At 72.2% G+C, this 57,671-nt stretch carries 43 protein-coding genes and 2 pseudogenes (2 of these 45 only partly in view); 23 read left to right on the forward strand and 22 right to left on the reverse strand.

Features of this window, described 5'->3' with window-relative positions; genetic code table 11:
- From ACFZBB_RS25320 to ACFZBB_RS25345, 6 genes are all read left to right on the forward strand, one after another.
- On the forward strand, nucleotides 1-28 hold the 3' portion of the coding sequence (locus ACFZBB_RS25320) for a choice-of-anchor P family protein (RefSeq protein WP_391126554.1). Its footprint begins 1,670 nt before the window's first position; 28 of the gene's 1,698 nt are visible here — the last part of the coding sequence; the start codon falls outside the window, past its left edge; its stop codon occupies nucleotides 26-28.
- Between the two features lie 289 nt (nucleotides 29-317).
- On the forward strand, nucleotides 318-962 hold the full coding sequence (locus ACFZBB_RS25325) for a dihydrofolate reductase family protein (protein ID WP_391126557.1): 645 nt from the start codon (nucleotides 318-320) through the stop codon (nucleotides 960-962).
- A 123-nt stretch (nucleotides 963-1,085) separates the two neighbouring features.
- Nucleotides 1,086-1,457, forward strand: a complete 372-nt coding sequence (locus ACFZBB_RS25330) for a sortase-dependent protein (protein ID WP_391126560.1) — start codon at nucleotides 1,086-1,088, stop codon at nucleotides 1,455-1,457.
- Between the two features lie 86 nt (nucleotides 1,458-1,543).
- The gene (locus tag ACFZBB_RS25335) at nucleotides 1,544-2,200 is read left to right on the forward strand and encodes a class F sortase (RefSeq protein ID WP_391126977.1); all 657 of its coding nucleotides are present in this window, start codon (nucleotides 1,544-1,546) and stop codon (nucleotides 2,198-2,200) included.
- Nucleotides 2,201-2,435: 235 nt separating this feature from the next.
- A complete protein-coding gene (locus tag ACFZBB_RS25340) occupies nucleotides 2,436-2,927 on the forward strand; it encodes a sigma-70 family RNA polymerase sigma factor (protein ID WP_391126563.1) in 492 nt (163 codons plus the stop codon).
- Nucleotides 2,911-3,402, forward strand: a complete 492-nt coding sequence (locus tag ACFZBB_RS25345) for a hypothetical protein (protein ID WP_391126566.1) — start codon at nucleotides 2,911-2,913, stop codon at nucleotides 3,400-3,402. The genes ACFZBB_RS25340 and ACFZBB_RS25345 overlap by 17 nt, the downstream gene beginning before the upstream one ends.
- Before the next feature lie 110 nt (nucleotides 3,403-3,512).
- Here ACFZBB_RS25345 and ACFZBB_RS25350 read toward each other — a convergent pair whose 3' ends face one another.
- Complete coding sequence (locus ACFZBB_RS25350) at nucleotides 3,513-10,412, reverse strand: glycoside hydrolase domain-containing protein (RefSeq protein ID WP_391126569.1); 6,900 nt, start codon at nucleotides 10,410-10,412, stop codon at nucleotides 3,513-3,515.
- A 466-nt stretch (nucleotides 10,413-10,878) separates the two neighbouring features.
- Between ACFZBB_RS25350 and ACFZBB_RS25355 the strand changes: the two genes are divergently transcribed.
- Complete coding sequence (locus ACFZBB_RS25355; protein ID WP_355336455.1) at nucleotides 10,879-11,769, forward strand: serine hydrolase; 891 nt, start codon at nucleotides 10,879-10,881, stop codon at nucleotides 11,767-11,769.
- A gap of 140 nt (nucleotides 11,770-11,909) precedes the next feature.
- Here the strand turns inward: ACFZBB_RS25355 and ACFZBB_RS25360 are convergent, their stop codons facing one another.
- Entirely contained in the window at nucleotides 11,910-14,192 is a 2,283-nt protein-coding gene (locus ACFZBB_RS25360; RefSeq protein ID WP_391126572.1) for an Ig-like domain repeat protein, read from the reverse strand.
- A gap of 436 nt (nucleotides 14,193-14,628) precedes the next feature.
- Complete coding sequence (locus ACFZBB_RS25365) at nucleotides 14,629-15,222, reverse strand: snapalysin family zinc-dependent metalloprotease (RefSeq protein ID WP_391126575.1); 594 nt, start codon at nucleotides 15,220-15,222, stop codon at nucleotides 14,629-14,631.
- A gap of 392 nt (nucleotides 15,223-15,614) precedes the next feature.
- Here ACFZBB_RS25365 and ACFZBB_RS25370 point away from each other — a divergent pair, with 392 nt between their 5' ends.
- Nucleotides 15,615-17,054: a DUF4041 domain-containing protein gene (locus ACFZBB_RS25370; protein WP_391126578.1), complete on the forward strand. Its 1,440-nt coding sequence runs from the start codon at nucleotides 15,615-15,617 to the stop codon at nucleotides 17,052-17,054.
- 68 nt (nucleotides 17,055-17,122) lie between these two features.
- Nucleotides 17,123-17,725 (forward strand): nitroreductase family protein, encoded by a 603-nt coding sequence (locus ACFZBB_RS25375; RefSeq protein ID WP_188283723.1) that lies wholly within the window; start codon nucleotides 17,123-17,125, stop codon nucleotides 17,723-17,725.
- A gap of 92 nt (nucleotides 17,726-17,817) precedes the next feature.
- Here ACFZBB_RS25375 and ACFZBB_RS25380 read toward each other — a convergent pair whose 3' ends face one another.
- From ACFZBB_RS25380 to ACFZBB_RS25400, 5 genes are all read right to left on the reverse strand, one after another.
- On the reverse strand, nucleotides 17,818-20,520 hold the full coding sequence (locus ACFZBB_RS25380; RefSeq protein ID WP_391126581.1) for a PA14 domain-containing protein: 2,703 nt from the start codon (nucleotides 20,518-20,520) through the stop codon (nucleotides 17,818-17,820).
- 462 nt (nucleotides 20,521-20,982) lie between these two features.
- Nucleotides 20,983-23,556, reverse strand: coding sequence for an aminopeptidase N (pepN, locus tag ACFZBB_RS25385; protein ID WP_391126584.1), 2,574 nt, complete (start codon nucleotides 23,554-23,556; stop codon nucleotides 20,983-20,985).
- A 198-nt stretch (nucleotides 23,557-23,754) separates the two neighbouring features.
- On the reverse strand, nucleotides 23,755-24,234 hold the full coding sequence (locus ACFZBB_RS25390) for a DUF664 domain-containing protein (protein WP_391126980.1): 480 nt from the start codon (nucleotides 24,232-24,234) through the stop codon (nucleotides 23,755-23,757).
- Nucleotides 24,235-24,461: 227 nt separating this feature from the next.
- Nucleotides 24,462-28,526, reverse strand: a complete 4,065-nt coding sequence (locus ACFZBB_RS25395) for a hypothetical protein (protein ID WP_391126587.1) — start codon at nucleotides 28,524-28,526, stop codon at nucleotides 24,462-24,464.
- Nucleotides 28,523-29,158: a hypothetical protein gene (locus tag ACFZBB_RS25400; RefSeq protein ID WP_391126590.1), complete on the reverse strand. Its 636-nt coding sequence runs from the start codon at nucleotides 29,156-29,158 to the stop codon at nucleotides 28,523-28,525. Before ACFZBB_RS25400 ends, ACFZBB_RS25395 begins: the two co-directional genes overlap by 4 nt.
- A gap of 102 nt (nucleotides 29,159-29,260) precedes the next feature.
- On the opposite strand from ACFZBB_RS25400, the gene ACFZBB_RS25405 reads away from it, so the two are divergent.
- Nucleotides 29,261-29,842, forward strand: coding sequence for a tetratricopeptide repeat protein (locus tag ACFZBB_RS25405; RefSeq protein WP_391126592.1), 582 nt, complete (start codon nucleotides 29,261-29,263; stop codon nucleotides 29,840-29,842).
- Nucleotides 29,843-30,173: 331 nt separating this feature from the next.
- Here ACFZBB_RS25405 and ACFZBB_RS25410 read toward each other — a convergent pair whose 3' ends face one another.
- On the reverse strand, nucleotides 30,174-31,259 hold the full coding sequence (locus ACFZBB_RS25410; RefSeq protein WP_391126595.1) for a M20/M25/M40 family metallo-hydrolase: 1,086 nt from the start codon (nucleotides 31,257-31,259) through the stop codon (nucleotides 30,174-30,176).
- A gap of 159 nt (nucleotides 31,260-31,418) precedes the next feature.
- Here ACFZBB_RS25410 and ACFZBB_RS25415 point away from each other — a divergent pair, with 159 nt between their 5' ends.
- On the forward strand, nucleotides 31,419-32,390 hold the full coding sequence (locus ACFZBB_RS25415) for a LysR substrate-binding domain-containing protein (RefSeq protein WP_391126597.1): 972 nt from the start codon (nucleotides 31,419-31,421) through the stop codon (nucleotides 32,388-32,390).
- Between the two features lie 200 nt (nucleotides 32,391-32,590).
- Here ACFZBB_RS25415 and ACFZBB_RS25420 read toward each other — a convergent pair.
- A pseudogene (locus ACFZBB_RS25420) lies at nucleotides 32,591-33,118 on the reverse strand (isocitrate lyase/phosphoenolpyruvate mutase family protein); the annotation flags it as partial.
- Nucleotides 33,119-33,208: 90 nt separating this feature from the next.
- On the opposite strand from ACFZBB_RS25420, the gene ACFZBB_RS25425 reads away from it, so the two are divergent.
- Genes ACFZBB_RS25425 through ACFZBB_RS25435 form a run of 3 tightly spaced genes read left to right on the forward strand, consistent with a single transcriptional unit; the run spans nucleotide 33,209 to nucleotide 35,943 of the window.
- Nucleotides 33,209-33,610 (forward strand): hypothetical protein, encoded by a 402-nt coding sequence (locus ACFZBB_RS25425; protein WP_391126600.1) that lies wholly within the window; start codon nucleotides 33,209-33,211, stop codon nucleotides 33,608-33,610.
- Nucleotides 33,611-33,616: 6 nt separating this feature from the next.
- Nucleotides 33,617-35,236 (forward strand): hypothetical protein, encoded by a 1,620-nt coding sequence (locus ACFZBB_RS25430; protein ID WP_391126603.1) that lies wholly within the window; start codon nucleotides 33,617-33,619, stop codon nucleotides 35,234-35,236.
- 5 nt (nucleotides 35,237-35,241) lie between these two features.
- Nucleotides 35,242-35,943: a TIR domain-containing protein gene (locus ACFZBB_RS25435; RefSeq protein WP_391126606.1), complete on the forward strand. Its 702-nt coding sequence runs from the start codon at nucleotides 35,242-35,244 to the stop codon at nucleotides 35,941-35,943.
- Between the two features lie 110 nt (nucleotides 35,944-36,053).
- Here the strand turns inward: ACFZBB_RS25435 and ACFZBB_RS25440 are convergent, their stop codons facing one another.
- The gene (locus tag ACFZBB_RS25440) at nucleotides 36,054-36,911 is read right to left on the reverse strand and encodes a macro domain-containing protein (RefSeq protein ID WP_391126610.1); all 858 of its coding nucleotides are present in this window, start codon (nucleotides 36,909-36,911) and stop codon (nucleotides 36,054-36,056) included.
- Between the two features lie 271 nt (nucleotides 36,912-37,182).
- On the opposite strand from ACFZBB_RS25440, the gene ACFZBB_RS25445 reads away from it, so the two are divergent.
- Entirely contained in the window at nucleotides 37,183-38,649 is a 1,467-nt protein-coding gene (locus tag ACFZBB_RS25445; protein WP_391126612.1) for a macro domain-containing protein, read from the forward strand.
- A gap of 297 nt (nucleotides 38,650-38,946) precedes the next feature.
- Here ACFZBB_RS25445 and ACFZBB_RS25450 read toward each other — a convergent pair whose 3' ends face one another.
- From ACFZBB_RS25450 to ACFZBB_RS25460, 3 genes are read right to left on the reverse strand one after another with little or no spacing between them, the layout of a single operon-like run.
- Nucleotides 38,947-39,327, reverse strand: a complete 381-nt coding sequence (locus ACFZBB_RS25450) for a roadblock/LC7 domain-containing protein (protein WP_355336469.1) — start codon at nucleotides 39,325-39,327, stop codon at nucleotides 38,947-38,949.
- Nucleotides 39,328-39,364: 37 nt separating this feature from the next.
- Entirely contained in the window at nucleotides 39,365-40,489 is a 1,125-nt protein-coding gene (locus tag ACFZBB_RS25455; protein WP_391126615.1) for a hypothetical protein, read from the reverse strand.
- On the reverse strand, nucleotides 40,486-40,887 hold the full coding sequence (locus ACFZBB_RS25460; RefSeq protein WP_391126618.1) for a hypothetical protein: 402 nt from the start codon (nucleotides 40,885-40,887) through the stop codon (nucleotides 40,486-40,488). Before ACFZBB_RS25460 ends, ACFZBB_RS25455 begins: the two co-directional genes overlap by 4 nt.
- Before the next feature lie 142 nt (nucleotides 40,888-41,029).
- Between ACFZBB_RS25460 and ACFZBB_RS25465 the strand changes: the two genes are divergently transcribed.
- A complete protein-coding gene (locus tag ACFZBB_RS25465; protein WP_391126621.1) occupies nucleotides 41,030-41,395 on the forward strand; it encodes a hypothetical protein in 366 nt (121 codons plus the stop codon).
- Between the two features lie 495 nt (nucleotides 41,396-41,890).
- Here the strand turns inward: ACFZBB_RS25465 and ACFZBB_RS25470 are convergent, their stop codons facing one another.
- The gene (locus ACFZBB_RS25470) at nucleotides 41,891-45,118 is read right to left on the reverse strand and encodes a family 78 glycoside hydrolase catalytic domain (protein ID WP_391126624.1); all 3,228 of its coding nucleotides are present in this window, start codon (nucleotides 45,116-45,118) and stop codon (nucleotides 41,891-41,893) included.
- Nucleotides 45,119-45,408: 290 nt separating this feature from the next.
- Here ACFZBB_RS25470 and ACFZBB_RS25475 point away from each other — a divergent pair.
- Nucleotides 45,409-45,630, forward strand: a pseudogene (locus ACFZBB_RS25475) (hypothetical protein); the annotation flags it as partial.
- Nucleotides 45,631-45,647: 17 nt separating this feature from the next.
- Here ACFZBB_RS25475 and ACFZBB_RS25480 read toward each other — a convergent pair.
- The gene (locus ACFZBB_RS25480; RefSeq protein WP_391126983.1) at nucleotides 45,648-47,096 is read right to left on the reverse strand and encodes an oxygenase MpaB family protein; all 1,449 of its coding nucleotides are present in this window, start codon (nucleotides 47,094-47,096) and stop codon (nucleotides 45,648-45,650) included.
- Between the two features lie 377 nt (nucleotides 47,097-47,473).
- Entirely contained in the window at nucleotides 47,474-48,196 is a 723-nt protein-coding gene (uppS, locus tag ACFZBB_RS25485; RefSeq protein ID WP_391043522.1) for a polyprenyl diphosphate synthase, read from the reverse strand.
- Between the two features lie 391 nt (nucleotides 48,197-48,587).
- Here uppS and ACFZBB_RS25490 point away from each other — a divergent pair, with 391 nt between their 5' ends.
- The gene (locus ACFZBB_RS25490; protein WP_391126627.1) at nucleotides 48,588-49,139 is read left to right on the forward strand and encodes a hypothetical protein; all 552 of its coding nucleotides are present in this window, start codon (nucleotides 48,588-48,590) and stop codon (nucleotides 49,137-49,139) included.
- Nucleotides 49,140-49,242: 103 nt separating this feature from the next.
- Here the strand turns inward: ACFZBB_RS25490 and ACFZBB_RS25495 are convergent, their stop codons facing one another.
- Both ACFZBB_RS25495 and ACFZBB_RS25500 read right to left on the reverse strand, forming a co-directional pair.
- Entirely contained in the window at nucleotides 49,243-49,752 is a 510-nt protein-coding gene (locus ACFZBB_RS25495) for a signal peptidase II (protein ID WP_355336475.1), read from the reverse strand.
- A 359-nt stretch (nucleotides 49,753-50,111) separates the two neighbouring features.
- Nucleotides 50,112-50,912, reverse strand: a complete 801-nt coding sequence (locus ACFZBB_RS25500) for a VOC family protein (protein WP_391126630.1) — start codon at nucleotides 50,910-50,912, stop codon at nucleotides 50,112-50,114.
- Between the two features lie 234 nt (nucleotides 50,913-51,146).
- Between ACFZBB_RS25500 and ACFZBB_RS25505 the strand changes: the two genes are divergently transcribed.
- Complete coding sequence (locus tag ACFZBB_RS25505; RefSeq protein ID WP_391126633.1) at nucleotides 51,147-51,593, forward strand: universal stress protein; 447 nt, start codon at nucleotides 51,147-51,149, stop codon at nucleotides 51,591-51,593.
- A 611-nt stretch (nucleotides 51,594-52,204) separates the two neighbouring features.
- Here the strand turns inward: ACFZBB_RS25505 and ACFZBB_RS25510 are convergent.
- A complete protein-coding gene (locus ACFZBB_RS25510; protein WP_391126636.1) occupies nucleotides 52,205-52,477 on the reverse strand; it encodes a helix-turn-helix domain-containing protein in 273 nt (90 codons plus the stop codon).
- A 165-nt stretch (nucleotides 52,478-52,642) separates the two neighbouring features.
- On the opposite strand from ACFZBB_RS25510, the gene ACFZBB_RS25515 reads away from it, so the two are divergent.
- Entirely contained in the window at nucleotides 52,643-53,125 is a 483-nt protein-coding gene (locus ACFZBB_RS25515; RefSeq protein ID WP_391126638.1) for a helix-turn-helix domain-containing protein, read from the forward strand.
- A gap of 23 nt (nucleotides 53,126-53,148) precedes the next feature.
- On the opposite strand, the gene ACFZBB_RS25520 is transcribed toward ACFZBB_RS25515, so the two are convergent.
- Complete coding sequence (locus ACFZBB_RS25520; RefSeq protein ID WP_391126986.1) at nucleotides 53,149-53,712, reverse strand: TetR family transcriptional regulator; 564 nt, start codon at nucleotides 53,710-53,712, stop codon at nucleotides 53,149-53,151.
- A 117-nt stretch (nucleotides 53,713-53,829) separates the two neighbouring features.
- Here ACFZBB_RS25520 and ACFZBB_RS25525 point away from each other — a divergent pair, with 117 nt between their 5' ends.
- The 3 genes from ACFZBB_RS25525 (at nucleotide 53,830) to ACFZBB_RS25535 (ending at nucleotide 56,608) form a co-directional block, all read left to right on the forward strand.
- Complete coding sequence (locus ACFZBB_RS25525) at nucleotides 53,830-55,005, forward strand: zinc-binding dehydrogenase (protein WP_391126640.1); 1,176 nt, start codon at nucleotides 53,830-53,832, stop codon at nucleotides 55,003-55,005.
- A gap of 108 nt (nucleotides 55,006-55,113) precedes the next feature.
- The gene (locus ACFZBB_RS25530) at nucleotides 55,114-55,503 is read left to right on the forward strand and encodes an MmcQ/YjbR family DNA-binding protein (RefSeq protein ID WP_391126643.1); all 390 of its coding nucleotides are present in this window, start codon (nucleotides 55,114-55,116) and stop codon (nucleotides 55,501-55,503) included.
- Between the two features lie 289 nt (nucleotides 55,504-55,792).
- Nucleotides 55,793-56,608 carry a helix-turn-helix domain-containing protein gene (locus ACFZBB_RS25535; protein WP_391126645.1) on the forward strand — a complete coding sequence of 272 codons (816 nt, stop codon included), beginning with the start codon at nucleotides 55,793-55,795 and terminating at the stop codon, nucleotides 56,606-56,608.
- Nucleotides 56,609-56,914: 306 nt separating this feature from the next.
- On the opposite strand, the gene ACFZBB_RS25540 is transcribed toward ACFZBB_RS25535, so the two are convergent.
- A protein-coding gene (locus ACFZBB_RS25540; RefSeq protein ID WP_391126648.1) for a hypothetical protein crosses the window boundary here: on the reverse strand, nucleotides 56,915-57,671 show its final stretch. 3,512 nt of this gene lie beyond the right edge of the window; 757 of the gene's 4,269 nt are visible here — the last part of the coding sequence; its start codon lies off the right edge, out of view — the gene reads right to left on this strand; the stop codon is at nucleotides 56,915-56,917.

Here is a 57,671-nt window from a genome sequence, read left to right on the forward strand (position 1 = left end):
CTCCACGGACCCCTGCCCCGCCACCTGACCCGACCCGACCCGACACACCCGCCCTGCCCGGGCCACGCGGACACCCCGGGCAGGGCGGCTCCGCGCCGAAAGAAGGCCCCCGGAGCAGACCCGGTCAGCCGGCAGCGGCCCGAAGCCGGGCCGCGTCCATCAGCGGCGGCACGAAGACGAGCGGATACTGCCGTACCCGACGGTTTCCGCACGTCAGGGCGTTCCGGCTGACATTGGCCCGAAGCCGGGCGATGAGTTCGGGGGGTGGCGGGGGTCTACCTCTTGGACGGGGAAAAGACAACGATCGGGAGTACGTCATGGGTCTCATTCACATCGAGCTGTTCACGACGCTGGACCTGGTGGGGCAGGCGCCCGGGGGGCCGGAGGAGGATCCGGAGGGGTTCTCGTACGGGGGGTGGCAGGTGCCGATGCTGGACGAGGTGGCCGGGGCGCAGGTGGACGCGGCGTACGAGGGGACGGACGCGCTGCTGCTCGGGCGGCGGACGTACGACATCTTCGCCGGGTACTGGCCGCATCAGAAGGACGGGGACAACGGGGGGTTCGCGACGCTCTTCAACAGCGTGCCGAAGTACGTGGCCTCGCGGGGTACGCCCGATCTGTCGTGGGCGGGGTCGACGCACCTGGGGCCGGACCTGGTGGCGGCGGTGCGCGAGGTGCGGGAGCGGCACGAGCACATCAAGGTGGTCGGGAGCCTGAACCTGGTGCAGACGCTGCTGCGCGAGAAGCTGTTCGACCGGCTGGACCTCTGGGTGCACCCGATCATGCTGGGCGTCGGGAAGAAGGTGTTCGACGGCGGCGCGGTCCCCACGAACGTCACCCTGCTCGCACCGCCCGTGGCCAGCCCGAAGGGCACCGTGCACCTGCGGTACGCACGCGCCGACGGCGTCCCCGGGACCGGCGACATGAGCGCGGTCGACCGCGGCGCAGGGCAGGGCGCCTGAAGCACCGTTCGGCGGCTTTGCCAGCTCTTTACAATCCGTTCCGCCCACGTCTCGTCTTTTCAGTCGATCCGCACCTCAGCCCGCGCGTGACCGCGCGGGCGGGCCGACGAAAGAGAGCGATTCATGCGCCGAACTGTTCTGAGCGCCGTGGCACTCGCGTGCACTGCCGTGCTGGCGAACGGTGTGCCCGCGTTCGCCGACGGGGCGTCCCCGACCCCCACCCCGACCAGCGTGAAGACGCAGTCGGCCGCGCCGTCGACCGGGTCGTCGGACGCCACCTCGTCCGCGCGGCCCTCCGCGTCCCCCGCGCCGACCAAGGCGACGTCGGGCCAGGTCCCCGCGGTGCCGAAGGGAGCGCCGAACACCGGTGAGGCGCCGGTGGCCTCGCACGGCGGAAACGACGGCGGCCTGATCGGCGGAGGCGCGGCCGCGGTGCTCGCGCTCGGCGGCGGGGCGGTCCTCCTCGTACGCCGCCGGCGGGCGACCGGGGCGTGACCTCCGGCCGCGCGGGCGACCGGAGCGCGGGCGACCGCAGCGCGGGCTTCCGAGCCGTGAGCGACCGCAGCGCGGGCGACCGGACCGTGGGCTTCCGACTCACCTGCCCCCGGCGCGCCTTCGTCACCGCGGTGACGGCCGCCCTCCTGCTCACCGGCTGCGGCGGCCATCAAGCCGCGGGCCACGCAGCGGGCGACGCCTCGGGTGACACCTCCAGCCGCACCGCCGTGACCGAACGTCCCACCGGCGCACCGCCCTCTTCGCGGCCCGCCGCGAAGTCGGTACGCGCGCTGGCGCGTTCGGTCCCGGTGCGGCTGGAGGTCCCGGCCATCGGGGTCAACACCCCGGTCATGGAGCTGGGGTTGGCCCCGGACGGCACCGTGGAGGTCCCGCCGATCACGGCGCACGACCGCGCGGGCTGGTACCGGGGCTCGCCGACACCGGGTCAGACCGGACCCTCGGTGATCCTCGCCCACGTCACGGTCGGCGCGTACGGGGACGGGGTCTTCCGGCACCTCTCGCGGCTGCGCCCGGGCGACCGGATCGTGGCACGCCTGAAGAACGGCGAGGCGGCGCGATTCGCCGTCACCGACGTCCGTACGGTCGCCAAGTCGGACTTCCCGACGGACGCGGTCTACGGCGACGTGAACCGTCCCGAGCTGCGGCTCATCACGTGCGGCGGCCCGCGCGAAGGCACCGGCTACCGCGACAACGTCATCGTCTTCGCCTCGCTGATCCCGTAGCGGGCGCGTCACCACCCACCACGACCGAGGCGGTCTCCTGACGCCTTCCCCGGGTCCCGGGCCGCCGCCGATCCCCCTACGCCGGCGGCCCGGGCCCCTCCCCGAGCGACCGCACAAGACCGCACACGACCGCAAGGAACCGCAAGGAACCAAAAAGACCGCAAGAGTCCGCGACGGCCCGCACGACCCGCAAGAAGTCCGCGACAGCACCACCCTGCCCCCGACATGGAGAGCGTTGAAACGGTCCCGCGAGAAGGCAGCGTCCGAGCTGTTCGCCGCCTTCTACCCGCGCCTCGCCGGCTGGTGCCGCCGCCTGGTCGACGACGACGAGACGGCCCACGAGATCGCCTCGGAGGCGTTCACCCGGCTCTGGGCCCGCTGGACGGCGGTGGCCGAGCCGCGCGGCTTCCTGTACGTCACCGCGACCAATCTCGTACGGGATCATTGGCGCAAGCTGGAGCGCGAGCGCAGGGCCGTACGCCGGGCCACCGTGGAAGCCGCGGTACGGCCGCCGGCCGAGCAGACCGACCCGTCGCTGCGCATGCTGGTGCAGTCGCTGCCGGAACGCCTGCGCGTGCCGATCCTGCTGCACTACTACGCCGACCTCCCGATCCGGGAGATATCCCTGCTCACCGGCCGCAAGGAGGGGACGGTCATGTCCGACCTCCACACCGCCAGGGAACTGCTGCGCGCCCACTTGAGGAGAAGCCTTGATCACACAGTCTGACGACGGTCAGGACTTTGACCCCGAGGACCCGCTGACGGTCATCCTGCGGCCCACCCCCGACCACCTCGGGCTGCCGCCCGGCCGGTACGAGAAGATCCGCCGGGGCGCGGCCCGCCGCCGCCTGCTCCGTATCGCCGTCGGGGTCGGCCTGTCCGGCGCCGTCGCCGTCCTCGTCGCGCTGCCGCTGCGCATGGCGGGACCGCAGTCGCCCGCCGCGCCCGCGATCCCGCTCGGCACGCCGCCCGCGAGCGGCCCCGCGCCCAGGCCCGCCACCACCACCCCGACGCCGCGGCCCGCGCCGACCGACGCCCCTGTCACGGCGAAGACCGGGCCCACGGCCCAGGCCCCGTCCCCGAGCGCCGCCACGCGGACCGGACCGCCCAGCAAATCCGCCTCCACCTCGGCCACTCCGACCCCCACCACGGCCCGCCCGACGGACCGCTCCACGGACGGTCCCGCCACCTCCAACCGGTAGGCCGCGCACGGGAGTTGCGGCCGCACTTCCCGCAACACGCCCCGCAACACGCCGCAGGGCCCGACCAGGATGCGGTCGGGCCCCGCGGGGTTACGCGGATCGGGGCGCGGTCAGTGCCCGTTGCCCCGCGCGGGCCGGTGGAAGGCGACGGTGTAGGTACGGGTCACCGAGCCGTTGGGTGAGGTCAGGGTGACGGTGCGGGTGGTGGAGCGCGGCGCGGTCGAGGAGACGACCGCGCTTCCGTCGGCGACCTTGACCCGGGTGCCGGGCTGGGCCGGTACGGCGGTGACGGCCGGGACCTTGCCGTTGGCGGGGAGGTCGACGACGTACGTGGAGACCTCGGGGTCGAAGCCGTCGACGGCGACTCCCCCGACCTTGAGGGCACTCGCGTCGGCGACGCTCGCCTTCGTGGCGTCGGCGTGGTTGGTGACGGTGACCGAGCCGTCGTGGTTGACCACGACGTGCGCGGCCATCGCGGCGGCCAGATTGATCCGCTCCCAGCTCGGTGCGCCGTCCGCCGTGAGGTCGAGCGGGTAGCCCGAGTCGGTGGCGGTCTGCTGGAGGATCTGGGTGCGCTGCCCGGTGGTGAGGTCGGGGAACGCGGTGATCAGCAGGGCCGCCGCGTCGGCCGGGGCGGTGAGGGGCTGACCGGCCTTGCCCGTACGGGAGAAGCCGTAGGCCAGGCGCTGCGTGTAGACGTCGACGTCCTGCGCCGTGGTGAGACCGCCGTAGGAGTCGCCCGCGCAGGCGGCGAGCGTGTCGCCGTATCCCTGCTTCTCGCACCGCGCGAGCAGCACGTTCTCGATCTCGGTGTGGGCCTGCGTGAGCAGTTGCGCGAAGTCGGGGTCGGCCCACCGGTGGGCCACGGTGGCCTGTCCGGTGATGCGTCCGCCCATGACGTCGAGCGGGTAGTGGAAGCCGAGGACGACCCGGTTGTCGCCGTACTCCGAGGTGCGGGCGAGGATCGACGGCGCCAACTCCGGCAGGAGCGTGGCCAGTACGGTCCCGGCCTCGTATCCGCCGTACGTGTGACCGCTCGGGTACGAGCCGCTGCCGGCGAGGCCGCTGTACGAGCCGTCCTGCGACTCGTAGACGTCCCCGCCGTCGCCGACGAAGCCGAGCCGGACGTACGGGCGCAGGTAGCCGTAGTGGTCCTTGGCCGCGTCGTGGGTGTCGAGACCCTGGGTGACCCGGCCGAACAGGGCGCTGGTCTTGGGCAGTTGGCCGCTATTCAGCGCGTCGCTGTAGATCGCGCCGAGCCGGGACCCGAGGCCGTCCGCCAGCGTGACGGTGGCGCTGTGCGTCGCGTCGACCTCGGCCCTGTCCACCTCCTTCTGCGTGGCCGCGTTGTTGACGCGCACCGCGATCTCGTCGTTCTCCGCGGTGAGCGACGTGCCCTTCGCCACCTTGGAGTTGGCGCCGAGGACGCTGGAGGGGAGGTGGTCGAAACCGCTGAGGAGGTTGGTGAAGTAGTCGGAACCGTCGCCGGTCGCGGGCCACTTGTCCGACGCGTAGCTCGCCTTCAGCGTCTCGTCGGGGAACGGGGACGGGGTGTACGTCGGGGCCGCCGCGTCCTGAGCGGCGGCCGGGTCGTCCGAGGTCCCGGCCAGCGTCACCGCGGTGACGGTCGCCGAGTGGGCCTTGGCGTTGCCCTCGGCCTTGCCCTCGGCCTTGCCCTCGGACTTGCCCACCGCCTTGCCCACGGCCTTGCCCGAGACCGTGAGCAGCGCCGTGCCGGTCGTGGCGGGAAGGTGCGCGGTGGAACCGTCGTCGAGGGTCACGGTGTAGCCGATCACCGGGAATCCGCCGTCTCCGGCCGCCTGCCAGGTCACCCGGACGTGGCTGCCGTCCGTGGTCACCCCCGTCACGTGCGGCTTCTGCGGCTTGCCGCCGCCGGTCACCACGGGCGCGGTGGCGGCGCTCTGCCGCGAGGCGCCGACGGAGTTCAGCGCCTGGACGCGCGCGGTGAACGAGCGGCCCGCGGGCAGCGAAGTGAACACCGTGCCGCGGCTGTTCGGGTCGCGGATCTCGACCTGGTGGCCGTCGCTGAGGCTGATCCGGTAGCCGGTGACGGGCGAGGCGCCGGTGTCCTGCGGCGCGGCCCAGGCGACGGTCACACTCGCGCCGGACGAGGTCGCCGACACCGCGCCGGGCGCGGCCGGTACGGTCTTGGGCTTCGTCCTGAGCGCGGACATCGCGCGGTCGAGGGCCTGGTAGCGCGCGGTGAGGGCCGCGTCCGTCGCCTTGTCGTCCGCGACTGCCGCCTTGGCCGCGGTGAGCGCGGTGGTGAACGCCTTCCACGACGCGTCCGTGTAGCGCGCGTTGTCGAGGGCCGACGCCGTGCCGACCAGGTTCTCCAGTCGCAGCCGGGGCAGCGGAATCAGCTGGTCGGCGGCGAGGGTGAGGCTGCGGGTCTGCGTGTCGACTTCGAGCTGGGCCGCGTCGGCGGCGGCCAACAGAGCTTGCGCGGAGGCGAGTTCACGCCGGAACACGCCGAAGTCGATCGTGTCGTAGCGCGCCGCGTCGCCGGACAGTCCCGCGTACCGGTCGACCGCCTTGCGCAGCGCGGTCTTGTCCGTCGCGGTGGGCGTGTCGACGTGGCTGAAGGTGATCCGGCCCAGATTCGCGACGTACGGGTGCGAGGAGTCCGGAGTCGTCAGCAGCCGCAGGTGGACGGTGTGGGTGCCGGTGACCGGCGTGGGCAGCGTCAGGCTCGTCGTGCCTCCCGACGACCACGCGCTTCCGGTGACCGGCAGCGGGACGGTCGCGTACGGCGTCCCCGGATCGGCCGCGTCGAAGGAGTCCAGGTAGAGCTGGACGGCGGAACCCGTGCCGCAGCGGGCGGAGTTGTTGACGTAGGTGAAGGTGACGGTGTTCTTCGGGGCGGACCCGAAGTCGACGGCGCCGTAGCCGGCCCAGGCACCGTTGTACGTACCGCCGAGGTCGGTGGTGGAGCCGGAGCCGGTCCAGCCGACCGGCTCGCTCTTGAGGCCGCCGCCGCTGTTGGAGTCGAACGCGGTGGCGTCGAAGCCCACCGGGGCGTCGGCGGTGCGCGTCAGGGTCAGCGAGTAGACGTTGGCCACGTACGGCTGCGAGGACGACTGGGTGCTGGAGACGAAGTCGGCGTACACGTCCTGGACGCCGGTGAAGACGGCCGGGTCGAGCTGAACGGTCGCGGTGGCGAGGGTTCCCCAGCCGGAGCCGGTGTAGTCGAGCGGGATGTCGACGCTCTTCTCGCCGTCCTTCGAGCCGAGGTGCAGTTCGAGGTGCGAGTCGGACGCGGCGCGCGACTGCGGCTTGTCATAGCTGACGGTGACGGTGTCGGCGCCGTCCTTGAGGTCGGTGGCCTTCCACTGGGCCCACGCGCCGTTCGTGGTGTTCTCGAAGATGCCGTTGCCGAGACTGAGCGGCAGCGAACCGCCGCCGGTCGTGGTGCTGTTGGCCGCCGTCAGCGTGGCGAGCGTGGTCGAGGGCGACGAGGAGACCGCCTCGGGCGAGAACTGGTACCAATCGAAGTTCGACACCCACTGCTGGCCGGACGGCGCGTGGAAGACGAACGTCGCACCGGACGCGGCGAGCAGCGCGTCCGGGTCGGTGACGGCCGCCCGAACGGTGGTGTAGGTCTGCCAACTGCCCGTGCCGGGAAGGGAGACGGTGGCGACGACAGGGCCGTCCGCGGCGCCCGCGTGCACGTCGACGCTGCTCGGCTTCGCGCTCGTGGCCTGCGAGTTGGCGTAGCGGACCGCGACGCTGCGCGGTGCGACCCCGCCGAAGTCCAGCTTGTTGTACCGCTCCCAGGCGCCCTCGGTGACCCCGCCGAGGTCGCCGTCGGAGTAGTACGCCTCCTTGACGAGGCTGGGGCCCTCCATCTGGTCGGGGGCCTCGGCCTGGAGTACGGCGTAGCCGCCCTCGTCGATGGTGAGCGCGTCGGCGGCCGAACGCAGGGCGTCCTGCGCCGCCATGAGCGTGCCCGTCCTGGCGGCGGTGTCCGCGAGGGCGGTCCGCGCGCGCTCCAGCGCCGAACGGAACAGCGTCCAGGAGCCGTCGGAGTAGTTGCCGCCGCGCACCAGGGACGCCTGGTCGACGAGCGCGCCGAGCGAGGCGCGGTACACCGCGGCGGCGGAGACGGTCAGCGGGTCGGTCGCCGAGATGCCGGTGCCGCTCACCGTGGAGGCGCGCACGCCGTGGGCGAAGGCCGCGTCCCGGAAGGTGATGCCGTAGCGCGCGTCGACCTTCGTGGTGCCGGTGAGCGACAGCGTCGCCGTACGCGAGCCGGTCACGCGGAGGTCGGCCGTGACGCCGCCGGGCAGGCCGGTCACGCTCGCCGCGCCGGTCCTGGTGAGGCTGGTGCCGCTGCGGGCGGCGAAGGACGCGGGTCCCGACAGGGTGAGCTTCACGCTGCCGTGGACGGTGCCGTCCGCGGCGGTGGCGACGGTGTCCGGGCGGGCGGAGAGCACGGTGCCTGTGGTGCCCGTTCCGGTGCCGCCGTGGCCGGTGTCGGTGTCGGTGTCCAGCGAGTACGCGGGCTTGGTGTCGGCGCCCCACCGGGAGGGCTTGGCGCCCATGGTGAAGTCGAGGGTCCCACCGGCGATGATCTGCGAGTAGTCCAGCCAAGTGTCATTGAAACGCTTGCCGTTGAGGGTCGCGCTCTGTACGTAGTAGTCGGTCGGCGAGACTCCGCCGGCCTTCACCGTGAAGCGGGAGCCGTTGGCGTACGTGATCGTCGTGGAGTCGAAGAACGGGCTGCCGATCTGGAACTGGCTGGAGCCCGCGGTCACCGGGAACAGGCCGAGGGCCGCCGCGACGAACATGGTCGACATGGTGCCCGCGTCGTTGTCCATCGTCGGCAGGAAGCCGTTCGGAGCGAGCTTGTAGACCTGCGTCTTGACCGGCGGAGTGAACTCGCCGCCGCCGCTGGGGGCTTCGTTGGTCGAGCCCGTCGCGATGTACCGGTTCCAGGTCGAGCCGGTGTAGATGGCGCGCACCCACTTCTGCGTCAGGCTGGGCTCGCCGACGTAGTTGAAGAGGTACGGGGCCTGGAGGTCGATCTCGTTCGCGTTGGAGTGCAGCATGGTCGAGCCGTTGTCGAGGGCGGAGTCCTCGCCGAACATGTGGTCGACGGCGGCCTTTCCGGCCTTGGCGCCGCCCATGGCCTTGATGAGGCCGCCCATGTCGTAGGCGTCGTACCAGTGGTACTGCCAGAGCGTGCCCTGGTAGAGACCGGCCGCCTCGAACTTCTCGTAGTCGGCGCTCTGCCAGTCGCCGCCGGACGCGCGCGGGGTCAGCAGACCGACCTTGGTGCCGTCACCGGCCGTCCAGGCACCGGACTTCACCAGGTTGTCGATCGCCATCGTCGACTGAGTGCGCAGCTTGCCGGCGTCCGCGTCCTTGCCGAGCGCGCCCGCGATGATGGACAACGCCCACTGGTCGTAACCGCGTTGGACCGTCGTACCGGGATCACCGGTGACGTATCCCTGGCGCAACTGCGCGCCCGTGTAGAACCCGGAGTACGACAGCAGCGCCGGATACGCCTCGTCGAGCCGGTCGAAGTTCTTGTACCCCTTCGACAGCGCGTCGGCGATCACCACCGCCGAGCGCTCCCACCGCACGGTCGGCACCGAGTGGGTGAGACTGCCGAGGCTCTTGCCCGAGGCGTGCACGTCGGCGAAGAGCACGATGAGCGACTGCACCAGGTCCCGGTACGTGGCCGGGTCGATGTACGCCTCGACCGAGTACTTCCTGAAGTCGTCCCAGGTGGACCAGCCGTCGTAGTACGTGAAGCCGTTCGCGGTGTGCACCGCGCCGTCCGCGCCGTGGTAGGTCCCGCTGGTGCTGGTGGCGTTCACCGGCAGCCCGTACATCCGGTACAGGTGCGTGTAGAACTCCTTGGTGAGCGTCGACCCGGGGTCGGACTTCGCGGAGGCGCTGACGGCGACCGCGCCGAGCGTGCTGTTCCACTCCGCCTTCGTCCGTGCGCGCGCCTGGTCGAAGGTGAGGCCGCCGACCTCGTTGCGCTGGTCGGTCACCGCCTGTTCCGCGCTGATCGGCGAGAGCGTGACCCGCAGTTCGACGTCGCGCCCGTCCGCCTTGTCGAATCCGAGGACCGCTCCGGCGTCGGAACCGTCCCGCGTGGTCGCGTCGCCCAGCGTGCCGTCGTTGCCCCAGCTCTTCAGCGAGGTCACCGGGACATTGGTCGTGGCGGCGTAATAGAGCTGGTACGAGGCGCCGTTGAACGAACCCGCGATGAGGCCGGTGATCGAGGTCGTCCCGTTCGGGAGCGTCGTCGCCTTCATCGTCGTGCGGGTGCGGCTGGTGAAGTTGTTCGCGAGGTCGAGGACGAGTTGGGGCTCGGCGCCGTCCGGGAAGCTGTAGCGCTCCAGGGCCGTACGCGTCGTCGCCGTCATCTCGGCCTTGACGGTCCCGGCGTCCCGCGTCACCGCCGAGGCGGTCCCGGAGACCGACCCGAGCCCCACCTGGTAGTAACCGGGCGTCGCCGTCTCGTCGTTGTGGCTGTACGGGTGCGCGTACGTGCTGGGCGCCGGGCGCTTGTCGTAGCGCACGGACGTCGGGACGACCAGCAGGTCACCGCCGCCGCCCGAGCCGCCGACACCGTCGAGATTCGTCGCGGTGAACCCGGCGATGCGGCTCTCGTTGTAGTCGTACCCCGTGTGGTTGCGGCCCGGTGTGGTCAGCGGGTTGACCTTGGCGAGGCTGTGCGGCGCCTCGGCGCCCGGCAGGTCGTTGCCGTCGTCACCCGCGGTGGAGACGAAGGGGTCGACGAGCTTGGTGTAGTCGGTGCCGCTCGACGCGCCGGACGTGTTGGACGTGTTGGACGTGTTGGAGGCGTTGGCCGGGGGTGCCGCCGTGGCCGTACCGGCGCCCGCCAGCGCGGCGAAGGCGAGCGACCCGGTGAGCAGCGCCGCGACCGTGGCGCGCAGGCGGCCGTGGTGCCCGCGGGCGGCTCCCGGTGGCGTCACGCGGGGCGTCGGGGCATGGGATCTGATGGGCATGTGGCCTCTCCGGAGTCGCGGAACGCACGCACGACCCCGGGAGGACAACGTTGTCAACCCAACACTGGAGCGTGCAGAGTGAGATGGCGGTGGACACGCCGGAGTATTCCCGCAAGCGCCCACGGACGTCCACCATCAGACACGGGAAAGGCGTACGGGGGACAAACGGAATCCGCACAGAAGGTGCGCTCCGGGCGCACGGGACGGGGCGTGGGCGCGACTCACGCGGCCGGTGACCCGTCGGCCGGAGTGGACCGGCCCCCGTGACCGGCTGCGGCGAAGGGGGTGTGGGACGGGAGTTGGAGGGGAGCCGTGAGGGGAGTCGGACCGGGCGTTGGATCTCCGGTGGATAACGACTCGGTGAGAACCGGCCGGGCACCACATCCATCCGGCCGGGTGGCGCGTCTCACCTTCGAGCCGCACACTCTCGTGTGACCGCGCCGCAGGGGCATTTGGAGCAATCAACGTGATAACCGGCAGCAAGGCCATTCGTCGTACGTCCGTGGTGGCCGTCACCGCGGGCGCCGTACTGACCGTCGGAGCGCTCGGCTCCACGGCCCAGGCGGCGACGCCCGCGCCGCCTCCGATCGTGGCCAAGGGCGGCTACGTGATGAACAACTCGACGGGCACGACCTACTACACCAAGACCGCCGACACCAAGCGGTCCACCGGCTCCACCACGAAGATCATGACCTTCGAGGTGGTGCTGCGGCAGAAGAAGCTCAACCTGAACGCCAAGGTCACCGTCCAGAAGGCGTACAGCGACTACATCGTCAGCAAGAACGCCTCCTCGGCCCGCCTGATCGTCGGCGACAAGGTCACCGTGCGGCAGCTCCTGTACGGGATGATGCTGCCGTCCGGCTGCGACGCGGCGTACGCGCTGGCCGACAAGTACGGCGTGGGCTCCACGCGGGCCGCCCGGGTCAAGCAGTTCGTCGGCCAGATGAACTCCACCGCCAAGGCGCTGGGCCTGAAGAACACCCACTTCGACTCCTTCGACGGAATCGGCAACGGGAACAACTACTCGACGCCGCGCGACCTGACGAAGCTCGCGAGCACCGCCATGAAGAGCGCCGACTTCCGCTCGGTGGTGAAGACCCGCTCCATCAAGACCAAGGCCACCACCAAGAGCAACGGCTACCGCTACTACACCTGGACCAACACCAATACGCTGTTGGGCAGTTACAGCGGCGCGATCGGCCTCAAGACGGGCTCGGGCCCGCAGGCCGGCTACTGCCTCGTCTTCGCCGCCACCCGCGGCAACCGCACCGTGATCGGGACCGTCCTGTCGTCCAGCTCGGTGAACCAGCGGGCGACGGACGCCAAGAAGCTGATGGACTACGCCTTCAAGCGCTGACGCGCCAGTCGGACGAGAGCCCTTGACGAAAGGGCCCGCTGACGAAGAGGCGCTCTGACGAAGAGGCGCTCTGACGAAAAGGCCCCGCTCGCCGTCTCCGGTGAGCGGGGCCTTCGTCCGTACGGCGCGGGCGGGCGCCGTCAGTTGGTGTAGTACAGGTACTTCCACCCCGTGGACGTCGTGGTGTTCAGGCTGTCGCCCGAGGAGCCCTTGACGTACACCGCGCGGACGCGGGCCCGGATGCCGGACTCTCCGGGTCCCGCGAGCCCCACCCGCGAGGTGCCGGTGATCGCCAGCCGGAAGTACTCGCTGCCCGAGGAGTACCAGCGGCCCTTGTAGTAGACCTGGAGGTCCAGGCGCTGCGAGCGGCCGTTGGCGTACGTCATGTGCGTGGTGAACAGCGCGGACTTCTTCTTGTGGAACCAGTAGTACGAGGTCGAACCGACACTGCCCTTGCGGTAGTTGCCGGACACCGCCAGCGAGACGCTGACCTGCGTGCCGACCGAGCGGGCCACCGACTTCGGCGCGGAGACGGCGTCACCGGCGAACGAGGCCCAGAAGGTGGTGTTGCGGCTGAGCCGGTACGTCACCTTCAGGTCGCCCGCCGCGTTGACCTTCGCGGTCCTCACCAACTTCTTCTGGCCGCCCGCCGGTTGGGCCCAGATCGAGAGCACGCGGCTCTTGCCGGTCTTGCCCAGGTGCCCGGTGACGGTGGCGGTGGACCCGTAGGCGTACGTGGCGCGGTTGGTCTTCACGCTCGCCGCGGTGGCCAGGCGCGAGACCTGGACGACGCGCTTGCCGGAGGCGGCGGTGTGCGTGGCGTCGCCCGCGTACGTGGCGGTGTACGTGACGCCGCCGCCGGTGGTCGGGGTGTCGGTGAAGCTGAACGTGCCGTTGGCCGCGACCGGCTTGACGCCGAGCGACGTGCCCCTGGGGGAGGTGAGGTCGGTACGCGTCACCGTGACCTTGGCGCCCGCGGGGAACGCCGTGGTGGCGGTCAGCTTGCCGCTGACCGTGATCTTCGTGGCGCGCTTGGCGGTCGACGGGGCGCTGACCGTGACGGTGGTGACCGACTTGGTGGGGTCGGTCAGCACGCGCAGGGTCGGGTGCTGGCCGTAGACGTCGGCCGTGACCGCGAACAGGCGGCTGCTGTCGGGCGCCCACGCGAGGCCGCCCGCCACCAGGGCGGAGGCGGTGCCGGGATTTCCGACGACGCCGAAGTCGTAGGTGCGGACGCGGTGGTCGGAGCGCGGGCGGAAGATGTAGACGTCCGGCTCGTAGGCGCCGTCGATGCCCGCCGCGATCGTCCCGTCGGGGGCGACCGCCACCGCGTTCGGGTACGCGTCGGTGGTGTAGCGGCCGTCGTCGGCCAAGTCGGATGTGCGGTAAGCCTGTTGGAAGTACGGGGCGCCGCTGGCGACCAGCACCTGCTTGCCGTCCGCGGACAGGGCGATGTCCTGCATGTTCCCCGCGCCGTTGGCGTTCCATCGGTACGCCTGGGGCTCGGCGTGCCCCGACGACACGTCGTAGACCTGGAGCTCCATCGGGCTCTGGACGGGCGTCCCGGCCACCACCACGTCCGGGTTACCGGGCGAGGACGCGAGCATCGGGGCGATGTTCCAGGTGTGGGGGCCGCCCTGGCCGAGGGTGACGACGGCGCCGTTGGTGGTCCGGGTGGGGGTGTCGGCGGCGAAGGGGGCGGGGGGTGCCGGGGTGGTGGCGTCCGGGGTCGGGGAGGTGGTGACCGGCGGGTCCGAGGGCGTGTCCGTTGGCGTGTCGGTAGGTGTATCGGTCGGCGCGTCCGACGGCGTGTCCGATGGGCTGGGGCTCGGGGCCGTGGTGTCCGTCGGGGTCGGAGTCGGCGTCGACTCGGGGTCCGTCGGGGTCGGAGTCGGGGTGTCCGTCGGAGGAGTCGTCGGAGGAGTTGTCGGAGGGCTCGTCGGCGGGGTCGTCGGCTCGGTCTCCGGGTCGAGGTCCAGGGAGCCGAGGTCGGCGGACCCGTCCGCCGCGTATCCGAACCAGATGGTGTGCCTGGTCATCGCCAGGTGGCGCGGGGCGACACCGAGCGGGTAGCGGGCCGTCTCGCGCAGGGTGGCCGTGTCGATCGCCGAGATCGCGTCGGCCTTCGGGAGCGCCACGTACACCGTCGAGGAGTCCGCGGACAGCACGAGCCCGGCGGCGCCCGGTTCGGAGGTGATCTGAGCGACGGTCTTGCCGTTGTAGTCGGCGACGACGACCTTGCTGTCGGTCGTGCTGATGAAGACGCGCCGGTGCGCGCCGTCGACCACCATGTCGGAGTACGAGGTGATCGGCAGGGTGGCCGCGCTGTCGGCGGCGGCCGGTTCGGCCGCGACCCCGAGCAGGGACGCGGTCGCGAGCAGGACGGACAGAGCCGTCCCGCCCGCCACATGACGGGTGAGCAAAGTGGGTTCCCCCCAGGAACACGTGTGGGGCCGGACGTCCTCCGGCAAGATGCGGGCGCGCCGCCGAGCGCGGGTTCCGATGCGGACCCGGCCTGCTCGCGGCGCTGACCATGAGCACGATAGGGCATGGCTGTGACAGCGGGCCATCGTATTGGCGGGGGCCGCCGATCCGTCAGCGCGCCTTGTCCCCTCGGTGGCCGTACCGTGCCCGATTCGGTCCCTGGGCTCCTACAACCTTCCGGCCGCGCACGCCTTGGGGCCGCACGTGCCTTGGGGCCGCACATGTCTTCCGACCCGACACGCCCTCCGGCCCGACACGCCCTCCGGCCCGACATGCCGGACGCGCGGTACGGAGCCCGTGCCCGTACCGCGCGTCCGGTGGCAGATCAGCGCTGAACGTCGGTCAGCGCTGTACGTCGGCAGCGCTGAGCGTCGGTCAGCGCTGAGCGGTGGACGCCGAGGGGGACCAGATGTCGATCACGATCTGCTGCCGCTCGGGGCGGACCGCCGCCGCGCGGCCCGCGTAGTTGCGGTCGACCTGGGCCGCCTCCGCGGCGTTCGGCTTGGCGTTGAGGCACGCCGTGCCGGGGCCGTGTCCCGACATCAACTCCGAGCACGGACCGCTGTAGTGGTCGAGCAGCCCGAGGATGTGCCCCGTCTCGTGCGCGGCGATCCGGGTCACGTCGTACCCCTCGTTGACCGCCTCCTGCCCCAACTGCACCTGTCCCCTGCTGCCCCCCGGCACGATCGGGCCCAACGTCGTCTGCGGCCACCCGCTGGTCGCCTTGTACACGAAGTTCGCCGAGCTCGCCGAACTGGCCGCTTGCAGGCGCACGTTGTGCACCGCGCTGTTCCAGTTCTGCACCCCCTGCGTGATCGCCGCCGCCCACTGCCCCGCCTGGCTGGCGTCATACGTCAAGGTGACGACCGCCGTCGCCGCCTTCGGTTCGGCCTGCGCCGAAGCGACCCCGGACGCGGTGCCCACCATGGCCGGAATCAGCGCCGCCACAGCGACTATTCGCGTGATCATGAGACTCACCCACCTCCTCGGAACCAGTTGCCCCGCAGTCCCCCAGGGCACCACGCCCCAATCCCCCACCACAAGTACCCGTTTCCCGCCCTTTCCCCGCCATCCCACCCCAAGCCCCGGCTGTGACCGCGCGTCCCCGCCCTCGGCCGAGATGCGCGCCCGGGCTTCGGGGCGGGCTCATCGCCATCAATTACGACAAGGTCACAATGCCGGGACTTTTCCGGTATCGGGGGGTGGCCGACCGGGAAGATACCCCTCTCCGCAGCCGTCGCGTGACGGTACGTATCAGTGGTGCGTGCCGGAAGGTGTCGGCGGGTGCCGGTACGTGGCGGCGGTGCGGAGATCGTCAAAAGTGAGCGCCTCGGCGCGCAGCGGGGTCGGAGGGGCTTGTGGTGGATCGACCTGTCAACCAGCCGGAGAACAGAAGGCCTTCGTGGGCCCAGGCGGACGCGGACGTCACGCGGAGCGGTGAGGGGCTGCCGCAGCAGCGCGGCGGTCTGTTCGGCCGCCGCCGACGTGACGAGTCCTCCGAGGTCGCGGAGTTACGTGCGTGGATCGCCAGGTCGCAGGGCGCGAACGCGGAGCAGGTGGCCGGGCTCATCCACCAAGTGCGCACCGAGGCAGCCGAGTTGAGGGCGCGGGCCGAGGCGGAGGCCGAGGGCGTTCACCGGGACGCCCGGGACGTGGCGAAGGAGATCCTGGACGACGCCCGCAGGCAGGCGAAGGAGACCCAGCGTCTCCAGAAGGACGCGGAGAGGTACCGCCGCGAGACGTACGAGGCACAGGCGCACCTCGCCGCGACGCAGGCCAGGATCGTCACCACCGACGAGACGGCGCTGCTCCAGGAGGTGGGGATCTACTCCTACCGGCACCAGTTGCACGACGCCGTCGCGTATCGCAGCCGTCTCGAGTCCTTGCAGGCGGAGATCAAGAACCTCGCGCGGACGAACCGGGCGGTCCTCGCCGCCACCGACTGGACCGTCAACGGCTCCAAGCGCGAGGGCCAGAAGATGGTCCGCGACTTCTCCAAGCTCATGCTGCGCGCCTACAACGCGGAGGCGGACTACGCCGTGCGGACCATGCGTCCGCACCGCCTGAACTCGCTGGTGGACCGGCTCTACAAGAGCCGCGAGACCATCGCGAAGCTCGGCGCGACGATGCACATCCGCATCTCGGACGGCTACCACACCGCGCGCGTACGGGAGTTGGAGCTCGCCTCGGACTTTTTGCGGAAGAAGGAGGAGGAGAAGGAGGCCCAGCGCGAGCTGCGCGCCCGCGAGAAGGAGGAGGCCGCGGCACAGCGGGAGTTCGACCGCGAGCGGGAGAAGCTGCGCAAGGAGCAGGGTCATTACGAGGCCGCGCTCCAGCGGCTGCGGGAGCGCGGCGACCACGCGGCGGTCCGCGAGATGGAGACCAAACTGGCCGAGATCGAGGCCGCGCTGCGCGACGTGGAGAGCCGGGCCGCCAACATCCGTACGGGCTACGTCTACGTGATCTCCAACATCGGAGCCTTCGGCGACCGCATGGTCAAGATCGGCCTGACCCGGCGGCTCGAACCGCTCGAACGCGTACAGGAACTCAGCGGCGCCTCCGTCCCGTTCCGCTTCGACGTCCACGCGCTGATCTTCAGCAAGGACGCCGTCGGCCTCGAGTCCCAGCTCCACCAGACCTTCGCCTCACGCCGGGTCAACCAGGTCAACGGCCGCAAGGAGTTCTTCTACGTCACCCCCGCCGAGGTGCGGGACGCCCTCCAACGCTACGCGGGACAGCACCTGGTGGAGTTCACCGAAGAGCCCGAGGCGCTGGAATGGCGGGCCAGCTCCTCCCGGTGACCACGGCGGAGGGCGGACGGGCGCTGCGGGTGCCCCGGGGCGGGGGCGGCGTGGCAGCATCTGGGGGTATGGAATTCTCCGAGGTCGTCCGACGTCGACGCATGATCCGGCACTACTCCGACAAGCCGTTGGCCCCCGAGGTGACCGAGCGGATTCTGGCGTCGGCGCTGCGGGCGCCTTCGGCCGGTTTCTCGCAGGGGTGGGCGTTCCTCGCCCTGACCGACGCGGCCGACCGCGCGCGGTTCTGGCCCTTCGTGCCCACGCGGGTCGAGAACACGCCGACCATGCAGGACGCGCCCCTGGTCGTGGTGCCGCTGGCCCACAAGGCGACGTACCTCGAACGGTACGCGGAGCCGGACAAGGGCTGGGAGGACCGCGCCGAGGCGCGCTGGCCCGCGCCGTACTGGTACATCGACACGGGGATGGCCTCGCTGCTCATGCTGCTGAGCGCCGTGGACGAGGGCCTGGGCGCCTGCTTCTTCGGCATCATGCCCGAGCATCTCCAGCCGTTCCGGGCCGAGTTCGGCATCCCCGACGCGTACGCGCCGCTCGGCGGCATCACCATCGGGTACCGCGCGGACGACCTTCCCCCGCAGAGCCCCCGCACGCGCGACCGCCGCCGCGACCCTCAAGAGGTCGTCCACCGCGGCCAGTGGGGCCGCCACGCCTGAGGTCGCGGAAGCGGCCCCGCCATCCGTGAAAGAGCCCTCGCGGGCGACCCGGGGTGCGGGCCGCCCGCGAGGGCTCGGGGGAGAGCGCGGGGTCAGCCGGTGGTGCCTGCCGCGGCGCCGGCGGCGATGAGCCTGCGGTTGATGTCGCGGACCGGGCCCGGTTGGACCTTGAGGACTTCGCGGTCGTAGGTGATGAGGCCGTTCAACTCGCCCTCGACGTCGCTGATCTGGGTGTACACCGAGCCGGAGAGGTCGGTGGAGGCGTCGGGGATGAGAAGAGCGGTGTTGGCGACGTACGCCTTGGTGAGCTCCTCGATGGTGGGGACATCACCGTAGTTCTGGCCGCCGGAGACACCGAGGATGTGGCCGGGGATGGTGAGGGAGTAGCCGCCGTGCTCACCGTCGACGGCGGCGCGGGTGGCGTCGGGGGCCGGGGAGGCGGGACCGTGGTAGAGGTGGTAGTCGATCAGGTCACCTCGGCCCGAATCGCCCTTGGAGGCGCAGCAGTTGACGCCGGAGGCGGGGTCGACCAGGCGGCTCGGGTCCTGTTGCTTGACCGAGTCGGCGAGGGCGCCGGTGGCTTCCTTGGTCTTCTCGCCCCAACCCTCGTTCGTCATGGTCCAGATGACGATGGAGGGGCTGCTGATGTGCTGGTCGACGATCTCGTGGACCTGGCTGGTGAAGGCCGCGTCGCTGGCCGGGGTGGAGTCCGGGCCGGTGTTGCGGCTCGGCATGTCCTGCCAGACCATCAGACCGAGCTTGTCCGCCCAGTAGTACCAGCGGGCGGGTTCGACCTTGATGTGCTTGCGCACCGCGTTGAAGCCGAGCTGCTTGTGCAGTTCGAGGTCGGACTTGAGGGCCGCGTCGGTCGGCGCGGTGTAGATGCCGTCGGGCCAGAACCCCTGGTCGAGGGTGGCCAGGACGAACGTCGGCTTCCCGTTGAGCTCGATCTTGTTCACGCCGCCGACCTTGCCGACCGAGATCGACCGCATGCCGAAGTAGGAGCCGACGGTGTCGATCGAGCGGCCGTTGGTGAGCGTGACCTGGAGGTTGTACAGGTACGGGTGGTCGGGGCTCCACAGCTCGGGGTGCGGTATGCGCAGCCGCAGTTCGGCGCCCGCGCGGCCGACGGCCGCGCCGACGGGCTTGTGGCCCGCGTACGCGACGGCGGCCACCAGCGAGGAGGACGACGTACCGGCCGCAGGACGCACGGTGACGGACAGCGTGCCGTCCTTCACGTTCGGCGTCAGGACGAGGGAGTCGATGCTCGCGTCGGCCACCGGCTCCAGCCACACGGTCTGCCAGATACCGGAGGTCGGGGTGTACCAGATGCCGCTGGGGCTGCGCGACTGCTTGCCGACGGGCGTGCCGTCGTCGGTGGTGTCCTTCACCTTCAGCAGGACGGTCTGCGGCCCGCTACGGGTGAGCGCGTCGGTGACGTCGGCGGTGAACGCCTCGTATCCGCCCACGTGGTGGGCGACCTGGCGGCCGTTGACGTACACCCACGTCTCGTAGTCGACCGCGCCGAAGTTCAGGTGCAGGCGCTGGCCCGAGCCGATCCGCCAGTTGGCGGGTACGGAGAAGGTGCGCTGGTACAGCGACCAGTCGTGGTGCTCGGCGACGCCGGACAGCGGCGCCTCCATCGGGTACGGCACCAGGATCTTGCCGCTCAGCTTCGACGTGGGCAGCGGCGCGCTTTCCGAGGTGCCCTGGAACTGCCAGGTGCCGTTGAGGTTCTGCCACTTGTCACGCGTCAACTGCGGCCGGGGGTAGTCCGGCAGCACGTGGGACGGGTCGACGTCCTTGGCGTACTTGCTGGCGAAGTACCAGGTGGAGTTGTTGGTCGCCAGCCCCGAGAAGAGCGGTACGGGACCGGCGGACGTCGTCAGGCCGCCGAGGCCGTCGTAGCTGATCCGCACATCGGAGTGCAGGGACACCGGCGTGTCCGACTCCCCCGCCGTGAGCAGAAGTTGGGAGCGGTTCGCCGGGTTCACGGAGACGCCCGGCGTCCACCGGCCCGCGCCCGCGATCACCGCGAGGTGCTTGGTGATGTCGGACGGCACCGAGGTGACGGGGCCCGCCAACTGCACCGTGGCGGTCTTCCCCGAGGCGGCGACCACGGCGTTCACGTCGGACGGCGTGTAGCCGACCGGCAGATGCAGCGCCGCGTCCGGGATCGCCTGGCGGGCGATGCCGGGACCCGACCACTCCGTCTTGATGTACGCGCCGCCGTTGCCCTGGTTGTAGTCGAACGCCAACTGATGGGCGCCGGCGGTCAAGGTGACCGGCTCGGACGTCGTCTGCACGTCCCAGTCGGTCGTCCAGTGGTCGATCACGCTCGACCCGTCGAGCGACATCCGGAAGCCGTTGTCACCCTTGATGTAGAAGGTGTACGTGCCGTCGGCCGGGATGTCGAGCTGGCCCGTCCAGTGCACGGCGACGTTCTCCGTCGAGCCCGCGTAGCCGCGCAGCGTGGGGATCAGGTCGGGCACGTTCAAGGACGGCTCGACCGCGGTGCTGCTGTACTGCGCGAAGTCGAGCGAGGTGGCGTCGGTACTCAAGTAGTAGTCGCCGCGCAGACCTTGAGCGGTGTCGGCCGGAGCGGCGGACGCCCCGGCGGTGGAGGAGGCCGGTGCGGCGGCCGGGGCCGCGCCCGCCGCGGCCGGGGTCAGCAGCGCCGCGCCCAGTATCAGCGGCACCAGTGCGGTCAGCCGGGCCGTCCGGGACAGCCGGGACGACCCGGTCGTGCCCGCCGGTCGGCGGCTGTTCGATGTGCGGGATATGCCTGATCTCACTGCGGATACACCTCTCCGTAAGAGAACTCGGCGTCCAGGAAGCGGGTGAGGACGTGCGGCTCCACGACAGCGCCTTGGGGGCCCTGCCGACTTTCCAACGTTAGAAACCTGGACCGGGAGCATGAAACCAGCAGGCTTCAGCGCCGTCCACCCTCCGCGCAAAGTTTGTGAAAAATCGAGCGGCCCGATCACACCAGGCACGGCCCACCACATGAGGCACAGGGGAGGCACGGGAGGTGCGGGCAGCGGAGGCGCGCGGGCATACGAGGGCCGCACGGCGGTCCTCCGGCCCGGCGCCGTCCCCGCCGGAGGCCACCACCGCGCACCTCGCCGCTCTTTGCATCGTTAGAAAAAATGAGAAAAAGGCGCCGTAACAGGGGGAAGCGGAACGCCGCCCTCAGGTCAGGGGCGGGCAGCGCTCGGCGGGCAGCGCTCGGCGGGCAGCGCCCGGCGTGGCCGCACTCAGACCCGGTGCGCGAGGGCGCGGCGGAGGTCGTCCAGGCCGTCGGCGAGCTGGCGGCGCATGGACGGGACCAGATCGGTACGGGCGAGGCATTCCTCGGCCGCGCGTACGGTGTCGGCATCGGCCACGCCGACCGGGAACAGCGCCCGGCTCAGCGCCTGGACCACCGCGCCGCCGCGCTCACCGGCCGCCGGAAGCCGCTCGAAGTACCTCTGTGCGTAAGCCCGTTGGACCACCGGCGAGCCCGAGCGCCAGAAGCCCTCGGCGGTCGCGACGAGCTGATGGTTGGTCAGCTCGTCCGGTGCGAAGAGCAGATGCCAGGCGCGTTCCTTGGCGGCGTCGTCCGGGAGCGCGGCGCGGGCGCGGGCCGCGCCCACCTCGCTGACGTTGCCGGGGTCGGCCGCCAGTTCGGCCGCGATCCGCTCCTCGTCGGCCGCCCCGGCCGCCGCCAGCCGGGCCAGCGCCGACCAGCGCAGATCGGCGTCGAACGAGATGCCGTCGGGCACGCCGTCACCCGTCAACCAGTCCTGAAGCTGGGCGAGTTGCGCGTCACCGGACGCGGTGGCGACGGCCGTGCGCAGGGCGGCCAGCCGCAGGCCCCGGCCCGTGGTCGCGGCCGGGCGGGCCAGGACGGTACGGGCGGTGTCGCCGAGCCGGGCGAGCGCGGCGGGCCGGTCGGCGGGGGCGAGATAACGGCCGATGACGTGGTCGGCGGCGAAGGCCAGCACCGCCTCGACGACGCAGTCCGAGGTCTCGCCCGGCAGGTGCGCGGCGACCAGGTCCAGATACTCGGCGGCCGACGTCTCGGCGCCGCGCGTCAGGTCGCGGAGGTGTTCCCACAGGACCGCGCGGGCCAGTTCGTCCGTGACGGCCGACAGCGAGGCGGCGACGGTGGCCGCGGAGTGCGCGTCCAGGCGCAGTCGCGCCCAGGTGAAGTCACCGTCGTTGGGCAGCAGCAGGGCGGGGCGCGGGGCGCCTGCCAGCTCGGACAGCGGCGTACGGCCGCCCGGCGCGACCTCGACGTCCAACTGTCGGCGCGGGACGACCGCCGCGCCGTCCCGGTCGTACACGCCGACGCGTACGCGGTGCGGGCGGGTGCCGTCGTTGACGAGGACGGCGGAGGTCAGCACGCCGGGTGCCGCGCCGGGCGCCGGATCGACGTCGGCCTCAGGCTCGACCTCGGCCTCGACCCCGGCCCCGGCCCCGACCTCGACCTCGATGCGCAGCGTGTCCACGCCGGTCGTCCGCAGCCAGTCGTCGGCCCAGCCGGACACGTCCGGTCCCTGTGCGCCCGCCGGGCCGGCGGGGAGGGCGAGCGCGGCGAGGAAGTCCCGGAGGTTCGCGTTGCCCCAACGGTGCGCGGCGAAGTACCTGTTGAGCCCGGCGAAGAACGCCTCGTCGCCCATCCAGTGCACGAGTTGGTGCAGTGCGGAGGCGCCCTTGGCGTACGAGATGCCGTCGAAGGCGGACAGCGCCTCGGCCGCGGACTCCGCTCCCGTCGCGGCGACCGGGTGGGTGGTGGGGCGCTCGTCGGCGTCGTAACCCCAGCTCTTGCGGCGGGAGAAGAGCGTCCAGGCGCTGTCGTAGCGGGTGGATTCCGCGGCGATGCGGTAGCCGAGCACCTCGGCAAAGGACTCGTTGAGCCATACGTCCTCCCACCAGGCCAGGGTGACGAGGTTGCCGAACCACATGTGGGACATCTCGTGGCACACCACGACGGCCCGCAGCGCCCGCTGCGTGTCGGTCGGCGCGGACCGGAACAGCATCTCGTCCTGGAAGAGGACACAGGCCGGATTCTCCATCGCGGCCCAGTTGAGCTCGGGCATGAACACCTGGTCGTAGCCGCCGAAGGGGTAGCGCTCCTCGAAGAACCCGTGCAGCCGGTCGAAGCTCGCTCGGGTCACCGCGAACAAGTCCGCGGCCTCGCGGTCGAGTTCGGCGGCGAGCGAGCGCCGCGCGTACAAGCCGAGCGGGATGCCGTCGTGTTCGGCGCGCACCGCGTACAGAGGCCCAGCGGCCACGGCGACCAGGTAGCAGGAGATCGGGCCGACCGGCGCGATCTCCCAGCGGCCGTCGTCGAGTTGGGACGACGCGCCGTTGCCGACCACCGACCAGCCCTCGGGAGCGGTCACGGTGAAGGTGAACGGCGCCTTCAGGTCCGGCTGGTCGAAGCAGGCGAAGAGCTTCGAGGCCAGGTCGGGCGCGCACGCCGAGTACACGTAGACGGCACCGTCCGCCGGGTCGGTGAAGCGGTGCAGCCCTTCCGCCGTACGCGAGTACGCCATGTCGGCCTCCACCAGCAGCTCGTTGTCCGCCGCCAGGTCCGCCAACTCCAGCCGGTTGTCGACGTGTCGCGCGAGGTCGAGCCGCCTGCCGTTCAACTCGGCGCGCAGCAGCGTCTCCGGCTGGATCTCCACGAAGGTCGACGCGCCCAGCTCCGCGCAGCCGAACCGGATCGTGGTCGTACTGCGGAAGAGACGGTCGCCGCGCGTGACGTCCAGGGCCACGGCGTACGACCGTACGTCGAGCAGGGCGGCGCGGACTGCGGCTTCGGTACGGAGGAGGGATCGCATCTACGGCATGCTGTCCCAGGTCCGCACGTCGGACAACAGATTTGGGGGCGGTGCGGTTGCGCCGAGCGCGAAGCCGGGGCGGCCCCGAGGGAGACCCCCACGGCCCGAACCCCCGGTATCGCGCGCGGCCCCCGTACTACCGTTGTCCGCGTACTCCCGTTGTCCCCGTACCGCCGTGTCCCGTACCGCGTACGCCGCTCAGCCCATGGTCTTGGCGCCGTCCAGCGACTCGCGGATGATGTCCGCGTGACCGGCGTGCTGCGCGGTCTCGGCGATGAGGTGCAGTAGCACCCGCCGCGCCGACCAGCGCGCGCCCGGCTCGAACCAGGGCGCCTTCGGCAGCGGTTGGGAGGCGTCCAAGTCGGGCAGTGCCGCGACCAGTTCGTCGGTCATGCGGGCCTGCTCCTCGTACTCCTCCAGCACCCCGGCCAGTGTCTCGCCGGGCAGCAGACGGAATTCGTCGGTCCGCCGCTGCCAGTCGGCCTCGGTCATGGCCGTCGCGTCCCCGATCGCCGACGGGCCCGCCACGATGAAGTCCGTCCAGGCCCGTTCGCCTCGGGTCAGGTGCTTGATCAGGCCGCCCAGACACAGCTCGCTGACGGTCGTCCGCTGCCGCGCCTGCTCGTCCGTGAGGCCCCGCGTGGTGACGCGCAGGAAGTACCGGTGCTGGGCGAGCATCGCCAGCAGGTCCGTCCGTTCATCGGTGACGGCCCCGGCAGCCTCCTCCGTAGCCTTCGCCGCCGTGCTCTCCGCCGCGTTCACCCTCATGGTCCCGCTCATGATCCACGCCCTTCGCAGTGCTGCCCGGTCCCCCGTTGATCACCACCATAGGAGCCGTTGCGGTCAGCTGCTGTCCGCAATGGCGCGTCTCCGTACGTTCGGTGTTCGCGCTGGTCAGAGCCCGTTCAGCGCTGGATGATGCCGGGGCGGGGCCGCGCGCCGAGGGTGTGGGCGAGGCGGAGGAGGTCGCGGTGGCGGGGGTCGGCGGCGGTCGCGCGGGCGAGGACGTCGAGCTGCGGGGTGTCGAGGGCGGCGAGGGGGCGCTGGAGGAGCGCGCCGGGGTGCTGGAGGTCGTGGACTCTGCTGATCCAGTCGAAGGAGCGGCGGCGCGCCGGGGCCATGACGTCGAGCTGGCCGTAGTAGACGACGTGGCGCCCGCCGGGTGAGGTGATCACGGCCTTGAGGTGGCCGGGGTCGCCGACGAAGGCGGTCGGGGCGGCGACCGGTGCCAGACCGTCGGCCGGGTCGAAGAAGTGCACGCGGTCCTCGGAGCCCGCCTTGCCGCCGGCCACGCCCCACTGCGGCACGGCGAAGAGTTCGGACAGCCGTACGGTGTCGCGGTGGGCGACCGGCGTCAGCTCGGTGCCGTCCAACTGCCAGAGCATCAGGCCGCCTTGGTGGCCCGCCGTCATGAGCAGGTCGTCGTCGGCGAAGACCAGCTCCGACACCGGCGCGTGGTACCGGGGCACGGCGCCCACGGCCAACACCTCGCTGAGCGTGGCGTCGGTGGCGATGATCCGGCCGCCGTCGGACAGGACGAGGCGGTCGCCGCGGGGCGTCACCGCCATCCGGTTGTCGTAACCGAGGCCCCACGCCTCCAGGTTGACCTGTTCGAGCCTGCCCGTGGGGCCGAGCGTGAGCGCCGCGGGATAGAGCGCGAGGGTGGCCACGCAGCCGCGGGCGGTGGAAGCCAGCCGCGTTCCCAGGAGTTGGGTGCCCTGCGCGAGGACCGTCGTGCCGTCCGGGCCGTGGCGTACGAGTTCCGTGCCCGCGTCGCGCCCGGCCCGCCGCCGGACCGCGACCACCTCGGTGGCGCTCAGACAGGCCAGAGTGCTGTGACAGGCAGGGCCTTCGTACAGGACGGTCCGCCGGGCGGTGTCGAGTCCCGCCTCCGGGCCGGACTCCGGCCCTGAGGCGAGGTACGCCGGTCCTGAGCCGAGATACGTCGGCCCTGAGCCGAGGTGCTCCGGTCCTGAGCCGAGGTACGCCGGTCCTGAGCCGAGGTACGCCGGTCCTGAGCGGAGGTGCTCCGGTCCTGAGCCCAGGTCGAGGGTCTCGATCCGCTCGGTCGCCTCGGCGTCCCCCCGCTCCGGCACGTAGTCGATCGGGACCAGGGCCAGGACGTCGCCGCCGTGGGAGAAGGCGCAGGACGAGGGCGAGAAGAAGGTCAGATCGGCGGGCAGCGGGCGGGTGGCGGCCTTCGCGGCCTCGGCGATCAGCGCCTCGGCCTTGCGGGGCGAGGTCTCACGCAGCCAGGCCAGCAGTTCCTGGTCGGAGCGGGACGCGGGCAGCCAGCCGCGGCGGGGAAGGCGGCGCGCGAGCCGTACCGCCTCGGCCAGGGGCGCGGCGCAGATCCGTTCCCAGTACGCGGGCCAGTCCCGTGCGTCCGCGAGCCGCGCCGCCTCCGCGCCGAGTGCGGCGGCCGGCGGGGACCGCCGGGCCAGGAACTCCGGCTGCCAGCCGTGGACGGTGACGGTGGCGGCCGGGACCGTGTACGAATCCCTCAGCTCGACCCTCCGGGAGCGGGCGTCGGCCTCCGGGTCCTGCGCCAGACCCGCCGACCGCCGCGCGTCGTTCTGCGCGTGCAACGCGCCCACCAGCTCCATCTCGTAGGTGGCGGGCGCCTTTTCGACGAGCCGCCGCAGGATCGCGATCGCCTCCTCGCCCACCTCCATGGCTTCGCGGGGGCGGCGCGCGTCGAGGAGGGCGGAGTGCAGCAGCCGCAGCGAGGCGACACAAGCCTCCTCGTAGTGCCGGGAGTTGGCCCGGGCGAGGCGGCGGTTGATCGCGGCCACCTCCTCCGCCACCTCGACGGCCTCGTCGTGGCGTCCCTCGGCGGTCAGTTGCCGTCCCAGCAGGGACAGCGACCTGCCGAGCGGCGTGTCCTGGACCTGCTCGCCCTCGGCCACCAACTCCCGGCTCAGGGCGACCCCTTCGCGCAGCGCGTCGGCGCCTGCCGGGGGACGGAAGGTCAGCGTCGCGCCGTTGACCAGGGCGATGGCCAGCCCTCTGCGGTACGAGGGATCGCGGGCGGCGACGGTCCGATACGTCCGCGTGGCAAGCTCGTTGGCGCGGTACGCGTCCTCCCAGCGACCGGCCGCCTCCAGCCGCGTACTGAGGTTGGCCAGCGCGGTGGCCAGGTGGGGGCTGTACGCGGACGCGTACTCCGTCACCGGAGCGGACGCGTCGTCGGGCCGGTCCTCGGCGACCAGCCGCTCGAAGAGGTCCACGACCCGCTGCTGGGTGCTCAGCGACTCCTCCAACCGGCCCAGGGAGACGAGGTGGTTGGCGACATTGGTCAGGGCGCGGCCGACGTGCTCCTCGTACCGCCGGGGGTCGGTCGCGGCCAGCTCGGCGAAGAGGTCCGCGCCGCGCCGCGTGGCCCGCAGCGCCTCCTCCGTACGGCCCAGGTCGTCCAGGTTGTTGCCGTGGTTGACGTGCAGCCTGGCCCGCGCGTCCACGTCGTCCGCCGCCGCCAGCCGGTGCTCGAACAGCCGTACCAGCAAGGCCGCCCGACCCACCGTCAGGTCAGCGGGCACCGGTTCCGGCAGTTCGGCGGCGATGTCTTCGAGGAGGTCGGCCCCGATGTCCGGCAGACTGGCCAGGGCGGTGAGCGCGGCGCCCCCGGCCGCGACGCCGAGCGCGGGCTCGGCGGCCAACAGCGGGTAGAGGCAGGTGCGTCCGACGTGCGGCCAGCGGCCCGCGGCCGTGGCGAGCGCCGTGACCGGCCGGGCGGGACCGCCGCAGCGGCGCAGTACGGTGGCCGCCGTTTCCGGGGCCCAGGGCTGCGCGGGGTAGTCGGCCGGGTGGCCCGGCAGGGTGAGGGCGACGAAGTCCTCGGCCAGGCGGTCGGGATAGAGCGGTTCGAGTACGGTGTCGGCCGCTTCCTCGGGCGGCGGGTAGCACACCGCGTGATCGGCGAGGACGGTCGGCGGCGGGTGGCCGAGGCGTAACTCGTCCACCAGGAGCGTGCCGCGGGCGGTGGGCTGCGCGCCGCCCAGCGAGGCGGCGAAGACCACCTGGTTCATCACCGCGGGCGGGACGGTGACCCGGCCCGGCGTCTCGTGCAGCAGCGCCCAGCCCAACTGCTCGCGGTCGAGCAGGTAGACGGTCAGCCCGGCCAGGTCCTCCGGGGCGCGGCGGCCGGTCGCCTCGGCGTCCACCGCCACGAGCGCGGCCATGTGGACGGCGAGGGTGAGGCCGAAGTCGGCCGGCCGTAAGTCGGGTTGGCGGTCCGGCGGGGGGATGCCGTAACGGGCGGCGAAGCCGTCGCGCGCCGCGCGGAACATCGGGCCGCGGTCGTCGCGGCGCGGGTCACCGGCCCGTCGCCGGAAGCCCTCCTCCATGTCCAGCGGACCCAACGCCTGTGTGGAGACGTCGACTTGCTCATTGCTCAGGGCGGCGCGCAGCGCGGGCCAGGGGTCGGTGCTCCGCGCCAGGAGCAGGACGCGGGTCGGCACGTCCGGCCGGTGCAGCAGGGCGTTGCTGAACAGCCACGTCAGGCTGGTCAGCGCCCAGCGGTCGGCGTAGTCGACCAGGAGCAGCAGTCCCGCCGCGTCGTCCAGCCGCAGATCCTGGCTGCCCTGCGGCGGCAGTACGGTGCCCGGTCCCTCGACCGCGGTGACCACTTTCCAGCCCCGATCGGCGAGTTGCCCCGCGAGCTGCTGGGCGAGGCGGGTCTTGCCCTGGCCGCCGGGCGCGTGCAGCCAGCGGGCCGCGCGCCGGGGGCCGTCCGCGCACCAGGCGTGCAGGGCGGCCAGTTCGCTGTCGCGGCCGGTGAAGGGGGCTACGGCGTAACGGGCGTTGAGCATCCGGCTGGGCTGCTGGGCCAGCCACTCCGCCGCGGGCTCCGGGGCCGGGGACCACTGTCTGAGGAGGTAGAGGGGGGTGCCGTCGCCGAAGACGTGGATGTCCGCGCCAATGGCGCCGTAGGCGAAGCCGCCGACCGCGGTGACGTTCTGGCTGGTCACGTCATGGGTCCGCCGTCGCGGCGGGCACCGGGTGCCTGGCCGTCGGGTGTTGTGGCTTCGGGGTGGGGCGTCGGGGTGACGGGGTCGACGCTCGGCGTTCCGGGGTCGACGCTCAACGTTCCGGGGTCGGCGCTCGGGGTGACGGGGTCGGCGCTCGGGGTTCCGGGGCTCGGGGCCACGCCTCCGGCGCTCGGCGTTCCGGGGCCGGTCGCCGGGGCCTCGTGGATGATCACGTTGCCGTTCTGGACGCCGAAGGCGCGGGCGTTGTCGTGTGCCTCGACGTTCTGGTGGTACCGCACCCACTGCTGCTCGGAACCCGGCAGCTCGGCCTCCAGCCGTACCGTCAACTCCCGAATGGCCTGCGCCGCCTCGGGGTTGTCCCGCAGGAACTGCTCCAGGCGCAGCCGCCAGCCCGGCCGCAAGCTCTCCCTGGCCGCCCCGGCGTCGTCCGCCGCCACCACCAATGCGGCCTCACTGTCCAACTGCGCTGCCAGTCCCGCCGGTTCGTGCTCGCCGCCACGACGCAGCACCCGCAGGATTCCCGTACGCGCCGTCTGCCAGGCGTCCGTGGCCATCGCGGCGACCAGCGTCGTGGACGCGGCTGCGGCCAGCGTCGCCAGGGATTCGATCATCGGCTTCCTTCCGCGGCGTGGCCAGGTGCTTCCATCGTGCCACCGAACCGCCCGGCGGTTAGGCTTGTTGGTCACGCCCGCGCCGCGAGGGAGGGGGCAGCCATGGGGAACGGCTCGACCCGCAGGCGGCTGCACCGGCAGGTCCGTACGGCCCGCGCCCTGTTCGACGAGGGCGCCCTCGAAGAGGCCGAAGCCCTGCTCCGCAGCCTCATGTCCGACTGCGACGACGCCTTCGGCGGCGACCACCGCGAGTCGATCGGCATCCGCAATCTACTCGGCTCCGTCCTCTACCAGCAGGGCAAGCTCGGCGCCTCCGCCACCCTGCACGGCGAGGCCATGGCCCGCGCCGCCCGCGTCCTCGGGTCCGACGACCCCGCCACACTCGGTTACGCCCACAACTACGGTGCGGCCCTGGCCGTCCAGGGCCGTACCTCCGACGCCGTCTCCGTCCTCGACGACACCCTCCAGCGCCGTATCCGCCGCCTCGGCGACGCCCACGAGGACACCCTGACCACCGCCAACACTCTCGGCGCCACGCTCTTCACCGCCGGCGCCCGCTCCGACGGCCTCACCCTCCTCCGCCAAGCCCACGCATCCGCCCAACGCCTCCCCCCGAGCCATCCGCTCCGCGAGGACATCGCCCGCAATCTGGCGATCGCCCAACGCAACGCGGGCAGTTGGTAGCAGCCGCCCCGCGCGAACTCAGAGCAGCCTCTCGGCGGCCCGGCCGGCGTCCGTCCCCGCGCATGCGGGGAGCCGTGGACGGTACCGAGCCGGCCGTCACGCAACTCGGGGCCATCCCCGCCTGTGCGGGGCGCAGTTCACGTCGATCAGCGCGATCTCCCGGATCACCGGGCCATCCCCGCGCGGGCGGGGAACAGGCCACGTCACGGGCCGTCGACTGGACCGAGGAGGGGCCATCCCCGCTCGTGGCCACGTACAGCGTATGGCTGCGGCACTCGGGCGGCGGACGGTGTGCCGTCCGTGGAGGTCGCGCGGGACGGCGGCGCCGGGGTCAGGGGTGGAGGGTGCGGGTGACGAGGGCGGCGAGGAGGCGGGCGCGGGGGATGAGTTCGGAGGTGAGGACGTGTTCGGTGGGAGCGTGGGCGCCGGTGCCGACGGCGCCCAGGCCGTCGAGGGTGGGGCAGCCGACGGCGGCGGTGTAGTTGCCGTCGGAGGCGCCGCCGACGGGCAGGCCGCGCAGTGGGGGGCGGCCGAACGCTGCGGTGAGTGCGGCGGCGAGGGCGAAGAGGTCGGCGGAGGAGGCGGGTTCCATCGGGGGGCGGCGGGGGCCGCCGCGAAGGGAGAGCCGGGCGCCGGGGGTACGGGCGGTGAGGCCGCGCATGAGGACGTCGATACGGTCCTGCGCGGCACGCGTCGGCGCGCGGACGTCGACGGAGACGACGGCCTGGGCCGGCACGGTGTTGCGGGTGCTGCCCGCCGACAGCAGGGTGGGGGTGACGGTCGACGTGCCCAACTCCGTATCCTGCGCCGCCAATTGGGCCAGCGCCAACACCTGGTGAGCGGCCTCGACCGCCGCGTTGACCCCCTTCTCCGGCTCCAGTCCCGCGTGCGCGGCACGGCCGTGCACCACCACCTCGTACCGTGACGTCCCCTTGCGCGCCGTCTTGAGCGCGCCGGTCCCGTCCGCCGACGCCTCGAGGACGAAGGCCGCAGCGCACCCCCGCGCGGTCTCCTCGATCAGCGCGCGGGACGTCGGGGAGCCGACCTCCTCGTCACCGTTGACCAGCACGCAGACGCCGTCGAGGGACGGCAGCGAGGCGAGCGCGTGGAACATCTGCACCAGCCCGGCCTTCATGTCCAGGACGCCGGGGCCGCGCGCGATCCCGTCCGTCACCGACCAGGGGTGGGTGGCGAGCGTGCCGGCCGGCCAGACGGTGTCGTGGTGCCCGACGAGCAGGACGCGCGGAGTGCCGAAGGCCCACCGCAGGTGCGGTACGCCGTCGCTCACGATCGTCTCCGGCGCGGCGCCGAGCAGCCGGGTGCCCAGCGCGCCGACCACTTCGGCGCTGCGCGCGAGTGCGACGTGGTCGGCGGAGAAGGACTCGCAGACGACCAGCTCCTCAAGGTCGGACAGCATCTCCCGCAAGGAAAAAGGGGGTTCGGACTTCGGCTGCGCCATGGTGACTCCCGCGTCAAGGCGAACGGGCTCAGGTCCGGTCGGACCAGGCCCCGTTCGGTCTCTTCGACGGTAGGAACCCCCGCCCCATTCCACCAGCGACTACATTTCATGTGATCCATGCAGAGAGGGAATGGCGTGCGCGACACCTTCGGTACGGACGCGCTGCGGCTGCTGCTCGCCGTCGCGGACACCGGCTCCTTCACCGCCGCCGCGCAGCGGCTCGCCTACACGCAGTCCGCCGTCTCCCGCCGCATCGCCGCGCTCGAACGGCAGGCGGGCGGGCCGCTGTTCGTCCGCCTGCCGCGAGGCGTACGGCTGACGCCCGCAGGAGCGGCCCTGCACCGGCACGCCACCGAGGTGCTTGACCGACTGGCCCGCGCGGAGGGCGAGTTGGCCGCCATTCACGCGGGCCGGGGCGGCACCCTGCGCGTCGGCGCCTTCGCCACCGCGAACATCGCCCTCGTACCGGCGGCGCTGCGTGCCTTCACCCGCGCGCGTCCCGAGGTCGAGGTGGTCGTGGTCGAGGGCCGCAGCGACGCGCTGGTCCAGCGCCTCGCGGACGGCGCGCTCGACATCGCCGTGGTCAGCGACTACCCGTCGGGCCTGCCGTCGGCCGAGGGCGTCACGACGGACGCGCTGCTGGCGGACGAGCTGTACGTGGGTCTGCCGCGCGACCACCGGCTGGCCGCGAGCGCGGATCCGGTCCAACTCGGCGACCTTCGCGACGAGTCCTGGATTCAGGACGCGCCCGCCGGAGGGCACCCGGCCCTCCTGCTCGACGCCTGCGCGCAGGCGGGCTTCGCGCCGCGCAAGCTGATCCGCGTCGCCGAGTGGAGCGGCAAATTCGGCTACGTCGCCGCCGGGCTCGGCGTCGCCCTCGTGCCCTCCCTCGCCCTGTGGGCCGTCCCGCCCGACCTCGCTCTCCGCCCCCTGGCACCCCCGTTCCCCCGCCGCACCGTCCACACCGCGCTTCCCCCGTCCCCCCTCCCCGCGGCCCGGCTTCTGGCGGACCTCCTCCGGGCGGCGGCCCGCGATCCGGACGAGCGGACCGGGCCGGCGACGAACGCCCGCTCCCAGCCTTCCTGTTGACGACGGCGTTGAGCGCGCCGAGGTCCAGGCTGTGCGCCATCCCGAAGTACGGTTCCTCGCCGGGCAGTTCGGCGGCGGCCCGCTGGGCGGCGCCGTAGGCGGCCTGGGCCAGGGCGGTGCCGACGCTGATCCGACGGACGCCGACGGACGCCGACGGCGGAGAATTCGGCCACTGACAGCGAGCCGGGACCGGCCATGACGTTGACGGGCAGCGGGCTGTCGCGGACGAGGGCGGCCACGGCGGGCAGGTCGACGAGGCCGGGGACGAAGGTGCTGTCGACCCCGGCTTCGGCGTACGCGTGCGCGCGGGACAGGACGTGTGCGGCCCGGTCCTGCGGGTCGCCGACGCCGAAGAGGAAGACGTCGGTGCGCGCGTTGATCCACAGGTTGGGGTCGCCCGCGTCCTCGGCGGCGGAGCGGGAGGCGCGCAGACGTACGGAGTGGGCGGCCGTGTCGTGCAGCGGGCCGCCCGGCGCGAGGGAGTCCTCCAGGTTGACGCCGACGGCTCCGGCCACATCCGGACACGCTGCCACGCACACAGGAGCGGGCCGCGCCCGGGTTGAACGGCTGGCGTCCAGCCGCAACGCGCCGCGTCCGGCGGAACGGGCCGCGTCCGGGCGGAACGGCTGGCGTCCAGCCGCAACGCGCCGCGTCCGGGCGGAACGGGCGGCGGAAGCGGATCGGAAGCGGTCCGGTTCTGGCGGGGGAAGGGGCGGCACTGGTCGCATCTGAGGTGTCAACAGCCCTTCCGCGCAGGCGCGTACGCCAGCGTGCCGAGCGGGATCGGGCGCACACCGCACCGAGCGTTGGAGTGGTCCATGAGCGACCCCGGCCTGCCGTCCCCCGACCCGAATCCGTACCCGTATCCCAGATCCGCCGACCTGCCGGTGCCGCCATCGGCGCCGCCGTCCACACCGCCGTCCGTACCCGTACCCGTACGGGCCCCCGTACCGGCGCAGTTCCCCGCGCACATGTCCGCGCCCGGTCCGACGCCGTACCGCCACGTGGGCCTGATACCGAGCGCGGGGCCCGCGCGCGGGTGGGGGCTGGTCGTCGCCGCCGCGCCCCTGCTGCTGATCGCGCTCATCGCCCTCGTCGCCGGATCGGCGCTGCACCCGACGAGCGGCCTCACCTCCGGTGCGCGCACCGGCCTCAGCTCCGCCCACGGCGCGCCCGCGCATCGCGCTGCCGCCGACGACCTGTTGAGAGCGGAGCGCTGAGCCGCCATGACCGTCACCCGGACCGTGCTCCCGCGCCCCGCCGAGCCCCCGCAGGCGCCGCCGGTGTCCCGCGCGTACGCCCGTACGAAGGCGACCCGTCTGCTGTCGGCGGGCACGTACCTCGACCCCGTCTACCGCGGCACCGTCATCAGGGAGTTGCTGCGCAACCGCTTCCGCGTGGTCGCGCCGTCCTACGGCTACGACAACGTGTCCGTCCTCGCGCACGCCCTCGCCGCCCGCCGACTGCGGCGACTGCAAAGGTGGTTGAGCGCCGGTTCGGTCGTCGCCGCGCTGATCCTGACCGCGAGCGGCGCGGTCAATCCCGTCATCGCCGTCCTGTTGGTGTTCTGGGCGCTGTGGGCGCTGGCGTACCTGCGCAGGATCGTGACCCTGAACATCCTGATGACGCGGCTGAAGGAGACCGGCGCCGACGGCGGTTTCGACGGGGCGTACCCGGCGAACGCACGCCTGACCGAGACCCTGATCCGCAAGATCGACCGGGAGCAGTCAGCCAGCGACAGCCTGGTCTTCTACGGCGGCTTCCGGCCGTTCGTCGGCGCGGGCGAACCGCTGCGCGACTGGGCGAACGCCCAACTCCTCATCGGCGCGCGGAAGCTGCGCCTGAAGTCCAGGGACCACGAGGGGAAGCGGGACGTCGAGGGGACGGCGCCGGGTCTCGACACCGACGAGCGCAAGCCGCTCCTGCCGTTCACCGTGGACAAGATCACCGCATACGTCGGCGAGCGGATGGCCGCCGAACTGCGTGACGGCGCGAAGCCGGGCGAGCGCATCGAGGGCCTGGCCGTCGAGCGGCGCCGCTTCACCACGGCGATCCGAACCAACGACCGCACCAGCGGCGAGGGTTGGTCCCGGCTGCCGGGCATCGGCGACCTGCCGGACCTGCACTGGCGCGAGGACTACGACTCGGCGCGCGAGTACCTGTGCGTGCGGATCGGCTCGTGGAACGAGGAGTTGGTGACCTCGATCTTCGTCGGCTTCGACCTCAAGGGGAACACACTCCACACCGAGTTCTACCCGTACGTCCTCGGGCCGCTCGTGGAGGACTTCCACCTGGTCGACCGGCTGCCGGACGCCTTCGACGGGCGGCTGGCGGTGCGGGTGGCCTGGGACATGGTCAAGGCGACGCCGCGCTGGGGGTTCAGCCTGCTGCTCTCGCCGCTGCGGCTGCTGCCCGAGCGCTTCCTGCCGTCGCCGCTGCGCTCCCTGGTCCGGCCCGGCCGCCGCGGCCCCAGTTCCATCCGGATCGGCACGAGCGTGACCTCGGTCGACAGCAGCGAATTCCGCCTGGGGCGTTACGTGACCAAGTCGGTCAACTGCGGCGCGCTGACCAGCGTGCGCGAGTTGGCGACGAACGACTACTACCACGCCTTCTTCCAGAAGTCCGACGCCGTGAAGTACACGCAGATCGTCGAGCGCCGTCTGCTGGAAATCATCCGAACGTTCCTGAACGACCACAATGTGGATCTCACCGACCACGACAGGGCGCAGAACAACATCCTCAACTACGAGGACAAGAGCATGCACGTCTCCGGGGACAACAACAGGAATTTCGGCTACGAGTACGCGCCGGACAACGGCGGAACCGCGAACGGCCAAGGGGATTGAGCGGCATGGGCGACGAAATGGATCACCAGGACAAGCGCATGACCGTTTCCGGTTCCGGAAATGAGCACTTCGGGTACGAATACCGTCCTGTTCTGGCCGCCGGTCAGGAGCCGGCCGCCACTGGGACCGCACGACCGGACACCCCGGAGCCGACGCCGTACGACGGCCTCCGCAGCCGTAACGTCTTCGTCGTGCACGGCCGGGACGAGCAGGCGCGGCTCGCGATGTTCGGGCTGCTGCGGCGGCTCGACCTGCGCCCGCTGGAGTGGGAGGAGTTGGTGCGGGCGACCGGCAAGACCTCGCCCTACATCGGCGAGGTGATCGCGAACGCGCCGTCGCTCGCGCAGGCCGCGCTCGTGCTGCTCACCCCGGACGACACCGCCAAGCTGCACCCCGAACTCCTCGGTGACTACGAGCGGGTGGACGAGGTGCAGTACACCGGGCAGCCCCGGCAGAACGTGCTGATCGAGCTGGGCATGGTGCTGATGGCGTACCGCGCGCGCACGGTCATCGTCGAGGTCGGCCGGCTGCGGCACGCCACCGACATCGAGGGCCTCAACGTCATCCGCTTCGACGGCTCGCAGTCGTCGCTGGAGAAGATCGTCGCCCGGCTGAAGGTGGCCGAGTGCCCGGTGGACGACAGCCGCTCCGACTGGCGCGACACGTCGTACTTCGAGAATCTGTCGGCCTATCGGCGGCTCGCCTGACACGCGGCCCGCCGGACACGCACCGCATCACCTCGCAGGACGAAGCAGGGGGCGGCCGGAGACCGGCCGCCCCTTCTCGTACGGTCCGCACGCGGCATCCGGCATCCGGCCTACGCGCGGTCGACGCCCGACGCCAACGTCCGCAAGAAGGCGGCCACTTCCGGCATGTTGACGCGCTCCAGGTCCGCGGGCCGGACCACCACCCGCAGCTCACGGCAGACCGCGCCCTCGCGGGACCTGGCGATGAACGACATCAGGATCAGCCGCAACAGGCTGTCCTGGTCGAGGTAGTCGAGACGTGACAGCCCCGAGCCGACCAGCGGCATCGCCACCGCCTCCGGGCGCGCGTACCGACTCACCGTGTCCCAGAGCCGGTTGAGGCTGAACCAGAGGTCCTCCACGCTGGACGCGGCCACGTAGTCGTTGCCGATACGGCTGTACGCCGCCGCGAACGTCAGCCGCGGGCGGGTGCCGAGGACTGCCACCGTGCCGATCGGGTACCGGTCCACCTTGCCCAGCGGCTTGCGCGACCGGTCCTCGCGCGCGACGGGCGTCACCGCGCCGAGGGCCGCGTCCAACTCGGCGTCCAAGCGCGGGAGGTCGCCGTCGTAGCGGCGGGCGAGCAACTGCCCCTGGACGCTCGCCTCGCTGATGACCAGACCGCTCTCGGGGACGGTGTCGAAGGTGTCGGTGAAGCCGATCACGAGGTGCGCGGCCTGCTCGAACAGGTCGCCCTCCTCGACCACCACCGTCATGTCGGGGCGCCGGAACTCCTGCCGCACGCGCGTGACCGGCCGGGCCCTGCCGATGCCCCACAGCACGCAGGCCGCCACCGATGCCGCGGTCACCGGAGCCGGATCGGGAAAGCTCTGGGGAAAGAGCTGCCCCACGAACTGGAGGACCGCGGATATTCCGCCGAATGCCGCAATGGCATTGCGCACGAAGATCTGCCGGGCGCGGCGCGCCACACGCAACCGTAAGCGAGCGCGGAGCCGAGTCCGTAACGCGGAACGCGACGGAGAACGCGACGGGGGACGCGGCCCGGTAGGCGATCCGCGCCGTAACCGCACGCGTAACCGCGCGCGCACGCGCATCCTGCGCCGCGCCCCTGTCGGCGGGCGGGCCGGAACCGGGCCTGTGGGATCAGCGGAACTCATGGTTTTTCCAAGGCGGCTTGATAATCTGGCATTCGCCTCCGGGGGTTTGCGTCGAGGGAGGCGGAAACGGGTGGGGAAAGCAATGACGCACGTTCGGATAAATGTGCTGGGGCCCGTACTGCTCGAAGTCGACGGTCTTCCGGTACGGCTGACACCGCTCACGACCCGGCTGCTGGTCCGGCTGGTGGCCGCCGAGGGCGAGGCCGTTCCCGTACGTCAACTGCGCCGCGACGTCTGGGGACTGGCCGACGAGCCGCGGCACCAGGCGCAGCGCAATCGCAACGAGGTGCAAAAGCGCGTCCTGGAGTTGCGGCGCGCCCTCGATCCGGGTCAGGACGGCACGGCCGCCCGGCTGCTGCGGACCGAGCAGCAGGTCACCGTGGGCGGCGCGGAGACCGCGTACCGACTGGTGCCGCGCGCCGCGGAGTTGGACAGCGCGCGGTTCACGGCGGTCGTCGGCGAGGCGCTGCTCGCGCCGCCCGCGACCGCGGCCCACCGGCTGGCCGAGGCGCTGGGCATGGTGCGCGGACGGCCGCTGGCCGAGGTCAACGGGGAGGCGTTCGCCGTCGACTTCGTCCGGCGGCTCACCGCGCTCCAGGACTCCGCCCGGCGCGGCCTGGTCCGCTCCCGCACCGAACTCGGCCGACCCGATCTCGCCCTGCCGGTGGCCGAGTTGATCGCCCGCGAGCATCCCGGCGACCCTGACGCGGCCCGCACGCTCGAAGCCCTGCGGGCCGCCCTGCGCGCGCGGCACGGCGCCGAACTGCTGCGCCACGCGGTGCCGTTGCCCGGCCGGCAGGTGGATGTCGTGCTCGTGCAGGGCGACCTGTTCGACCAGACGGACGCCAATCTGGTGGTCGGTTTCACCGACACCTTCGACACCGCGACCGACGAGGACGTCGTCATCAGCCGCGGCAGCGTCCAGGGCCAGCTCGTGGACCGGCTCTTCGTCGGCCGGCGCCGCCTGCTGGACGAGAAGCTGCGGGCCGGGCTGCGCGCGGTGCCCGCCGTCGGCACGGAGAGCAGCCGCGCCAAGCCGCGCGGCCGGCGCGTGCGGTACCCGGTCGGCACGACCGTCGCCGTACCGGTGGACGGACGGCGGGTCTTCGCGACGGCGTATTCGCGGATCGGCAACGACCTCGTCGCGCACTCCGGCCACGACGACCTGCGGGTCAGCCTGGACAGCCTCTGGGCGTCGGTGGCCGTGCACGGGCTGTTCAAGCCGCTGGCCGTCCCGCTCATCGGCTCCGGACTCGCGCGCGTCACCGACCTCGACCGCGGGCAGCTCGCGGCCCTGATCGTCGACTCGTTCATCGGCGCGTGCCGTCGATACGCGGCGCTGACGCCGGAGTTGCGGATCGTCATCAGGCCCGAGGATCTGGGCAGGACGGATCTGTCGCCCGTGGAGCGGCGGTTCGAGGAGCGGTACGGGGAGGGGGTGACGGAGTCGGTCGGGCGGCCGGTGGTGGAGAGGGTGGCGGAGGGGGCTGTCGCGGGGGTCGCGGAGAAGGTCGTGGAGCCCTTCGCGGGGGCGGACCTGGCCGAATGACGGCGGGTGCGTGGTCGTCGCCGCGACCGTGGCCGTAGCCGCGCCCGTACGCGTCCCCGAGCCCGTACCGTACGACCGGCTGTACCCGCCCATCTACCCGTCCCCGTCCCGCCCGAGGCGTCGGCCCGGCCGGCCGCGCACACCTGAGTCGACCGCGGCGGGCGCTTCCGCGGGTACCCGCCGGGCGCTTCCGTCCCGCTTCCGATGCGGGGCGATGTCGGGGCCGTGTCCGTGTCCGGACCGGGTCGGGCGGTGTCGGGCGGTGTCGGGCCGGGAAGGTCGTCCGAGCCGAAGGCGTCAGGCGGCGCTGAGGAGGGAGACGAGGTGGTCGACCGTCGCCGGGGACTCGCGGTGGAGGCCCGGCAGGTCGAGTCCCTCGTCGGCGAGGATCACCAACAGGGCGTGCTCGCCGACGGACAGGACGACGATGTAGCCGCCGTTGCAGCGGACGACGACGTCGCGCAGCCCGCCGAGGCCGACTTCCGCCGCCGTGCGGCGGCCGACGCCGAGGCTCGCGGCGGCGAGCGCCGCCACCGACTCGGGCTGCACGGTCGCGGTGTCGGCGGCCACGAGCAGACCGTCCGAGGTGGAGATCACCGTTTCGTTGACGCCCATCACGCGTTCACGCAGGGACTTGAGCGAAGCGACGAGCGCTTCGTAAGGGGCGGCACTGGTCATGGTGCACTCTCCTCGGGCAGGCCGGTCGCTGTCCCGCTCACGGCAACAGGTTGTTCTGTGACGGGTGGTTCGGTGACGAGTGATGGGGGTGACCGGGCGGCTTGCGGTCCGACGGCGGTTGTGTGGAGGGCAGTTGGCCGCCGGGCTGGCGCCGCGGAAGCGGCCTGTCGTCGGCGCCCGGCGGCGGCGGTGACTGCCGGTCGGCGGCCCGCGCGGTCAGCAGCGGGCGCGGCGCGAGCGGGTCGTCGTCACGCGCGGCGGCCCTGCGGGTCGCGATCCTGGCCAGGTCGAGCATCACCGGATACACCCCGCGCCCCAGCGCGAACGCGAGATCGCGCGGTGTGCGGCGGCCGTTGGCGGCCAGCAGCAGCGTACGGCCGCGCTCGCCGATACGGTCCGCGTCGGACCTGGCCTCCGCGCGTACCGCGCCGCGCGCGAACTCCCCCACGGACGGCACCATTTCGCGCAGCGTCCGCAGCCGCAGCGCCGTCTCCTCAGTCAGGCGCGCGGGCTCCTGGCCGGGCCAGGCGGCGAGTTCGGGGCCGCGTCCGGGACCGTGCCCTGGGCCGCGTTCCGGGTCGGTGCGCCAGCCGGTCACCGGTTGCAGGGCCATCGCGAAGGCGCCGTCGAAGAGCGCGGCGGTGCAGACGACGAACAACTCCACCGCCGTAACCGATCCGCGTGCGGTCAACACCGTGCCCAGTTCGCCGTTTTCGGGGAGCGCCGCCAGCGCGGCCTCCCACTCCCGCTCTTCGATCCGCCCGGACTTCAGCAGCAGCGAGCGGGCGGAGGGGGCGGAGGGTGTCTCGACGGCGCCGACCAGTCCTTCGCGGAGGAAGAGGGTGCCGCCGGGGCCGCCTTCGACGGTGACGGCTCCGGTGAAGCGCTCCTGGCGGAGCTGGGCGAGGAGGGCGGGGACGTTCCGGGGCACGCGCAGCTCGGGGTCGGGGTCGGGCGAGGGGTCGGGGTCGGGCGAGGGATCGGGCTGAGCGTCGGGGTGGTCGAGGGCCGGGCTGTCGGAGGAGCGCGTGAGGGCCGGGGCGTCGAACGGGATCTCCCGCTCGGACCCTGCCCAGGGCTCGGACTCGGGCTCGGCCCCGGACCCAGGCCCGGGCCCGGACACGGACACGTCGTCGGGCTCGGCCCCGCTGTCAGCCGTCATGCGAACAGGCTCTCGGCGGCCGTGGCGATGTGCCGGGCGGCCAGCGCCAGATTGGTGTCGGCGCGGTCGAGCACCGTGGAGATCAGCACCGGGTCGCCCTGCCGGGCCACGACCCGCACGACGTGGTAGGTCCGCCGCCCGGTCACCACCACGCTCTCCAACTCGCCCTCCGCTCCCGCCTCGTGCAGCCCGTCCTCGATGAGGCTCAGCAGACGGCAGACCTCAGGTCCGTTTCCGGCCACCGCGCAGTCCCCGCTCTCGGCGTATGTGAGGCCGGTCACCGCGTCGACCAGGGCCGCACCGGACGTCCCGGACGCACCCGAGGTCCCAGCAGTCCCTGACGTCCCGGCAGCGGAAAGGACTTCGCCGAGTACCGACTCCAGCGCGTCCACAGGCACCCCTTCACTTTCGAACACCTGGCAGAGTACTTTAACGCCGAACTCTTTCACCTGTGATCGCGCATAGCTGTTTTCCGCTCACGCCGATCCTCGCCCGTACGGTCCGCGACACCGATGGACCTGCACAACCAAGGGAATTCCCGTGAACATTGAGTCGGCACTCAAAGAAGCGATGTCCGTCGAAGGCGCCATCGGGGTCGCGCTCGTCGACTACGAGAGCGGCATGGCGCTCGGCACGCTCGGCGGCGGCCGGGACCTGGACCTGGAGGTGGCGGCGGCGGGCAACACCGAGGTCGTACGCGCCAAGGTCCGCACGCTGTCGATGCTCGCCATCGACGACACGATCGAGGACATCCTCATCACGCTGGGCACCCAGTACCACCTGATCCGCCTGCTCGGCAGCAGCAGCGGCTCGCTCTTCCTCTACCTCGCGCTCGACCGGAGCCGGGCCAACCTCGCCCTGGCGCGGCACGTGCTCAAGCAGGTCGAGAACGGCCTGGAGGTCTGAGCCCCACCGGCTCCACCCGCTCCATCCGCTCCACCGGCTCCATCCGCTCCACCGGCTCCATCCGCTCCATCCGCTGCGTCGGGTCCACCGGCTCCCCCGGCTCCATCGGCCCTGCCGGACGGAATATGCGGTAGGAATTTGCCCGTCGGTGAATTTCCGCCCGCCGAATTCCCTTTTCCCTCAACCCGGCCCCAACGGGCCCCAACCGGCCTCAGCCAAAACATCCACCCCGCCCGTCACACGGTCGACAGATTCCGCGGGACGGTGTTTTGGCATGCGCCATGCCGCATACGCATGTAGGGCGGTGCCCCGCCACGCACGGGAAATCCATTTCTCCCGCCCCCGGCCCTGGCCCCACTTTCCCCACGGGAACCACCTCGCGCGGCCCCACCACCGGCCCCTGCCGCCGTGGCCGGATATCGCCGCCCCGGCGGCGGACCAGTGCCGCACCGCCGCACCGCCGCCGGGCCGCCCCGCCGCCCCGCCGCCGGGCCGTTAGCCGGCGACGCGGAACACGTAGTCGCCGGACCCGACCTCGTAGGTGGCGTAGCCGTCCTTCAGGCCGGTGAATCGGGCGTCGGAGGGGGCGTGGACGGCGGCGCGGGTGCGGGCGGGGACCAGGATCTGGGCCGTGGCGCCGACGGGGACGGTGGCGCGGAGCGTGAAGCGGCCGTGGTCGAGGGTCCAGGAGGAGGCCACGCGGCCGAGCGGGGACTCGACGTGGGCGGAGGCGTCGGTGAGGTCGCCGACCGGGTGGGGCTGGATCGTGATCCGGGTGTAGCCGGGCGCGGCGGGTTCGATGCCCGCGACGCGCTGGTAGAGCCAGTCGTCGACCGTGCCGAGGAAGGCGTGGTCGTGGGAGCGTGAGGTGTCCTGCCACTCCTCCCACATGGTCGTGGCGCCGAGGCCCTGGAACCAGTAACCCCAGCCTGGGTACGTGGGGTTGGTGGCGACTTCGTAGGCGAGGTCGCCGTTGCCGGTGTCGGTGAGGACGGGGAGGATCAACTTGGTGCCGAGCGCACCGGTGTTGAGGTGGCGGCCACGGGTCCTGATGTCGTTCGTGAGGTTGGCGACGACGGCCGCGCGCTCGGACGCGGGGACGATGCCGAGACTGAGCGGCAGCAGGTTGGACGTCTGCCGGTAGCCCGCGTCCTTGTTGTCGTAGTACGCCTTCGCCTTGGCGTCGTAGAAGTTCGCGTTGATGGCGTTCGCCGTCGTCGTCGCGAAGGCGTCGAAGTGCGCGGCGTCGGCGCTGTGTCCGAGGGCGCGGGCGATCCTGGCCATCATGGTGGCCGTCTGGTGGATGTACGCGGTGCCCGAGAGCCGGGTGCCCTCCGGCGGGAACGCGGCGCCGGGCGCGACCCAGTCGCCGTAGCTGAAGCCGGTGTAGACGTCGCCCGTCTTCGCGATGGTCTGCTCGTAGTGGTCGAGCCACAGCTTCATCGCGGCGTAGTTGTCCGCCAGCGGCCGGATGTCGCCGTAGTACCAGTACAGATCCCAGTTGATCAGCACGAAACTCGCCGACCAGACCGGGTCGTTCACGCCCTTGGCGCCGATGGTGCCGGGCACGGTGTGACCGAGCGTGCCGTCCGCGTTCTGGTCGTCGCGGTGGGCGCGCATCCAGTTCTCGTAGAAGTTCTCCATGTCGAAGTTGGCGATGGCGGAGTCGGCGGTGAGGTGCGCGTCCGCGTCGTACGGCCGCTTCTCGTACATCGGTGTGTCGGTCGGGATCGAGTGCAGGTTGTTCAGCGTCGTGTTCGCCTGTGCGTCCTGGAAGCGGTTGAGCAGGTCGCTCGAACTGCTGAAGTCGCCGGTGGCGGTGACGGCCGTGTGCACCCGCTCGCCCTTGACGGAGGTGACGGTGACGCCCGCGGGCGCGGCGACCTGTACGTAGCGGAAGCCGTCGTAGCTGTAGCTGGGGCGGTAACTCTCCCCGCCCGCCGCGCCCTTGAGCGTGTACGAGTAGGTCTGGAGCCCGGCGTTGTCGACCGTGCCGTCGGCGAGCAGCTTCTCGCCGTACGTGATCGTGACGACGGATCCGGCGGGGCCGCGCAGCGCGGTGTCCGCCCAACCCGCTGTGGGCGAGGCGAAGTCGTACACCTTGACGGTGCTCGTCGCGTCGCTCCGGGGCGTGGTGACCTGCTTGACCGGCAGGGTGCCGGTCACCTTGATCGGCGGGAACGCCTGCGCGCGGAGGGTGCCGCTCGGGGCGGTGACGGGGAGCGCGGGCTTCCAGGCGGTGGCGTCGAACCCCGGCTTGTTCCAGCCGGGTTGTTCGAGCCGCGCGTCGTACGTCTCGCCGTACAGGACGGATTCGGTGCGCGTCGGGCCGTCGGCGGCCTGCCAACTGCCGTCGCTGGTCACCTGCTGGGTGCTGCCGTCGGTGTAGGTGATGTCGAGTTCGAGCTTCAGCTTCGGCTCGCTGTGCCAGGGCGAGGCGTTCCACTCGTCGGGGTTCGTCATCGCGTAGTACCCGCGGCCGAGGCTCACGCCGAGCGTATTGCCGCCGCTGCGGAGGGACTTGGTGACGTCGTACGTCGCGTACAGCACCGTCTTGTCGTAGACGGTGAAGGCCGGATCGAGTTCGTGGTCGCCGACGCGCTGTCCGTTGAGGTAGAGCTTGTAGTAGCCGAGCCCGGCGACGTAGGCGCGGGCGGACGCGATCTTCTTGGGACGCTGGGCCTTGCCCTTCGCGCTGCCGGTGGTGAAGTCCTTGCGCAGCAGCGGCTCGGGCGGGCTCGGGACGCTGACCGAGCTGTACCAGGGCGCGTCGCCGTAATGCGCGGCCTCCAGGGCCGCGGGCCACGCCGCGTCGTCGAAGTCCGGCTGCTGCCAGCCGGTCGGCGCGGTGTCGCTCGCCTTCCATGCGGCGTCGGTGACGAGGTCGGGCGGGACGCCCGCCGAGCCGTCGATGTGCAGCTTGCCGATCACCCCGGCCGGGCCGGGGAAGGTGTTGACGGCCTGGACCGCGATGACGTTACGGCCGGGCCGCAGGTCGGCCGCGATGTCCGTGACGGTGGCCGTGCTCCAGGAGTTGCTGACCTGCGGCGAGCGCGCGATCTCCTTGCCGTTGACGTAGAGGACGAAGCTGTCGTCCGCCGTCAGCTCGAACGGGGCCGCGGTGACGGTGGCGTTGGTGGGAAGGTCGACCGTGCGGCGGAAGTACCGCGTGGCCGCGGGCGCCGAGTCGGCCGGTTTGCCCTCCGGGTACCAGATCCAGTCCGCGCCGGTGAGCGTCGTGGTCGCCGGTTTCGTCGGAGAGCCGATCCAACCGCCCTTGAACTGGCCCGGATCGAGGAACGCCGTCTCGAACGAGGCCGGTTGGCTCCACCGCGACACCTTGTGCGCGCCGTCCCAGACTCGCACGCGCCAGAAGTACCGTGTCTGCGACCGCAGTTGCCGTCCCGCGTACTCGACATCGAAGGACTTCGCCGAGCGCACCTCGCCGCTGTCCCACACATCGGCGCGGCCGTCGCGCGTGCTCGACACCGCGATCTCGTACGCCGTCTGCCTGGCGCCGTGCGCGTCGCCGCTCGCGCTCAGCGTCCACCCGAGCCGCGGCTTGGCCTCGTCCACCCCGAGCGGCTCGGTCTGATGCTCGACCGTCAACTCCCCGGCCCGCACCCCGCCGCCCCCGCCGCCGTGCCCGGCCCCACTGGCCTCCGCGGGCGCCACCCCCACGACCACCAAGCTCAGCACCGCCGTCACCACACGCACGATCACCGGGGTCTCCTCTGCATCTCTGCTTCGGCACGATCTCCCCATGCGTCGACCCCATGCGTCGCCCACGAAAAAATCGTTTCAAGTCCGTGGCCGCGAACCTAAGCGGCCACCCACCGAAGGTCAAGAGCCCCGCCGCGATGCATCACCCCCACTCAATTGAAACGTATTTGAAACCCTGACACCCCCACCCAACCCCCCACCTCCACCGCCTACCGTGCAGCCATGACCGCCCCCACCCCGCACCCCCGCTGCTCTTCCTCGACGTCGACGGACCGCTCATCCCCGACATCCCCGGCCTCCAGTGGAAGACGCGCCCCCTCCTCGCCTGGTCAGCGGGCCGCCCCTTCATCTGGCTCGACGACGAGATCAGCCCCGCCGACCGCACCTGGGCAGCCACCCACCACCCCGCCCCCACCCTGCTCCACCGCGTCGACCCCCACTACGGCCTCACGGAGGCGGACTTCGCGGCGCTCGATGAGTGGCTGGGCCGACTGCCCGACAGGGGCGAGTAACCGAGGTGAGGACGGGGTCAGGCGTCGGCGAGGAGGGGGTCGTAGGGGGTGGAGCGGTGGCGGGCGGACATGAAGGTGAGGAAGTCGGTGACGAAGGCGGAGCGGGTGTAGGTGGAGGCGGTGGTCGGGACGGTGCGGGTGAAGGCGGTGCGGAAGAGGGCGCGGTATTCGGTGGCGTCGATGGTCTGGTTGCCGTCCTTGTCGGTGACGTCGAAGAGGACTTCGGCGACGCGGATGAGGGCGGGGCCCGCGAGGGTGGGGGCGGCGGCGGTGTATTCGGCTCTGCTGACGCGGCCGTCGCCGTCGGTGTCGAGGGCGGACTGGAGTTCGCGCCACCAGTCGGCGTAGGCGTTGTAGAGCTTGGTCTCCTGAGGCTCGTCGAGGTCGAGGCGGGAGGACAACTCGCGGGCCATGGCGGCGAGATCGGGCCAGTCGAGGAAGCCGTCGCCGGTCTGGTCGAGGACTTCGGTGAAGAACTCGTCGGCGCTGCGCCGCGATCCGCCCGGTGTGGAGGTGCCGGTGGAGGTGGGGCCGTCGTCGGCGGACTCGCGCTGGGCGGGGAAGGGCGTGACGAGGCGGATGAAGGCGGCCGCCTGCTTCATACGGTCGCGCACGGCGGTGACCGTGGCGTAGCGGGGGTCGTCGCTGTCCGAGGTGAGGGCCATCAGGTTGGTGAGGGTCTCGGTCCTGATCCAGCCCTCGGGAAGGAAGCGGGCCAGGCCGGCGGCCATGTAGGCGCCCTGCATCAGCGTCTGGGCGCCGGGGATCTCGGGCAGACCGGCGCGGCGGCGGAAGGGCTCGGGGAGGGACGCGACGGTGATCTGCCCGATGACGGGCCCGGCGAGCGCGCGGCCCGCCGCCCAGACGGTGGGCAGGCCGTCCAGCAGGGGCGGCGCGGGAAGGTGGTCGAAGAGCTTGTAGAGGATGATGCGCAGCGCCTCGGTGTTCTCCAGCTTCTCCTCGACCATGCGGTCGTAGTACTGCCAGAACTCCGGCAGTGTGGCGGGCAGTTGACCCGCCGGGTCCCCCAAGGCACCGAGGAACGCCTGGAATTCGGCGTAGAGCTGCTCCATCGTCGTCTGGTCGAGCGGCTGCCCGCTCAGCCGGCACATCGTGACCGAACTCTCGAAGAGCGTCGCGACCACCCACGCGCGGACCTCGGGGTCCATCGCGTCGTACGGCCGGTGCCGGGCGTCGGCGCCGTTGAGCCGCGCGTGCAGGCGGTTGAGGCGCGCCGCCTCCCGCTGCCGTACCGCGTCGTCCGCGCCGAACATCCGCTGGAGGCTCACGAGGGTGTTGCGCAGCCGCCGCCACGGGTGCGCGACGAAGGTCGAGTTGTCGGCCAGGGCCGCGCCGATCTGCGGGTGCGCCGCCTCCAGAACCGTCGCCCTGATCACCGCCAGGCCCCAGCGGGGGTCGTTGAAGAAGCGGTGGAACTGGGAGTCGGGGCCGAAGAGGGATTCGATCTGCGGGGCGGGCGGCGTCGGAGGTGGCCCTGCGGGCGGCTTGACCGGGTCCGGTGCTACGGGGTCCGGTGCTACGGGGGCGGGTCCTACGGCGTCGGGTCCTACGGCGTCCGGCTTCGACGCTCTCGGCTTCACCGGCTTCGGCTTCACGGCTCGCGGTTTGACGGCCTGCGGTTTGACGACGTCCGGCTTCGCGGCTCTCGGCTTCACCACCTTCGGCTTCGCCCCGTCCGGCTTCACAGTGCCGACCGCCTCGGCCGCCCCGGTCACCCCGGCCGCCCCGGTCACCCCGGTCACCCCGGTCGCCCCGGCCGCCCGCGAACGGGCACGCCTAGGAGGCCGGTTGGTGCTGCTACTACTGCTACTGCCTGTCTCCGTCACGTGCGGGACTCTCCGTTCGCGTGCGGCGGCACGCCGCCGAAGCGGCGCTTGCGTTGCTGGTACGTGTGCAGGCACTCCAGGAAGTGCGGCGCGCGGAAGTCGGGCCAGAGCACCGAGGGGAAGGTCCATTCCGCGTAAGCGACCTGCCAGAGCATGAAGTTGGAGATGCGCTGTTCACCGGAGGTCCGGATCACGAGGTCGACGTCAGGTGTGTCGGGGAAGGGCAGGTGTGCGGCGAAGTGGCTCTCGTCCACGGCGTCGGCGGACACTCCGCTGCGGATCAGGGAGCGGGCCGCCTCGACGATGTCGCCGCGTCCGCCGTGGTCGAACGCGACGGTCAGGGTCATGCGGCGGTTCGTGCGGGTGAGTGTCATCAGGTCAGCGAAGTCGCGGGCCAGCGGGGCCGGGATTCTCGGGTCGGCGACGCCGAGGAAGCGGCAGCGGATGCCGCGCGCGTGCAGCAGTGCCGCGTGTTTGCGTACGACGCGGCGCACCAGGCGCATCAGGTAGTCGACCTCGTTGCTCGGGCGGCTCCAGTTCTCGGTGGAGAACGCGTACAGGCTCAGCCACTCCACCCCGGCTCCGCGCGCCGCCTCGATGACGTCGATCACCGTCGTCTCCGCCGCGCGGTGGCCCGCCGTCCGCGGCAGCGAACGGCTCTCCGCCCAGCGGCCGTTCCCGTCCATCACACACGCGACGTGCCGCGGGGCCGGGGTCAGTGACGTGGCCCGTCGCGGCTGTCTGCCTACGCGGACTCCGGTGTCCCATACGACCGAAGTGCCGCTGTCTCGCTCCACCGTCACAGGTGCCCCCGGCCGTCACCGTCACCGCAATTGGATCAACACCTCACAGCGTCCTGGCACTTGGCCTCCGGCACATCCCGATCCGCGCATATTCACCCATGGCACGCCAGTCCGATTCCCCGCCTCCGCGACACGCGGGCGCAGGCACACCGAGGCGCGCGGAGACAGCGCCGCCTGGCTCCCTTACCCACTGACCCCCTGGCCCCCTGACCAGGAAATACGTGGCACTGGACAGCCGCTCTGCCCGAGACTTCGCTCACCGGGCACCGCGCACGCGGTGCCGCCCTGTGAGTGGGAGGAACCGCGCATGCGCTACGACCGGGCGGCGTTCATACGGTGTCGGCTGCATGTGGAGGCGGGGCCGCAGAGTGGGTACGGGGAGTACGAGGGGGAGGAACCGGCTTTCAACAATGCGCTGTTCGGCTACTACCAGGGACTGGAGGCGGCGCTGGAGGGGCTGTTCGGGGCGACGCTCGTCCTGCGCAGGGCGGCGGCCACCGGTGGCGCGGGAGCGGGCGGCGGCACGGGGGACAGGGCGCTGCTGATGCTGCTGGGCAGCTCCGTACGGTCGTACCTCGCGACGGGGACCCCGTGGTCGGGCTACCTGGAGGCGGGGCTGCTCATCCGTCGCCTTGAAGCGGCGGGAGAGGCCGGGGAGCGGGTGCTCGGGGCGAGCCGTCGCATCGAGGAGGCCGTGAAGGCGTCCCGGGCGGCGCATCTGGAGATGCTGGACGCGCTGGTGGGGGAAGTCCTGGGGGAACGCGCCGGGGCGGCGTTCGACAGCGCCGAGCTGCGGGCGGCCGGGTTCGACGACGCGACGTATCCGCGGGTGGAGGACTTTCCGGACGAGGGCGCGTAAGCCGGACGAGGCTGCGTAAAGGCGAGCCCGCGTCAAGAGGCCGTAGAAGGACGAGGCCGTATCGAGACCGGGACGCGCGTCAAGACGGCGACCCGCCGGGGGGCTACGCGCTGCCCACCGCGTCCGGCTCTCCGGCAGGAGATTTGGCGGCGCGCATCGGGACGCCGCGGAAGGCCTGGACGAGGACGAAGAGGGCGCCGGCCGTGACGCACTGGTCCGCGAGGTTGAAGATGCCGCCGTTGCCGACCTGGATGAAGTCGAGGACGGCGCCGCGGCCGAAGGCGGGGGTGCGGAAGAGGCGGTCGGCGAGGTTGCCGCCGGCGCCCGCGAAGAGGAAGCCGAGGCCGAGGGCCCAGCCGGTGGAGCGGACGGCGGGGGCGACGCGGGCGATGAAGACGAGGACGCAGAGGGCGAGGAAGGTGAAGACGAGGGTGGCGCGAGGTGCGAAGGAACCGGCCGCGCCGGAGTTGCGGATAGCGGTGAAGGTCACAGCGCCGCCGAACGCGTGGCTGGCCTCGTGCCCCTCGACCACGACCGCCGCGACGGCCTTCGTGGTCTGGTCCACCACGAGCCCGACGGCCGCGGTCGCCCACAGCAGGTACGTACGCCGCACCGCACACCTCCCGATCCCAGCCCCGTCCCCCGTCGAGCGTACGTGGCCGCCCGCCGAAACCCCGGCCCACGCCCGCGCCGACCTGCCGCCCGTACAACCTCGGAACCGGTCCCGTGGCACCCTGGCCCGGCACCGAGGCGGCCCCGGCGGAAGACGGCGGCCCGGTGTGGGGCTGTACGTGGGGCACCACGACGTCGTACGCGGATGCGCGGGAGACCGGCGCGGAGCTCTTCGCGCGGGCGGGCACGTATCCCGACACTGTGGGGACGCCGCACCCCTACGCCTCCGCCAGCTCCGGCATCTCCCCCACCGTCCGCGCGGGCGGGCACGTATCCCGACACCGTGGGGACGCCGCACCCCTACGCCTCCGCCAGCTCCGGCATCTCCCCCACCGTCCGCGCGGTGTCGATGACCGAGAAGTTCGCGCCCTGCGGATCGGTGACGGCGGCGAACCGGCCGAAGGGGCTGTCCATCGGGCCGAATCGGAGGGTGGCGCCGAGGTCGACGGCCTTCTGTACGGCGGCGTCGCAGTCGCCGACCGCGAAGTAGACGTTCACGTACGCCGGTACCTGCGGCGGGAATTCGTCGCCCATGGTCATGCGGCCGACCACCGGGTTCGGGCTGCCGCCGACCTTGAAGACCTTGAAGTCCACCCCGGCGTCGGTCATTCGCTGCGCGGAGTACGTGAACGCCTTCGTCAGGAAGGCGTCCGTGACGTCGGGCTCACGCGTGAAGAACTCGGCCCAGCAGAAGGCGCCCGGCTCGCCCACCTTCGCGAAGCCCTTGTGCTGATCCGGCTGCCAGAGCCCGAAGGCCGCGCCGGTCGGCTCCTTGGCCAGCGCCATCGTGCCGAGCCGGCCCACCTGCATGGGCTCCATGAGCAGTTCGCCGCCCGCCGCCTTCACCTTCTCCCCTGTCGCCGCCGCGTCCGGGGTGGCGAAGTACAGGTACCAGACCGACTTCCCCTCTTCTCCCGGCATCGGCGGGACCACGCCCGCGACGGCCTCCCCGTCCGAGAACGCCTGCGCGTAATCGCCGAATTCGCTCGCGCTCTCCCCGAACGTCCAGCCCAGCACGTCGGCGTAGAAACGCTTGGCCCCTTCCAGGTCCACGAACATGGCGTCCACCCAGCACGGTGCGCCTTCCGGGAAATCAGTCATGATCCGCGACTCCGTCCAACGAATGTGACGTACATCACTTACGTACATCTCCACGCTAGTCAGTCCTCGCGCTCCCCGCACGGCGAGGGAACGGTGACGGGCGACGGAGAGCGGAAGCGTACGAAGTGGCCATGGTCACCACCGATCCGGGAATGCGGGTCCGGCGCCCGGAGGCTGAGGGAGTACGGAGGCCGCACCTCCCGTGAGACCCCTTCGGACAAGGAAGTTGTGCCCATGTACAAGAAGATCCTCGCCGCCGTCGACGGTTCGGCCCACGGCAGTGCCGTCCTCGACGCGGTGTCGGCGCTCGCCAAGCTGACCGGCGGGACGGTGCAGGTCATCCACATCCGTCCGTCGCAGGTGATCTCCGGAGGGATCACCAGCACGGTGGTGCCGGTGGAGGAGAGCGCCGAGAGCCGCAAGGTCGTGGACGACGCGCTCGCGCGGCTGCGCGCGGACGGCGTCACCGCCGACGGCGAGGTGGACGAGGGCCTGACCGAGGACCTGGCCGCGATACTCGTCGAGCGCGCCGAAGCCCTCGGCAGCGACCTGATCGCCGTCGGCCCCGGCCACTACAGCGGCATCTCCGCGCTCCTGCACCCGAGCGTCAGCCGCGCCGTCGCGAAGGCGTCTGCGGTGTCGGTCCTGCTGGTCCACAGCGAGGCCGGGGCCACCGCCTGACCTGCCCCTTCCCCTTTCCGGATCGCCCCACTGCCCGCCACCCCCGGTTCCGCACCCGGCCGGGGACGGCGGGCATCGTCGCACCCGGAGCCTTACGCGGGGCCGCACCCGAAGCCGTACGCAGACGGGGGCGGCGCCACCGGCGGACAGGCGGCAGCACCGGAGGACAAGCGGCGCCACCGGACGACAGGCGGCAGCACCGGGAGAAACGGCCAAGCGGGGCAATTCACCGACGGCCGGACACGGAGAGTACGGCCGCGTAACCTGACCGTCAGCCGGGCGCCTGGACGCTGGTGCCCTCTCCGTACATCGCATTCGGCGGTGTCTGGAGAGAGGAGCAGTGCAGTGGCTCGTCACCGCAGGCCGAAGAGGCTGCGGACTACCGATCGATTACGCATGGGCTGGTGGCTCGTCCAGATTGCCGTCTGGATCCATCAGCACGTCAACGACCGGTAATCCGGCTGGGCGGGGGCCGTCTTCGTGGGATGCGGCGGCGGCCTCCGCGTACTCACCTCATGATGTGCCGCCCCGGCCCCGCGGGCCGCGAGTCGCACAACTTTGGCATATGCCAATCCACGCGTCGCGCGTTCCTTCGCGTGCGCGCCCCGGCCTCATTCGGCCGCGCCCTCAGGGGCGGCGGTACGGACCGCGCCCGCGTGGCGCTTGCGCTCCAGGACGACGAGCGGGCAGTTCAGCGCATCGGCGATCTTGATGAGATTGGCCGGGGTGGCACTGCGCCAGCCCGACTCGATCTCGCCCATGAGCTGCTCCGAGATGCCGACCTGGTCGGCGAGCGCCCGCTTGGTCAGCCCGGCCTTCTCCCGCGCCCAGGTGACGGCCTCGGGCTCCTGATGGAGCCTGCTCGGCCGGGTGCGGTGCGACATGGGCAAAAACTAGCGCGTAGTAGCGCGTAGCACAAGTATTTATGGGGAACTACGCACACCTGCGCACGTTGCCGCCCCGTATATGCGCAGGCCAGACCGGCCGATACCCGCCGCTCCTCGCCGTATCACTGGACGCATAATGCGTAGTTGTGCGAAGCTCGCCGCATGACTGAGCGCCCGGACGCGCCGCCCGAGGGGGAGCTGATCAAGGTCGCGCTCGCGGCGTCCGGCCTTTCCCAGCGGGAGGCCTCGCGGCGAGCCGGTATGAGCGACACGCGGTGGCGGCAGATCGTCAGCGGTTACCAGTCGGTCGACGGGACACCGGTCCCCGTCCGCGGCCGTGACGAGACGCTGGCCCGTATGGGGCATGTCGTCGGCGTACGCCCGGAGCAGTTCGAGGACGTCGGCCGCCCCGACGCCGCCAAGGAGCTGCGCGACCTCACGGCCCGCAAGCGCGACATCGACGCCGCCTCGGCCATCCCCTCCGGCGCGTACGACCGCCTGGAGGAGCGCTGGCACCTGGTGGAAGCCGTGCTCCGCACCGCGCGCGAGGGGCTGAGCCCGTCCGAGGACAGCAGCCTCGTCGGCCGGGTGCACGGGCTGCTGGCGCAGGACCAGGACGGCTTCACACCCAAGGCCCAGGGCTAGCAGCCGACTTCACCCGTCGGCGCTCAGGCCGTGCCGGGGAACGGCGCGCTCGCCCGTACCAACTCCCGTGCCAGACCGATGCTTTCCGCGAGCGTGTCGAGCGGCAGCGGCTGGGTGGCGAGCGCGCCCTCGTGCAGCAGGAGGAGTCGGGTGGCCAGGGCGGCGGGGGACGCGCAGGCCGCCGCGGTGGCGAGGCGCTCGAAGAGGCCGAGCAGCCAGAGCTTCTGGTCCGCGGCGACGCGGTGCGCGGGGTGCGCGGGGTCGGGGAGTTCGGCCAGGGCGTTGATGAACGCGCACCCGCGGGTGTTGGTCGCGCTCCAGGTCCGCAGCGCCTCGAAGGGCGCGGTGACGGCCTCGACGGGGTCGTCGCAGGCGTCGACGGCGGCGCGGACGAGGGCCCGCCAGCGTCGGTCGCGCTCGCCGAGGTAGACCGCCACGAGCCGGTCCTTCGAGCCGAACTGGTTGTACAGCGTCCGCTTGGTCACGCCCGAGTGCTCGGCGATCAGGTCCACGCCCACCGCCGTGATCCCGCGCCCGTAGAACAGCTCCTCGGCAGCCGCCGCGATACGGCGGCCCGCGGCGGTCATGGGCCGTACGTCGCCCGCTTCCGTCTCCTGCACCTCCGGCATCGGGCCCCCCTTCACTGATCGGTGTACCGTGGGTCAATGTTCACAGATCAGTGTACTCAGGAGGATGGTGAAGCCATGAGCGTGCCCGAGACCATGCGTGCGGTACGGATCGCCGGTCACGGCGGGCCGGAGGTTCTTGAGGCGGTGGAGGTGGCCGTGCCCGCCCCGGGGGCGGGCGAGGTGCTGGTCAAGGTCGCCGCCGTCGCGCTCAACAACACCGACCTGTGGACGCGCGAGGGCGCGTACGGGAGCCCGGAGGACGCGGCGGCGCTGTCCGGCTGGCGCGGGCCGATCGACTTTCCGCGGATCCAGGGGGCCGACGTGGCCGGGCGGGTCGTGGCGGTCGGGCCTCGGGAGGACGTCTCCGCCGACGGGGGCGTTGGCTTCGACGGGGGTGCTGTGGTTGACGGGGATACGGCCCGGGCGGTCGCCGGGAACGCCGCCGACGCAGCGGCCCGGGGCACGGCCGGGGAGCCGAACCCGTACGCGGGCCTCTTCGGCCGCCGCGTCGTCATCGACCCGGCGGTCTACGACTCCGACTGCCAGGACGCGAATCCGGTCGGCCTCATGGGCAGCGAACGCGACGGCGGCTACGCCGAGTACGTGACCGCGCCGGTCGGCCGCGTGCACGACATGACCGAATCCCCGCTCACGGACGACCAGTTGGCGTCGCTGCCGACCGCGTACGGCACGGCGCTCGGCATGATCGAGCGCGGCGGGCTGCGGGACGGCGAAACCGCCCTGGTCTCCGGCGCGTCCGGCGGCGTCGGCCTCGCCCTGACCCAACTCGCCCGCGCGCGCGGCGCGAAGGTGCTCGCTGTCAGCAGCGGATCCAAGGCCGACGCGGTCCGCGCGGCGGGCGCGCACGTCGTCATCGACCGCGCGCGGGATGTCGCCGGGCAGATCCGCGCCGCCGCCCCGGACGGCATCGACATCGGACTCGACGTCGTCGCCGGGGAGTTGGTGAGCGAGTGCCTGCCGCTGCTGCGCGAGGGCGGCCGGTGGGTGGTCGCGGGGGCGCTCGGCGGGTACGGCGTGACCTTGGACGTACGCCGTCTGTATCTGCACAACGCGCGGGTGATCGGCTCCTCGATGCACACGCCCGCGCACTTCGGGCTCCTCATGGACCTGGCGCGCGAGGGCGCTGTCCGCCCGGTCGTCGCGGCGACGTTCCCGCTCGCGCGGGCCGCGCGGGCGCAGGAGGAGCTGGCCCGCAGGGGGCACGTGGGGAAGATCGTGCTGCACCCGTAGGGCCGCCCGCGGCGCCGGGCGGCGGCCTCCCCCGCACGCGCGCCCCGCCGTGGTGGAATTGGGTGCGTTCGAGCGAGGCGGGCGCGGGGGCACGCGGACGGAGCCGGGATGGGGAGAGTCGTGGGGCGGCGGGCAGTGCTGGGGAGCGGGGATGTGCGGCGCGTGGCGCTCGGGCTGCCCGGGACCGTCGAGAAGGAGCTGTGGGGGCATCCCACGTTCCACGTCGGCCGGCGGATGTATGTGACGGTGCCCGACGACGGGACGTCGTTCGCGGTGCGCTGTCCTCGGCACGAGCGCGCGGAGCTGATCGCCTCGGAGCCGGAGAAGTTCTGGGTGCCCGCGCACGAGGCCCACTCGTCGTGGGTACGGGCGCGGCTGGCGGCGCTCGAGGACGAGGGCGAGCTGTACGACATCCTGCTCGACTCGTGGCAGCAGGCGGCGCCGGAAGAGCTGGTCGAGACGTTCCAGGCGAACGGCCGCCGAACCGAACGGAATTGATTCACCCGGCGGGCGGGGGCTGCCCATCAATGCGCGCTGCCGTGGAATCAATCTCGCGGGCGTCGCATACGGGGTCCGCGGGGATCGTCGCGGAAGGGCAGCACCGCCGATGGACGAAGCACGTCCGCACGCATGGGAGTTGGGGCAGGTCTGGCTGACGGTGGTGCGGCCACCGGGACCGCTGCCCGTACGGCGGGGGCCTGGACATGGGCCTGGGCAGGGGCATGGACCTGGGCCTGGACCTGGGCATGGACCTGGGCCTGGGGTCGACAACTGGCGGCTGGCACTGGTGTCGGAGGGGCCGCTGACGCTGCGCCGGGCGGACGGGGTGGACCGCGCGGACGGGGTGGACCGGGCGGACCTGAACGTTGCCGGGAACGTCGGCGGAGACCTCGGCGGGGACGCGGAGCGCGACCGGGACGGTACGCGGCTGGAGGCCGGCGAGCTGGGGTTGTGGGAGCCCTCACGGCCGTTGCTCGTCAGGGCGGTTGAAGCCGCCGCGCCGCGAGGGCGGGCGATCGTGCTGCACCTGCCGCGTGAGGCGGTGCCGGTGCCCACCAGGTCGCTGAGGCGCCTGGTCGCGCGCCCGCTCCCCTCCGACTCCGGACCCGCCGCGCTGCTGGCGCACTACGTGGAAGGGCTCGCCGACCAGGCGGCCGGTTCCGTGCTCGCCCCACAAGGCGCGCGCCTCGGCTCCGCGGCGCTGAGCCTGGCCACGGCCTTCCTGGCCCAGCTCGCGGAACCGGTGCCCGTACCCGCGTCCCGCACCCTCGAACTCCGTTGCGCCATAGACGAGTACATCGACCGCCACCTCGGCGCGCCCTGGCTGTCGCCCGCCGCCATCGCCTCCGCGCACCACATCTCGGTGCGCTACCTGCACCACCTCTTCCGCCAGGACGGCGGCCGTACCGTCGGCGGCCACGTCCGCGCCGAGCGGCTCGACCGCTGCCGGGCCGATCTGGCCGACCCTCGGATGGCGCACCGCAGCGTCAGCCGGATCTGCGCGCGGTGGGGCTTCCCGGACGCGGCCGTCTTCGGCCGCGCCTTCAAGAAGGCGTACGGCGTCGCGCCCGGCGCCTACCGCAGGCGGCTGCTGAGCGCGTGACCGTACACACCGCCCCCGCAGACGACTGCTGGGACCGCGACCGTACGCCCGAACTCCCCGCCCCCACACAACCGGTCGGCCGAGGCGCGACCCCTGCCCCCATCGCGGCTCACTGCGGTCGTCCTCCCCGATCGTCGTCGCCACTGACGACCCGCACCGCGCGCCGCGCTCTCGGCCCACCGGCCCCGGGCACCCTCCCCCGTGCGCCGGGCCACCGAGTCTGCCGGGGGCCGCGCCGCCCGTCATCGGCCGTGTGCGCAAGGGAGTTGACCGAGAGCGCAATGCCGGGCCCACGCGGCGCGGGCCTCAGCGGGCGGTGGTGCCGCAGACCGGGCGGGCCGGTTCGTCGGGGAGATACGTGCCGCGCTCCTGCCGGGTGAGGTCGCGGCCGACCGCGCGGCAGACGGCGGTGACGGCCGCCGCGGGGTCCGGCAGGTCAACGGCCCACAGCCGCAAGGTCTGTTGCGGGTCGAGGACGAGGAGCGTGTGCGCGTCGGGGCCGAAGGCGAGGTCGGCTGCGGAGCGGGGCGCCGCCGTGAGCGTGGCCCGCACGTGTCCGGTGGCCACGTCCAGGAGGTGCACGGGCCCGTCCCAGTCGCCCGCCGCGACGGTCCGGCGGTCGGGGGTGAAGGCCACCGACGTCACGGGCGCGGTACGGCCGGTGGCCAGCGCGCGGGTGCGGCCGGTCGTCAGGTCGGCGAGCAGGACGTGGCCGTCCCAGGTGCCGACGGCGGCCGTGCGCCCGTCGGAGCTGAGCGCGACACCCGAGTCCACCATGGGCATACTGCCCGAACTGCCGTGCACGGGAGCGCCGTTGAGGATGGACCGGGTCTCCCCCGTGCCCAGGTCGACGAGCGCGACGGCGCCGTCCACGGTCTGCGCGGCCACGATCCGGCCGTCCGGGCCGAAGACGGGTCCGGTGCCGGGTGCGATCCACACACGGAAGGTCGTACGGAAGCGGTGCGCGCGCACGTCCCACGGCCGCAACCGGCCGTCGTAGTCGGCGATGACGAGCGTACGGCCGTCTGGACTGAACGCCAGGCCGCCCGCGTTCCCGGCCGCC

Origin of the sequence: Streptomyces sp. NPDC008139 (genome assembly GCF_042957025.1) — a bacterium.
Classification (GTDB): Bacteria; Actinomycetota; Actinomycetes; order Streptomycetales; family Streptomycetaceae; genus Actinacidiphila.

What these genes read in the sequence shown, in the direction of transcription:
- ACFZBB_RS25325 (WP_391126557.1), top strand. Translation starts at nt 318, where the DNA reads ATGGGTCTCATTCACATCGAGCTGTTCACGACGCTGGACCTGGTGGGG.
- ACFZBB_RS25330 (WP_391126560.1), top strand. Translation starts at nt 1,086, where the DNA reads ATGCGCCGAACTGTTCTGAGCGCCGTGGCACTCGCGTGCACTGCCGTG.
- ACFZBB_RS25350 (WP_391126569.1), bottom strand. Translation starts at nt 10,412, where the DNA reads ATGCCCATCAGATCCCATGCCCCGACGCCCCGCGTGACGCCACCGGGA.
- ACFZBB_RS25365 (WP_391126575.1), bottom strand. Translation starts at nt 15,222, where the DNA reads ATGATCACGCGAATAGTCGCTGTGGCGGCGCTGATTCCGGCCATGGTG.
- ACFZBB_RS25375 (WP_188283723.1), top strand. Translation starts at nt 17,123, where the DNA reads ATGGAATTCTCCGAGGTCGTCCGACGTCGACGCATGATCCGGCACTAC.
- pepN (WP_391126584.1), bottom strand. Translation starts at nt 23,556, where the DNA reads ATGCGATCCCTCCTCCGTACCGAAGCCGCAGTCCGCGCCGCCCTGCTC.
- ACFZBB_RS25390 (WP_391126980.1), bottom strand. Translation starts at nt 24,234, where the DNA reads ATGCTCGCCCAGCACCGGTACTTCCTGCGCGTCACCACGCGGGGCCTC.
- ACFZBB_RS25400 (WP_391126590.1), bottom strand. Translation starts at nt 29,158, where the DNA reads ATGATCGAATCCCTGGCGACGCTGGCCGCAGCCGCGTCCACGACGCTG.
- ACFZBB_RS25405 (WP_391126592.1), top strand. Translation starts at nt 29,261, where the DNA reads ATGGGGAACGGCTCGACCCGCAGGCGGCTGCACCGGCAGGTCCGTACG.
- ACFZBB_RS25410 (WP_391126595.1), bottom strand. Translation starts at nt 31,259, where the DNA reads ATGCTGTCCGACCTTGAGGAGCTGGTCGTCTGCGAGTCCTTCTCCGCC.
- ACFZBB_RS25415 (WP_391126597.1), top strand. Translation starts at nt 31,419, where the DNA reads ATGCAGAGAGGGAATGGCGTGCGCGACACCTTCGGTACGGACGCGCTG.
- ACFZBB_RS25425 (WP_391126600.1), top strand. Translation starts at nt 33,209, where the DNA reads ATGAGCGACCCCGGCCTGCCGTCCCCCGACCCGAATCCGTACCCGTAT.
- ACFZBB_RS25430 (WP_391126603.1), top strand. Translation starts at nt 33,617, where the DNA reads ATGACCGTCACCCGGACCGTGCTCCCGCGCCCCGCCGAGCCCCCGCAG.
- ACFZBB_RS25435 (WP_391126606.1), top strand. Translation starts at nt 35,242, where the DNA reads ATGGGCGACGAAATGGATCACCAGGACAAGCGCATGACCGTTTCCGGT.
- ACFZBB_RS25445 (WP_391126612.1), top strand. Translation starts at nt 37,183, where the DNA reads ATGACGCACGTTCGGATAAATGTGCTGGGGCCCGTACTGCTCGAAGTC.
- ACFZBB_RS25450 (WP_355336469.1), bottom strand. Translation starts at nt 39,327, where the DNA reads ATGACCAGTGCCGCCCCTTACGAAGCGCTCGTCGCTTCGCTCAAGTCC.
- ACFZBB_RS25455 (WP_391126615.1), bottom strand. Translation starts at nt 40,489, where the DNA reads ATGACGGCTGACAGCGGGGCCGAGCCCGACGACGTGTCCGTGTCCGGG.
- ACFZBB_RS25490 (WP_391126627.1), top strand. Translation starts at nt 48,588, where the DNA reads ATGCGCTACGACCGGGCGGCGTTCATACGGTGTCGGCTGCATGTGGAG.
- ACFZBB_RS25500 (WP_391126630.1), bottom strand. Translation starts at nt 50,912, where the DNA reads ATGACTGATTTCCCGGAAGGCGCACCGTGCTGGGTGGACGCCATGTTC.
- ACFZBB_RS25505 (WP_391126633.1), top strand. Translation starts at nt 51,147, where the DNA reads ATGTACAAGAAGATCCTCGCCGCCGTCGACGGTTCGGCCCACGGCAGT.
- ACFZBB_RS25510 (WP_391126636.1), bottom strand. Translation starts at nt 52,477, where the DNA reads ATGTCGCACCGCACCCGGCCGAGCAGGCTCCATCAGGAGCCCGAGGCC.
- ACFZBB_RS25515 (WP_391126638.1), top strand. Translation starts at nt 52,643, where the DNA reads ATGACTGAGCGCCCGGACGCGCCGCCCGAGGGGGAGCTGATCAAGGTC.
- ACFZBB_RS25520 (WP_391126986.1), bottom strand. Translation starts at nt 53,712, where the DNA reads ATGACCGCCGCGGGCCGCCGTATCGCGGCGGCTGCCGAGGAGCTGTTC.
- ACFZBB_RS25525 (WP_391126640.1), top strand. Translation starts at nt 53,830, where the DNA reads ATGAGCGTGCCCGAGACCATGCGTGCGGTACGGATCGCCGGTCACGGC.
- ACFZBB_RS25530 (WP_391126643.1), top strand. Translation starts at nt 55,114, where the DNA reads ATGGGGAGAGTCGTGGGGCGGCGGGCAGTGCTGGGGAGCGGGGATGTG.